Raw genomic sequence first — 55,125 nt, forward strand, 5'->3', positions numbered from 1 at the left:
GCGCGCGAATCCCGGGTGGTGGCCCATGGTGCTGGACGAACTCGGCCCCGGTCCCTCAGGTGATGGCAGAGGCGCCGTGGTCGACGGGCTCGACCAGTAGCGGTGGGGGTCGTGACGTTCGCCTCGGCGGTGACCTCGCCGGGCGCAGTGCCGTCCCGTTCCCACAGTGCCGCGGAGCAGACAGTACCTGGACGAGTTCGCCGGCGTACCGCACGACCCGCACCCGAGCTCGGACGTCCGCAACCTGTCGCAGCCGATGCCCGCGGCCGGGGGACGCGGTAACGACCCACCGGGCCACGACCGCGTCCGGCGGCCGGCGATGCGCCGCTTCGGCCCCGCGCACCCCGGGGCCGGCGAACAGCCCGCGTCCCGAAGTGACCGCCGTCGTCAGCGACTTGATCGGCCGTCCGCGGGTGCTGCGACGGCTGCGGGACGAACCGGCCCAGCCCGGTCCTGCGCGGTCCCATCCGTCTCGCCGTCGCGCGAGGGCGAGCTTGTCGCGCCCCCCGCTTCCGCTCCCCGGCCGGGCGTCGTCAGCGCGGCCGCCGTCACCGCGCCCGTCGTCACCGCGCCCGTCGTCACCGCGCCCGTCGTCAGCGCGGTCCGTCGTCGGCCGGCCGGACCGTGAAACCGACGACCGCGCCCCCGCCGGGACGGCCATGGGCGAAGGCGGTGCCGCCGTGGGCCGTGGCGACTTCGCGGACGATGGCCAGGCCGAGGCCGGAGCCGGGGAGGCTGCGGGCGTCCGCCGCCCGGTAGAAGCGGTCGAAGATCCGGGGCAGGTCGGCGTCGGGGATGCCGGGGCCCCGGTCGCGCACCTCCACCCGCGGACCGTCGGCCACGACCTCGATCCGCCCGCTGCCCTCGGGGTCGAATTTCGCGGCGTTCTCCAGGAGGTTGGACACCGCGCGTTGCAGGGCGGCGGGCCTGCCCCGGACAAGGGTGGTGTCGGACCGTACGACGATCTCCCGGCCGGTACGCCGGCCCGCGAGGGCCGCCGCCCTGGCCACCACCTCGCCGAGCACGAGGTCCACCGGCTCCTCGGTGTCGCGGTGTCCGGCCGCCAGCTCGACCAGTTCGTTGACCAGGTCGGTGAGTTCGCGGGTCTCGTCGGCCATGTCGTCGATCAGCTCGGCGCGGGCCCGGGGCGTGAGTTCGCCGAGGCGGCTCAGCAGCGAGACATTGGTACGCAACGAGGTGAGCGGCGTGCGCAGTTCGTGCCCGGCGTCCTGGACCAGGCGGCGCTGGTCCTCCTCGGAGCGGGCGAGCCGGCCGAGCATGTCGTCGAAGGCGCGGCCGAGGCGGCCGACCTCGTCGCGGCCGGCGACCGGTACGTCCGCCACCGGCCGGCCGGTCCTCGCCACGTCCTCCGCGACGGCGGTCAGCCGCACCAGCCGTCCGGTGATCCGGCGTGCCAGCCACCAGCCGGCCATCGCGGCGCCGAGCACGACGACGGCGGTGAGCGCGACCGTACGCTTCTGCAGGCTGCGCAGCAGGTCCTCGGTGTCGCTGAGCTGCTGCGCGACCTGGACGGCGCCGCGTCCGCCGCCCAGGGCCACGACCGCCACGCGGTACCGGTCGTCGCCGATGCCGGTCTCGTACTCGATGGTCCGGCCCGCCGCGCGGTGGCCGGCGATGCCCCGGTCGGCGGCGGCCACCGCGAGGGCCGGGTCGCCCGGGTCCACGACACGGCCGCCGGGGCCGAGGACCTGGATGTCGGCCCGGATCAGCTGCGTCAGCTCCTCGCGCGGCCCGTCGTGGTCGGAGTCGTGGACGTAGTCCTTCGCGGTGCGCGGCTCGTGCCTGACCTGGCGGCGCAGATCCTGCACCACGCCCGAGAAGACCCGCTGCTGGTCCACGCGGACCAGCCGGGCCGCCGCGGTGTAGCCGAGGAAGCCGACCAGCACGGTGACGGTGACCGCCAGGGCGGCGAAGGACACGGCGAACGCGGTGCGCAGACTGATGCGCGGGCCGGGCCGCGGGCCGGGCCGGAGGCCGGTACGCGAGCCGGTACGCGAGCCGGTACGCGGGCCGCCGCGGATCCGGGTTCGCCGGGGCGTGGTCACAGCTGTCATCTCTCCCTGAGGGTGTGGCCGGCCCCCGTACGGTGAGGTACGCCGAACCCGGTGCGGGCCGGGGCCGGCACGGTGTTCCCACGGTCCTCACCCGGCCAGTCTGCACGGGCGAGCGGCGCCGCCGGACCGTTCCGGGGCGGTGACCGGAGCCTCTTACCCTCCTCTCACCCTCGCCACGCAGTCGGCTTACCTCGCTCCTCCATGGTGGCGTCACGCCGGGGGCGACCGTGTTCCTCCGGGTCCCCGCCGTCCCGGAGAGATCACTTATGAAGATCACGTTCCTGCTGCACAACGCCTACGGCATCGGCGGGACGATACGCACCACGCTCAACCTCGCCGCCGCGCTCGCCGATGACCATGACATGGAGATCGTCTCGATGCTGCGGCACCGCGAGCGGCCACGGTTCGCGGTCGATCCGCGCGTGCGGCTGGTCCCGCTGGTCGACATCCGGCCGGACAGCCCCGACCTGCGGGACCCGCTGCACGCCCGCCCCGCGCGGTTCTTCCCGGCTGCCGAGAAGCGGTACCGCCAGTACAGCCGGCTGGTCGATGTCCGCGTGGAGGAGCATCTGCGGTACGGCGACGCCGACGTACTGATCGGCACCCGGCCCGGGGTGAACGTCTACCTCGCGCGCTTCGGCCCGCGCCGCGCCCTGCGGATCGCCCAGGAGCACCTCAGCCACGACGTCCACAGCGGGCGGCTGCGCGCCGAGCTGGCCCCGCACTACCGCCGCCTGGACGCGCTCGTCACCATGACCGAGGCGGACGCCGCCGTCTACCGCCGGCGGATGCCGCTGCCGGGGGTACCCGTGGTGGCCGTGCCCAACAGCGTCCCCGCCCCGCCGGGGCCGCCCTCCGACGGCACCGCGAAGATCGTCGCGGCGGCCGGCCGGCTGGCCAGGGGCAAGCGCTACGACCTGCTCGTCGAGGCGTACGCCACGGTGGCGGCCAAGTACCCGGACTGGCAGCTGCGGATCTACGGCCAGGGCCCCGAACGCGAACGTCTGGCGCGGCTGATCGACGGACTCGGGCTGCGGGACCACGTCCACCTGATGGGGGCCCGCTCACCGATCGAGCCGGAGTTCGCGAAGGCGTCCCTGGTCGCGGTCGCCTCGGACGCCGAGTCGTTCGGCATGACGATCGTGGAGGCCATGCGCTGCGGCGTCCCCGTCGTGAGCACCGACTGCCCGCTGGGCCCCGCCGAGATCATCCGTGACGGAGTCGACGGCCGGCTCGTGCCCGTCGGTGACCGGGCCGCGCTCGCCGAGGCACTGATCGACCTCATCGACGACGAGGACCGCCGGCGCCGGATGGCGGCGGCCGCCCTGGCCAATGCCGCCCGCTTCGACCCGGAACCCGTCACCCGCCGCTACGAGCGGCTCTTCGCCGAACTGGCCGGCACCCGGGGCGAACGCGCCCGGACCCGCCTGCGCGCCACCACCCGGACCCGGTTCCGTGACCTGCTGGACCGGACCCGGCTGCTGGGCACGGCGCGCCGGGTGGCGCACCGCATACGGGCGGTCGCAGCAGCGCACGGCACCCCGTGAATCCGGACAGCAGCGAGGGGACGACATGACCGCGACCACCACCGACACCACCACCGCCGGGCCCGCCGGCGTCACGGAGCACGGCCGAGACCCCAGGCCGGACATCCGGCTCGCGCTGGTCGCCGTCGGCTACGCGGTCCTGCAACTGGCCCTCGTCGTCCCGCACCTCGGCCTGGGCTGGGACGAGACCGTGTACGTCTCCCAGTTCGACCCGCGCCGTCCGGCCGCGTACTTCAGCGCCCCGCGCTCGCGCGGCATCGGCCTGCTCACCGCCCCCGTCCTCGCCGTGACCGGCTCCACCACCGCGCTCAGGACCGTGCTGGCGCTGCTGTCCGCCGGGGCGCTGTACGCGGCGTTCCGGGTGTGGCGGCCGCTGCTGGGGCCCGGCCGGGTGGCGCTGGCGGCCGCGTTGTTCGGCGGGCTGTGGGTCACCGTGCTGTACGGGCCGCAGGCGATGCCGAACCTGTGGGTGGCGCTGTCCGCCGTGGCCGCCGTCGGCTGGTTCCTGCGCGGGGCGGCTCCCGGGGCCCCGCGCCGGGCCTTCGCGGGCCTGGGCCTCGGGATCGCCTCCGCCACGGTGTTCCGTACGCCGGACGGGGTGTGGCTCGCCCTGCCGCTGCTGGCGGGCTGCGCCCTCGTACCCGCCTGGCGGCGTCGGCCGGCGCTGCCCCTGGCCGTCGTCGGCGGCCTCGCGGTGGGCGGCGCGCAGTGGGCCGCCGAGGCGTACCTGCGGTGGGGCGGCATCGGTGCCCGGCTCCGGGTCTCCAGCGCCACCGAGGGCGGCATGGGCCTGCGCTGGGCCGGCGGCCACGCCCTGCGCAGCCTCGACGGCCCCCTGCTGTGCCGCCCCTGCCAGGTCGCGCCGCCGCACGTCGCCCTCACGCTGTGGTGGCTCGCCCTGCCGCTGCTGGCCGCGGCGGCGTCGCTGGCCGCGGTACGCACCCGGCGCCCGGCACCGACGCTGCTGCCCGTCGTCTGCGCCGTCGCGCTCGCCGTCCCCTATCTGCTGCTCATCGACTACTCCGCCCCACGCTTCCTGATGCCCGTGTACGCCCTGCTCTCCCTTCCCGTCGCCGCCCTGGCCTCGGGCGCGACGGCCCGGGTCCGCCCCGGGCCGGCCCGCCCCGGCACGGCCGTGGCCCTGGTCGGTCTGCTCGCCCTGCACCTGTCCGGCCAGTACATGGTCCTGCGGCACGACGCCGACGCCGCCCGCGCCGTCGCCGGGTACTACCGTGCCGCCGCCGACGGCCTGCGTCACCTCGGCCTGCGCCCGCCGTGCCTGGTCGCCGGCAGCCACGCGCTGCCCGTCGGCTACTACGCGGGCTGCGCCTCGGCCGAGACCTCCGGCAACAACCGCTCGACGACCACCCCCGCCCTGCTGCGCCGGGCCGCCACCGAACCCACCGCCGTACTGACCGGCCGGTCCCGGAACCCACCGCGCTACGCCCGCGCCTGGCACCCCCACCGGCTCACGGGTACCGGCTGGACCGCGTATGTGCGGTGACCCTCCGGGTCGTGGCGGGTGCCCTCGCTCCCCCGGAGTCCGGCCGGATGGGCATCAGCCCGGTCGGCGCCGAGACAACGAGCCTTTCCCCGCCGCCTCGGGCGCAGTGATCCGTCCGGCCCAGCCGGGCAGGACCACCAGGGTGATGTCGCGCGCGGGCGCATGGCTCGCGTCCGGGGGCCGGGAACCGCTCGGGTATGAAAACGACCTTCCCCCGGGGCGGGGAACACCGAGCGCCGAGGCCCGGCGGCTGCTTCTGCACGATCGTTCCGCCCTTCGTCCTCGAAAGACTCGCCGAGTCGGACGATCCCAAGGTGCGCGAGGCCGCACGCAACACCCTCCGGGCCGACGCCGAGGCCGCGTTCCGCGCCTACCGGGTCAAATCACCCGGCCTGGCGGCGCCGGCCGCCCCGGGCCCCGAGGCCCGGCTCGAACGGACGATCTTCGACACCCACCACAGCCTCGACCTGCCCGGCGAGGTGGTCAGGCCCGACGGGGGCGACCCGGTCGCGGACGGCCCCGTCAACCGCGCCTACGACAGCCTGGGCCTCACGTACACCTTCTACAAGGAGGTGTACGGCCGGCACTCGATCGACGACGACAACATGCCGCTGGAAGGCACCGTCCACTACCGCCGCAGTTACAACAACGCGTTCTGGAACGGCGAACGCATGGTCTTCGGCGACGGCGACGGCCGTGTCTTCAACGACTTCACCATCTCGCACGACATCATCGCCCACGAACTCACCCACGGCGTCACCCAGTTCACCGCGGGGCTCGCCTATCAGGGTCAGTCGGGTGCCCTCAACGAGTCGGTCTCCGACGTCTTCGGCTCACTGGTCAAGCAGTTCGCCCGACGTCAGGCCGCGGAGGAGGCGGACTGGCTGATCGGCGCCGGCATCTTCACCCCCGCGGTGCGCGGGCAGGGCCTGCGCTCGATGAAGGCTCCCGGCACGGCCTTCGACGATCCCCGCCTGGGCGGCAGGGACCCGCAGCCGGACAACATGGCCGGCTTCGTCGAGACCGACCTCGACCACGGCGGAGTGCACACCAACTCGGGCATCCCCAACCACGCCTTCTACCTGGTGGCGACCGGTATCGGCGGCTTCGCCTGGGAGAAGGCGGGTCAGATCTGGTACGACGCGATCACCTCCGGCGAGCTGGACCAGGACGCCACCTTCAAGGACTTCGCCCGGACGACTCTCAGCGCCGCGGCGACGCGCTACGGCAAGGGACCGGAGTACGAGGTGGTCCTCAAGGCATGGTCCGAGGTGGGTGTGAACGGGAACGGCAATGGCTGAGCCGGTCGCGCCGCCGCCATGCACATCCGGGTGACCAGGAGCGGCGGCCTGGCCGGACTGACCCATCAGGCCGAACTGGACACCACCGGCCGGCCCGACGCGGCCGAACTGGAACGCCTCGCGACCTCCGTCGTCTCCGGGGCCGTCGCCGGCAGCCGGGCGGCGCCCGCCGCCGGTGTGCCGGACGGCTACCAGTACTCCGTGACGGTGGACGACCGCACCGTCGAGTTCGCCGACCCGGACATCGACGAGGCCCAGGACGAACTGGTCGACCGCGTACTCCGGGAAGGCCGAGGGACCATGCGGTAACGTCACCCGCCGCCGTGTCGCACCATCCGCTTCCGGGGCAGTACGAGGAAGGGCGGTGACGGCATCCCGCCGCCCTTCCTCGGCCTCCTTGGAGTACGCCGCCGGGACCGGCGGCCGTCCCTCAGGCCCGGCCGCATACGCCGACTGGCCGTCCTTCGGATGCCGCGCAGGCGCGTTCGCGGCACTGTTGTTCCGAGAGGAAGGCCCGCATTCCTCCAGCACAGACGAGGACACTTCCCATGCCCGACCGTCGCCTGGCCGGCATCCGCGCCGGAGCCGTGTTTCTGACGCTCGCCGTCGCGGGATGCGCCGGTTCCGCCCGTCCCATGGTGGGCACGCTGCTGTACACCACCCCGAGCGGCCGGGTGGTGAACCTGCAGAACCCCAGCGACCGGGGATGCCACACCCTGGTGCCCGAGGGCGCCAACGGCATGTCCAACAACACACTCGACGACATCGTGCTGTACGCGGGCACCAACTGCCGGCAGCCGGCGGGCACCCAGAGCGTGTACCTCGCGACGACGCTGTCGGACCGCATCGTGCCGGGCCACCCACCGTGGCGGAGCTTCTCCGTCGTCGGCGGCTGACCGCCCGGACAGCCCCCGGCCCGCTCAGCCGCGCACGCCCGTGAAGACCGTGGTCGCGGAGAGGAAGAAGGCGTCGGGCCGCCGCAGGATGCCCTGCGGGGATCCGGGGTCGAGCAGTACGTCGAGTGTCCCGCGGTCCTCCGCGTCCAGGGTGTCGTCCATCACCTCCCGGATCCGGGTCAGATGGCCGTGCAGGAAGGCGCGGGCCGTCCCGCCCAGAGGTGCCGGCAGGTCGACGAGGGAGGTGAAGCCGCCGACGCGGGTGAGTCCGGCGCGGCTGAGCATCGCGGGCCAGTCCTCGACCACGCTGGTGCTGCCGGGCAGCTCGGCCCGCATGGTCTCGAACCAGTGCTCCTGGATGACGTCGAGCCGGGCCTGGAGCCCCGGCCTGCCGATGCCGATGTCGCGCGGGAGAAAGCGCATCGGAAGGCCGCCCTCGCCCACGGCGAGCAGCCCGCCGGGGCTGAGCACACCGGCGAGCGCGTTCAGCACACCCTGCTGATCGCCGAGGTGGTGCACGGCCTTGCTGCTCCAGACCAGATCCGCCGTGCCGAGGCCGCCCTCCCCGTGCTCGCCGGCGCCGTCCAGGCCCTCGGGCAGTTCCGCGTGCCGGACGGCCACCCGGCCGCCGAGGCCGAGCCGCTCGGCGCGGGCCAGGGTGTGATCCAGCAGTTGGGGCGTGCCGTCCACGGCGACCGTCTCGGCGCCCGCGAAGGCCTCGGCGAGCACGCAGGTCATCACGCCCGGCCCGCTGCCGATGTCGAGGACGCGCCGGACCTCCTTCCGCGGGTCCAGCAGCTCCTTCAGCCGGGCCGCTGTTCCGCGCAGGGCCGGGAGTTGCAGTTCACCGCTGTTCTCCAACTGGGTGGCCATGACCCCCCAGTCGATGTCGGTGCCGTGGTGTCCGTGGCCGTGGCCGTGTCCGTGTCCGTCTTGGTGTCCGTCTTCGTGGCGGTCTTCGTGGCGGTCTTCGTGGCCGGGTGCGGAATCGCTGTGTGGGCTCATGCCCGGGAGCGTGCACCAGCCGTGTGCCGACGGCAACTCTTGTTGCTGTTTCCGGGACGGCGGGGTGGAATGCAGGCATGGACGCAACACCGCCCCTCCAAGCGGTCCTCGACGAGGTCGCCCCCCGGCTCAGACGGCTGCGCGCCGGGCGCGGTCTCACCCTGGCCGCGCTCTCCGAGGCGACCGGCATCTCCAAGAGCACCCTTTCCCGGCTGGAGTCCGGGCAGCGCCGCCCGAGCCTGGAGTTGCTGCTGCCGCTCGCCGGTGTGTACCACGTACCCCTGGACGACCTGGTCGGCGCCCCCGAGGTGGGGGATCCCCGGGTGCGGCTGACACCGCGCACCATGCCGGACGGGGGGACGTTCGTGCCCCTGACCCGGAGCCCGGGGCCCCTCCAGGCGTACAAGATGATCATCACCGACCGGGGTACCGAGCCGGATCTCCGCACCCACGAGGGCTACGAGTGGCTGTACGTGCTGGACGGCCGGCTGCGACTGGTCCTCGCCGAGCACGATCTGCTTCTCGGCCCCGGCGAGGCCGCCGAGTTCGACACCCGGCTGCCCCACTGGTTCAGCAGCGCGGACGGGCGGCCCGTCGAGATCCTCAGCCTCTTCGGGAGGCAGGGGGAACGCATTCACGTCCGCGCGAAGCCCCGTGCCTGACGGCATGGCACCCCGACGGATTCGGCCGCTGCGTCCTGACCACCGCCCGGGCGGTCTCCACGGCGCTCCGTGAGCCGTGACCCGATCCGGCGCACGACCCCGGACCGGAAGGGTCATATTCTGCTAAACGGGTATAAGCCGGGAGGGTATTCGAAACGGAACAGGAGCACCACCATGGCGAAGACACCCAAGAGGTCGCACCCCACCCACGGGGAGGGCCCCGGACGGCACGAAGGAACAGAACAGCACGGCTGGTCTCCCGACGTCGACGCCACCCGCCAGGAACCGAATCCCAGCGCGCAGCGGTCGTTCCGTCCCGATCCCGGCGCCCCGAAACGCGAAGCAGAGCGCCGGGGCGGCAAGGAGGCGCGGGACGCCTCGGTCAGGGGTGTGCCCGCCGCGACCGGCGACAGCGGCAACCGCAGCGGTGAGGACCTCGCGGCCGAGGGCGAGGAGGGCCGGCACGACCGGGGCCCGCGTGGCCGCTCCGGCCGCCCCAGCGGCAGCAAGGACGCTTCGTCCCAGACCGGCGTCGACCCTCAGGAACCGCGGTCCGACGACGTCTGAGGGCTCCGGCAGGGCGAGCCGCCGTGGCGGAGCGGATGCACAGTTGAAGTACGTCAAGCCACGAAGGGCGACACCATGATCATTCTGGGCGTCATCCTCTTGATCATCGGATTTCTCACGAGCATCTCGATCCTGTGGACCATCGGGATCGTTCTGCTCGTCATCGGCGCCGTGCTGTGGATCATGGGCATGGTGGGGCGGGAGGTCGGCGGACGACGCCACTACTGGTAGTCGCACAGCAGCAGCGGCGTCCGCGCGCAGCGGAGCCGGTCGACGGCGCCCACCGCACCCCACGGCCCCCCCAGGGGGGATCAGTGGTGCCCGTGGGCGCTGTCGGAGGCGCCGCCGAAGAGGCGGGCGACGGCACGGAAGGGCAGCGTGACGACGGTGGCGATGGCGCTGCCGATCTTGCCGAGAACATCTGCGATTGCCTTGAGCATGGTGAACCTTTCAAAGAATGAAGCGGGGTGGTCCCGTTCAGCGTGTCCGGCTGATCGTGTACCCCGATATCCGTCGCGTATGAGCCGCGGATCCTCGGACGAGAGGGCCGGTGGCCACGCCGTTCCGGGGTAGAAGGCGGGTCATGATCTCCTCACTTCCCCTGGCCGCGGGCGCGACGCGGCCCCTGCTGCTCATCGTCGTCGGCGTGGCTGTCGCCGCCCTGCTGATCGTCGCCTTCTGGTGGGGCAGCCACCGTATCGGCGCCCGTGGGCGGCTCTCCGCCGCCTCGCGGCAGGCCCGGAGCCCCCAGCCCCGCAGCACCTCATGGCAGACACCCGACGACGACCCCGACCAGGGCAACCCGCACCGCTGACCTGACGGACGGCCTCCCCCGGGGGCTATGCGCAGTCGCTCACGAGACGGCTCCCGATCCGCTCGCGGGCGGCGGAGACGGCTTCGTCGATGTCCCGCGTACCGGTGGAGACGCACAACGTGTACGCGGTGTCCTGCATCTGGCGGTGGATGTGCGGTCCGGCGGCCTCGGTCCCGGCCAGGGCTTCCAGCCCCTCGTACCGTTCCAGCAGATTCCGCAGCACTGCGGGGTGAGCCATCAGCATCGTCGGTCTTCCTTCCGCCACCCGGTCATGTCGGGTGCTCGTCTACCCGCGTCGCCGATCTTCATGTCCCCTGTTTCCAGGGTGAGTTGACCTTGCGGCGGGCCTGTTTACGAGCGTGTGTGCGATGCCATCGGCGGGGTAGCCGTCCGAACCAGGAAGGCGGGATGCGGGACCGCGCCGGCCTTCCCGAACGCCGTGACCGCTACGGAAGGACAGTTGTTCAATGAGTGACAGCATGTGGAGCTACGAGCCCGAGTCCGGCCACCTGGCGGGTACCGACCTGATCGGCTACAAGGTCGAGGCGACCGACGGCCACATCGGCAAGGTCGACAAGCACTCCGACGAGGTCGGCGCCGCCTACCTGGTCGTCGACACCGGTGTATGGATCTTCGGCAAGGAGGTCCTCCTCCCCGCCGGCACCATCACGCGTATCGACCACGACGACCGCAAGGTCTTCGTCGGCCGTACCAAGGAGCAGATCAAGGACTCTCCGGAGTTCGACCGGGACAAGCACCTCGGCGACACCGGATACCACGACCAGCTCGGCGGCTACTACGGCAATCCCGCCGTCTGACGCCGTACCGCCGGAGGCCGCCGCCCACCATGTGTGGGTGGCGGCCTCCGCCGTCCGTCAGCAGGGCCGGCCGGAGCGGTCAGCCGGCCGGATACTGCCGCAGGCGCCCGGCCTCCTTGGTGAGACGGGCCGGCGCGGGCCGGTCCACCAACGCGTCGAGGGCCGGCAGCCAACCCGCAGCAGCCCGAGAACGATTCGAAGCGCAGCCGGTCGCCGTTGCCGGTCACCACCGGATCGAGCAGCGCCGGACGGGGCCGGTGGTCGCCGGCCGCGGCGACGTCGGCGACGTCGAGCGGCCCCGCCGCCGCGGCCTGCGGACGCACGAGGAACCCGTCGAAGAACCTGGGGTGCGCGACGAGACCGGCCGGGGTCATCCCGCCGGAGGTCCGCGGTTCCAGGCCGGTCGACGGGGACAGACCTGACGGTCGGCCACAGGCGTATGTCCGGGTGGAGGTGGACACGGGCCAGAACGTATCCGGCTGCTCCGGCAACCGGGTTCCGGCCCGGACTCGCGGTGTGACGGGCCGTCGGAACGCCTCCCGGGTGCCGGGAACCATGATCGCCCGGGGGCGCGTCGGTAGGGGGTATGAGAAAGCGCGCGGAATCCACGAGTGCCGGCGGCTGCCTCGTGGCGGCGGTCGCCGCGGGTGTCGGGTTCGTGGTGTGGCTGCAGGGCGCACGTCCCGCCCTGAGGGGGAGCTTCGAGGGTGAGCGGGACTGGAGCCTGCTGTATGTGGAGCTGCCGCTCATGCTGCTCGGGGTGCCGGCGATGACGCTGGCGGCCTGGGCGCTCACCGGCCGCGTACTCGGCCGCCGGGCCGGCGGAGCCGCGCGGACTGCGGCGTCGGGCGGGGTGGCCGCGGTGGCGCTGGCCGCGCTGGCCTGGATATGTCTGGCCTGGCTGGACATCCGGGTGGATGCCTTCGTCCAGGGCGATATGTGATCGGGGGCGCCGGTCGGCAGCCGTACGGTGGCCGGTTCGTCCGCCGCCGGACCGCCGGGCACCCTCTGTCCGGCTTCGGGACGGCGGGTTACTGTTCCTGTCAGGTCATGTGACACTCCCGGGTGATCCCGGAGCCGGGCGGCCGGCGGGAACGGCAGGACGGCACGTGATGGTGAAGGAGATCGTTCCGCCGGCGGACGGACTGCCACAGGCGGTGTTCGATCCGGCGCGACTGGCGGCGGTGGCGGCCAGTGGGCTGCTGGACACCGGCCCGGAGACGATTTTCGACGACCTCGCGCGGTTGGCGCTGGCGATCACGGGTGCGCAGCAGGCGTTCTTCACGGTCGCCGACGGGCGGCGTTCGTTCTGGAAGAGCGCGGTAGGCGCGGTCCCGACGGCCGCGCGGGAGAACGACATCCGGGACAGCCCGTGTCATCTGCTGATCGGTACCGGTATGCCGCTGATCGCCGAGGACGCGGCCACCGACCCCCGGATCGGACACCTCGCCGTCATCGACGCCGTGGGCGTCGGGGCGTGGGCCGGCTACCCCGTGATGTCCCCGGACGGGCATGTGCTGGGCGGGTTCTGCGTCGTGGACAAGGCCGCCCGCCGGTTCACCCCCGAGCAGTCCCGGGCCCTGCAGATCCTGGCCCGCTCGGTGTCCTCCGAGATCGCCCTGCGGCAGGCCCTGCTGCGGGCCCGGGCCGCCGGCGACGCGTCGGCGGCGCTGGCCCGCACCCTGCAGGACAGCCTCCTGCCGCCCCGGCTTCCCGCCGCGCCGGGACTGGACGTCGCCGCCGTGCACCTGCCCGCCGACACGGCCGGGGTGGCGGCGACGGACGTCGTCGGCGACTTCTACGACCTGTTCCGCACCCGTGGCAAGACCTGGTGCGCGGTGATGGGTGATGTGTGCGGCAAGGGCGTCGACGCCGCCAAGGTCACGGCCCTGGCCCGTTACACGGTGCGCACCGAGGCCACCCAGCACAGCCGCCCCGGGGTCGTGCTGCACCGTCTGCACGAGGCGATGGTGGACCAGCAGGTCAGCGACCGGTTCCTGACCGTGGCGCTGGCCACGTTCCGCCCCGCCGGCACGGGTGTCAGCGGACGGTACGCCAGCGCCGGGCACCCCCCGGCGCTGATCCGCCGGGCGGACGGCACCGTCGAGGAGCTCGACGCGCCGGGGATGCTGCTGCACCCCCTGCTGCCCCCCGACCGGCGCAACCTGAAGGAGACCACCTTCCGGCTGCATCCGGGCGACGCGCTGCTGCTGTACACCGACGGCATCACCGAGGCCCGCGACCGGGACCACGGGCCGCTGTTCGGCGAGAGCCGTCTGGCCGGGGCCCTGGCCGCCACGCACGGGCAGAACGCCGCCGACACCCTGGCCCGGCTGTGGCAGGAGGCCGCCGGGCACGCCCGCGGCTACGCGATGGACGACACCGCCCTGATGCTGCTGCGCGTCCCCCCTGCCCTGAACCGGCCCTGAACCGGCCCTCAACCGGCGCCGGCTCAGTGACGGTCAGCGCCGGATCAGTGACGGCTCAGTGACGGCTCACTGCTGGTAGAAGGTCGCGTCGGCCTGCCCGAGGGTGGTGGTCACGGCCTGCACGTACAGCAGGTAGTTCGCGTGGCGCACATACGCGCCCGGCGTGCTGTACGACTCGTAGGAGACCCCGGCGGAGTCGGCGAGTCCGGCGCGCCGGTAGAAGCTCGCGCTGTCCTTGAAGGCCGTGGTGCCGTCGTCCTTCTCGACCCAGGCCTCGCCGCTCTTGCTGTGCAGGTAGTAGCCGGGGAAGTTGGTGGACTCCAGGGACACGGTGCCGGTGCCGGACAGGCCGCTGACGGCGCGGAACTGGGAGTCGGCGAGGTTGGTGACATTGGTCTGGAGCCTGGCGCGGTAGTCGTAGTGGCGGATGTAGTAGTCGGGGTAGTTGTAGGAGGACAGCCGGAAGGGCGAGGTGCCGTCGGGGACCGGGATGCCGAAGTCCGGGGTGCCGTCGGCGTTCCAGTAGAGCTTCTGGACCCGGGTGCGGCGGTTGGGGTCGTTGAGCGGGTCGCCGGTGATGTCCTTGTAGCTTCGGTCGTGGTAGACGAGGAGGTCGCTCTTGCCGTCCTCGGAGACGGTGAAGGAGTTGTGGCCGGGGCCGTACTGGCCGGTGGTGGCGTTGGTGGTGAACACCGGGGTCGCGTTCTTGGTCCAGGACGCCGGGTCCAGCAGGTCCGCGGAGGCGGACGCGGTGAGCATGCCGAGGCAGTAGTTGCTGTCGGTGGCGGAGGCCGAGTAGGTCAGGAACACCTTGCCGCCGTGCTCGATCTCGGCGGGCCCCTCGTTGACCTTGTAGCCGGCCGTCTCCCAGCTGTACGTGGGGACGCTGAGGCGGACCGGGGTGCCCGTGATGGTCCACGGGTCGCTCATCTTCGCGATGTAGAGGTTGGAGTTGGTCGCGATGGCCGGATCCGACTGGGCCCAGCTCAGATAGCGGGTGGAGCCGACGGTGAAGGTGGTGGCGTCCAGCGAGAAGCTGTCCGTGGGCGTGGCGATCCGGCCCTTCTCGGTCCAGGTGCCGGTGAGCGGATCGGCGTCGCCGCTCTGCAGGACGTACATCCGGATCCGCCACACGTCCTCGGCGTCACCGGCGGCGAAGTACACGTACCACTTGCCGTCGATGAAGTGGATCTCCGGTGCCCAGATGTGCGAACCCATCGCCCCGGTGGCGTGCTTGGTCCAGATGACCGTCTCGGCGGCGGTGGCCAGGCCCTGGATGGTGGTGGCGCGGCGCAGCACGATCCGGTCGTACTCGGGGACGGTGGCGGTGAAGTAGTAGTAGCCGTCGGTGTGTCTGTAGATCTGCGCGTCGGCCCGCTGCGGGATCAGGGAGTTGGTGTAGACGGCGGCGGGCGAGGCGGGGACGGCGGCCTGGGCCGGTGGGGCCGCGAGCAGCAGCGCCGCGACGAAGGCGACGACCGCCCAGAGGCGGTGGAAGGGATGGCGGAGGCTCACTGCGGTCTCCTCAGTTGGCGGTGATCTGCCACTGCTGGCAGGTGTTGTCGAGCCAGCTCCGCTGGCGCAGGTCGGCGCCCTCGGCGGTGGAGCAGTCGGCGACGTCCAGGACCTTGCCGCCGGCGACGTTGACCAGGCGGCTGGTGTCGTCGGCCTGGTCCTCGATCCGCCATTTCTGGGCGTCGTTGCCGTTGCAGGCCCACTGACGGACGTTGGCGCCGTCGGCGGTGGAGCCGTTCTCCAGGTCCAGGCACTTGCCGCTGTTGCGGTTGACCAGGGTGTACGAGGCCGGGGTGGCCGCGGTCTCCCCGGAGGGGCTGGTCAGGGAGATGCCGGTGCCCACCGGGGTGCCGAGGTTCGGGGTGCCGTCGGCGTTCCAGGTGAACTTCTGGGCGCGGGTGGTGCGTCCGTTGCCGCAGCCGCCGGTGCTGGAGCTGTTGGCGTGGTGGACGATCCAGTTCTCGGTGCCGTCCGGGGAGGTGAAGAAGCCGTTGTGGCCGGGGCCGTAGACGCCCGCGGTGTCGTCGCGCTGGAACCGGCCGAGTAGTAGAGGTACCACCTGCCGTTGAGGAAGTGGATCTCCGGCGCCCAGATGTTGGTGCCGCGTGAGGCGGTGGAGTCCTGCCGGACCTGCACGCTCGGGGCGGTGGCCAGACCGGCGAGCGTCGGCGACCTGCGCATGGTGAGGGTGTCGGTGAAGGAGGTGGTGATCAGGTAGTAGCTGCCGTTGTAGTACTCCAGCCAGGGGTCGGCGCCCTTCTGGGACTTGACGGGGTTGGTGCAGGTGTCGCCCGTCGCCGCGGTGGCGGCCGGCTGGCCGAGTACGGAGCAGAGCAGTGCGAGGAGCGTGATCGCCAGGACGGTCAGGGCATGCGGACGGGTGCGGATCACGTGCTGTCCCTTCTGACGGCGGTGCCGCGCAGGGAGGTGCCGGGGGTGCGGTCGGTACCCGGGGCGGTCGGTACCCGGGGGCGTACAGTCCCAGGGCGGGCGGGGGTACGGGGGCCTGTCCGCGGGTGCCGGTCCGGCCAGGTCATGGCTGGTGACCGTTCCGCCGCGCCGGGGCAGCGCGAAGCGTTCGCTGCGGCCGGGGGCTCGCGCGGAGGAACGGTGAGGCCCGGGAGGCAGTGGAAATCCCGGGTTGGCATGTGCATCAGCTGTGCGTTGCGCGATTGTTAACGCTCTCAACACAGGCAGTCAAGGGGTTGCGCGAGATCCGGCCACGCCGTGCGGCGCCGGGAGGCCGGTTCGCACCGGCGGCGGCCGGCCCGGGATCGCGTACAGAGCCGTTCGCCCGGAGAAAGTGCAGGTCAGCGGCGATGCACCGGCCAACCGGGAACTCCGGACCACCCCGCTCGGCCACCCCCGCCGCCCCTGTGTCCGGGTGGTCGAACGCGAGGGTTCTTCAGCTTTGATTGCGCCAACATCTTGCGGCCGTAAAGACGGCGCTCTACCGTTACGTCCGCGACACGCAAGGTTCGACGGAGCACCTGCGGCAGCTGCCGTACCTGTCCGGTCTTCCGTGCCGCGCACACTGTTGTAATGCCTGATGCTGCGTCATATTGGAGCCGCGCCAGGCGTCGTTCGCCCGACCAGGACCCGACGCCCCGTACCGACCTCTTTTTTTATTCGACATATCGAACATCGATCGAGATACCGAATACTATGGGGCGTCGAACCCGGTCGTAGAAAGGCAGCTGATCTTGAGTACCTCCAACAACCCACTCCCCGACGACGCCTGCGTCATCGGGGTGGACTTCGGCACCCTGTCCGGCCGTGCCGTCGTGGTGCGGGTGAGCGACGGGGCGGAGCTCGCGGTCGCCGAGTACGCGTACCCGCACGCCGTGCTGGACGAGGCGCTCCCCGATGGTTCCCCGCTGCCGCCCGACTGGGCGCTGCAGGTGCCCTCCGACTACGTCGCCGTGCTGCGCAACGCCGTCCCCAAGGCCCTGGCCGCGGGCGGTGTCCGGCCGTCCCAGGTGATCGGCATCGGCACGGACTTCACCGCCTGCACCGTCCTGCCGACCCTCTCCGACGGGACGCCGCTGTGCGAGCTGCCGGAGTACACCGGCCGTCCGCACGCCTACGTCAAGCTGTGGCGCCACCACGCCGCCCAGGCCCAGGCCGAGCGGATCACCCAGCTGGCCGCGGAGCGGGGCGAGCCGTGGCTGTCCCGCTACGGCGGCCGGATCTCCTCCGAGTGGGAGTACGCCAAGGCCCTCCAGCTGCTGGAGGAGGACCCCGAGGTGTACGCGCGCACCGAGCGCTGGGTCGAGGCGGCCGACTGGATCGTCTGGCAGCTCTGCGGCGTCTATCTGCGCAACGCCTGTACGGCCGGCTACAAGGGACAGTTCCAGGACGGCGCCTACCCCTCCCGGGAGTACCTGGCCGCGCTCAACGAGGGCTTCGCCGGCTTTGTCGAGGAGAAGCTGGACCAGCCGATCGGGCAGCTCGGCGCGATCGCCGGCACCCTGACCGCGGAGGCCGCCGCCTGGACCGGGCTGCCCGAGGGGATCGCGGTCTGCGTCGGCAACGTCGACGCCCATGTCACCGCGCCGGCGGCGGGAGCCGTGGAACCCGGGCAGATGGTCGCCATCATGGGCACCTCGACCTGCCATGTGATGAGTGCGGACCGCAACAGCCCGGTCCCCGGGATCTGCGGTGTCGTCGACGGCGGCATCCTGCCCGGCCTGTGGGGGTACGAGGCAGGTCAGAGCGGCGTCGGTGACATCTTCGCCTGGTACGTCAGGAACGGTCTGCCGGCCGAGTACACCGCGGAGGCCGACCGGCTGGGCCGCTCCGCGCACGAACATCTCAGCGCCCTGGCGGCGGAGCAGAAGGTCGGCGAGCACGGGCTGGTCGCCCTCGACTGGCAGAGCGGCAACCGCTCGATCCTCGTCGACCACGAGCTGAGCGGCGTCATCGTCGGGCTGACCCTGTCCAGCCGCCCCGAGGAGATCTACCGCGCGCTGCTGGAGGCCACCGCCTTCGGCACCCGGACGATCATCGAGGCGTTCGAGAACGCCGGCGTGCGGGTGCACGAACTCATCATCGCGGGCGGCCTGATCAGGAACCCGCTGCTGATGCAGATCTACGCGGACGTCACCCGCCGCCCGCTCAGCCTCATCGGCTCTGAGCAGGGCCCGGCCCTGGGTTCCGCGCTGCACGCGGCCGTCGCCGCCGGTGCGTACCCGGACATCCGGGCCGCGGCCCGGGCCATGGGGAAGGTGAGCGACACCGTCTACACCCCGGACCCCGCGCGGGCCGCCGCGTACGACCGGCTCTACGCCGAGTACCAGCTACTGCACGACTACTTCGGGCGCGGGGGCAACGAGGTCATGCACCGCCTGCGCCGGATCCGCGACGACGCGTCCGTCTGAACCGCCCGACCGGGCCGGGGTGTACGTCCCCGGGCCGCCCCCCGGTGTCGCCCGCACCGCCACTTCTCGAAGGAGCACACCCCATGGACGCGACGGTTTTCCAGGACAAGGAGATCTGGTTCCTCACCGGCAGCCAGGGTCTCTACGGAGAGGACACCCTGCGCCAGGTGGCCGACCAGTCGCAGCAGATCACCCAGATCCTCGGTTCCGGCCCCGACATCCCGGTCCCGCTGGTCTGGAAACCGGTCCTCACCGACGCCGAGTCGATACGGCGGCTGGCGCTTGAGGCCAACGCCTCCGACAACTGCGTCGGCGTGATCATCTGGATGCACACCTTCTCACCGGCCAAGATGTGGATCGCCGGTCTCAGTGTCCTGGACCTGCCCATCCTGCATCTGCACACCCAGTTCAACCTGTCGCTGCCCTGGTCGAGCATCGACATGGACTTCATGAACCTCAACCAGGCGGCCCACGGCGACCGCGAGTTCGGCCACATCGAGTCCCGGGTCGGGGTGAGCCGGAAGATCGTCGCCGGTCATGCCACCGACCCCCGGGTCACCCGGCGGGTGGCCGCCTGGACGCGCGCGGCGGCCGGCCGGCAGGCCTCCCGGACGCTGCGGCTGGCCCGGTTCGGCGACAACATGCGGGACGTGGCCGTCACCGAGGGCGACAAGGTCGAGGCCCAGATCCGATTCGGCTTCTCGGTCAACACCTACGGCGTCAACGACCTGGTGGAGGTCGTGGACGCCGTTCCCGACAAGGACGTGACCACCCTGGTCGCCACCTACGAGGACGAGTACCAGGTCGCGCGCCAGCTGAAGCGGGACGGCCTCCAGCACGCCTCCCTGCTCTACGCCGCCCGCGTCGAGCTGGGGCTGCGGACCTTCCTGGAGGACGGCGGGTTCACCGCGTTCACCACCAACTTCGAGGACCTGGGGGGCCTGCGGCAGCTGCCCGGCCTGGCCGTCCAGCGGCTGATGGCCGACGGGTACGGCTTCGGCGGCGAGGGCGACTGGAAGACCTCGGCGCTGCTGCGGACCATGAAGGTGATGGGCGCCGGTCTCCCCGGCGGCACCAGCTTCATGGAGGACTACACCTACCACCTGGGGCCGGGCACCCCCCGCATCCTCGGGGCCCACATGCTGGAGGTCTGCCCGTCCATCGCGGCCGGCACCCCGAGCTGCGAGATCCACCCGCTGTCCATCGGCGGCCGTGAGGACCCGGTCCGTCTGGTCTTCGACGCGGCCCCCGGTCCGGCGATCGTGGTGGGTCTGGCCGACCTGGGTGACCGCTTCCGGCTGACCGCCAACGAGATCGACGTCGTGACGCCCAACGAGCCCCTGCCCCGGCTTCCCGTGGCGCGGGCCGTGTGGGAACCGCAGCCCTCCCTCGCCGAGTCCGCCGAGGCCTGGCTGCTGGCCGGCGCCCCCCACCACACCGTACTCAGCTCGGCGGTCGGCACCGAGACGCTGACCGACTACGCGGACATGCTCGGCGTCGAGCTGCTCACCATCGGCGAGCACACCACGATCGAGCAGCTGACCAAGGAACTCCGCTGGAACCAGGCCTACCACCGGCTCGCCCAGGGGCTGTGACCCACCGCCGGCCGCATCCCACCACCCCCTGGCAAGGGTAAGGAGATTTTTATGACCACCACCGTGCCGGACGAACTCCGGCAGGAGGTGCTGAGCGCCAACCTGGCCATTCCGGTGGCCGGACTCGCCACCTTGACCTGGGGCAACGTCAGCGGTGTGGACCGCGACGCCGGTGTCTTCGTGATCAAACCCTCCGGCGTCCCCTACGACCGGCTGTCACTGGACGACCTGGTGACGGTCCGGCTGGAGGACGGCGCCGTGGTGGGCGGCCGGCTCAGACCCTCGACCGACACCGAGACCCACCGCAGCCTGTACCTGGCGTTCCCCTCCATCGGCGGCGTCACCCACACCCACTCCACGCATGCCGTCGCCTTCGCCCAGGCCCGCCGCGAGATACCGGTGTTCGGCACCACCCACGCCGACACCTTCAACGGCCCGGTGCCCTGCACTCCGGACCTCACAGCGGAGCAGTGCGCGAAGGACTACGAGTACAACACCGGCCAGATCATCGTGGACCTGCTGCGAGGTGACGACGACGCGGCCGCCCAGGTACCGGGCGCGCTCGTCGCCAGTCACGGGCCGTTCACCTGGGGCAGCAGCGCCACCAAGTCGCTGGAGCACGCGATCATCTGCGAAGCCGTCGCCGAGATCGCTCTCAAGACCCTCGCGCTCTCGCCGCCCGGTCCCCCGCCGCAGCACCTGCTCGACCGGCACTACACCCGTAAGCACGGACCCGGTGCGTACTACGGAAACCCTGGTGCGGCTGCGGCGCTGTCATCCAACCGTGACGAAGAGCCCGCGCAGACGTCTTGACGAAGGCGGATTGTGAGCGCCAACAATGTCCTTCACATCACGAGCTCGTTAACCTGAGTCCACTACCGCCCGCCGAGGAGGTGCGATCATGGCACAGCAGCCGCACAGGCCGCCGACAATGGCCGACGTCGCCCGGCTCGCGGGCGTCTCCCAGCAGACCGTCTCGCGGGTCCTGGCCGACCACCCCAACGTACGCAGCGAGACCCGCGAGGACGTCCAGAAGGCCATCGCGGAGCTGGGGTACCGCCGTAACTCCTCCGCGCGGGCCCTGGCCACCCGGCGCACCCGCACGGTGGGCGTGGTGGCGTACAACACCACGCTCTTCGGCCCGGCCAGCACGCTGGTCGCGCTGGAGGAGGCGGCCAGGGCCGACGGGTACATGGTCTCCACGGTGAGCCTGCGCTTCATGACCCGCGAGTCGCTGTCCGGGGCGCTGGAGCACCTCAGCTCCGGCGGCGTGGAGGGCGTGGTGGTGATCACCCCGGAACGCGGGATGGTCGCCGCCCTCGCCGAACTGCGCTACCCGTTCCCCGTGGTGACCGTGGAGGGCGGCCACGACCTGGACATCCCCTCCGTGAGTGTCGACCAGAACCTGGGCGGCCGGCTGGCCACGGGCCACCTGCTGGCCAACGGCCACCGTACGGTCTGGCACGTGGCCGGTCCGCAGGACTGGCTGGAGGCCGAGGCCCGTACGGCCGGCTGGCAGGCGAGCCTGGAGGCGGCGGACGCGGAGATCCCGCCGGTCGTCTACGGGGACTGGAGCCCCCTGTCGGGCTACCGGGCCGGGCAGGAACTGGCCGGCTGGGCGGAGCGCGGTCTGACCTCGGTCTTCGTGGCCAACGACCAGATGGCTCTGGGGGTGTTGCGGGCCTTCCGCGAGGCGGGTATCCGCACTCCGCAGGACGTGGCGGTGGTCGGCTTCGACGACATCCCGGAGGCGGAGTTCTTCTCCCCCTCACTGACCACCGTCCGCCAGGACTTCTCCGAGGTGGGCAGGCGGTGCATCGCCCTGCTGCTCGACCGCATCGAGGGCGACGAACCGGACCGCACACCGCAGGTTGTGATCAAGCCTCAGCTCATCGTCCGCGGCAGCACCTCGCGGCTGTCCGTACCGTAGTCCGCCGGGCCCCCAGGGGCACGGCGGACTCACCCCCCCATTGTGAGCGCCAACAACGGGATGAACCGGATGAATCACCCAACTCGGTAAAAGTAGTGCCCTGGTGTGTCATGCGCGTGCCATTACCGGCGGGCGCAGACCACCCGGAGGCCGGCGCCGGCGCGCACCCGGCGCGTGAACGGCCTCCACTCCCCGGTCCTTCCCCGGCGTCTCCCCGCACCGCCCCGCATCTCCCAGATTTCCCAGCGTTATCCCAGAAGGAGAAAGCACCATGCTCAACAGACGTTCCTTCCTCGCGGTGACCGCGGCCTCCGTGGCCGCCGGCGGCCTGTCGGCCTGCGCCAAGAAGTCCGACGACGCCGGCAGTTCCTCCACCGGGGGCAGCAAGAAGATCACCCTGGGCTTCTCCCAGGTCGGCTCGGAGAGCGGCTGGCGGGCGGCCAACACCCAGTCGGTGAAGGACGCCGCGAAGGCGGCGGGGATCACCCTGAAGTTCTCCGACGCCCAGCAGAAGCAGGAGAACCAGATATCGGCGATCCGCAACTACATCGCCCAGAAGGTGGATGTCATCGCCTTCTCGCCGGTGGTCGTCACCGGCTGGGACGCGGTGCTGAAGGAGGCCAAGGCCGCGAAGATCCCGGTCATCCTCACCGACCGCTCGGTGGAGACCTCCGACTCCTCGCTCTATGTGACGCTGGTGGGCTCGGACTTCGAGATCGAGGGCGAGCGCGCCGCGCACCTGCTGGAGGCGGTCCTCAAGGACCACAAGGGCGCGGTGAAGATCGCCCAGCTGGAGGGCACGACGGGTGCCGCCCCGGCCATCGAGCGGGCCAAGGGCTTCGCGAAGGTCATGAAGGCCGACGACCCCGACTGGAAGATCGTGGCCACCCAGACCGGTGACTTCACCCGCGCCGGCGGCAAGCAGGTGATGGCCGCCTTCCTGCAGGCGCACTCGGACATCAACGTGCTGTTCGCCCACAACGACGACATGGCCATCGGCGCCATCCAGTCGATCGAGGCGGCCGGCAAGAAGCCCGGCACGGACATCAAGATCGTGTCGATCGACGGTGTGCACGACGGCTTCGTAGCGATGTCCAAGGGCAAGATCAACGCCATCGCGGAGTGCAACCCGCTGCTCGGCCCGCAGCTGATGGACGTCGTCAAGACGGTCCACGCCGGCAAGGCGTCCACGCTGGCCCGGTGGATCAAGACCAAGGAATCCGACTACACGCAGGACCAGGCGGCGGCGGCGCTGCCCAAGCGCAAGTACTGACACCCGGGCACGGGAGCCCCGGCCCAGGGGCTCCCGTGCCGGTCATGACGATCCACGACGATCCATGACGAACGACAAAGGAGCGCTGCCATGGCAGAGCCGCAGCCCGTCCTGCAACTGACGGGCATCAGTAAGCAATTCCCCGGCGTACGGGCTCTGTCGGACGTCGACTTCCGGCTCTTCCCCGGGGAGGTCCACGCCCTCCTCGGAGAGAACGGCGCCGGGAAGTCCACGCTCATCAAGGTCCTGACGGGCGTTCACACCCTGGACGCCGGGACCGTCACCCTCGATGGCGGCGTGGTACGGATCTCCAGCCCGCTCCAGGCCCAGCAGGCCGGCATCAGCACCGTCTACCAGGAGGTCAACCTCTGCCAGAACCTCTCGGTGGCCGAGAACATCCTGATCGGCCGTGAGCCCCGGCGGGCCGGCCGGATCGCCTGGAAGGAACTGCGCCGCAGGGCCGCGCAGTTGGTCACCCGGCTCGGGCTCGACCTGGACGTCACCGCGCCGCTGGGCTCGTATCCGCTGGCCGTGCAGCAACTGGTCGCCATCGTACGGGCGATCAGCATCGGCGAGACCGGTGAGGACGGTGCCGGGACCGCCACCAAGGTGCTGATCCTGGACGAGCCGACCTCCAGCCTGGACCGCGACGAGGTCGCCGAGCTGTTCGCCCTGATGCGCCGGCTCAAGGCCGAGGGGGTGGCGATCCTGTTCGTGTCGCACTTCCTCGACCAGATCTACGACATCTGCGACCGGATCACGGTGCTGCGCAACGGCCGGCTGGTCGGTGAGCACCTGATCGGGGACCTGGACCAGGTGGGTCTGGTCAAGCTCATGATCGGCAAGGACCTGGACGAGCTGGAGGAGCTGACCGAACACCACGGGCGGCCCCCGGTCGGTGAACCGGTCCTGGCCGCACAGCAGTTGGGGCGGACCGGCGGCATCGCCCCGTTCGACCTGGAGATCCACTCCGGCGAGGTGGTGGGACTGGCCGGCCTGCTGGGCTCGGGGCGCACCGAGCTGGCGCGCCTGCTGTTCGGCGCGGACAGCTCCGACGGCGGCACCGTGACCCTGGGCGGCCGGACCACCTCGCTGCGCGCCCCCAACGACGCCATCGAGCACGGCGTCGCCTTCTGCTCGGAGAACCGCAAGACCGAGGGCCTGGTACCGGATCTGACGGTGCGGGAGAACATCATCCTGGCTCTCCAGGCCGCCCGGGGCTGGACCCGCCCCATACCGGCGGCGCAGCGCGACGAACTGGTGGCGAAGTACATCACCGCGCTGGACATCCGGCCGGCGCATCCCGAGGCCAAGGTCTCCACCCTCAGCGGCGGCAACCAGCAGAAGGTGCTGCTGGCCCGGTGGCTGATCACCCAGCCCAAACTGCTGATCCTGGACGAGCCGACCCGCGGCATCGACGTCGGGGCCAAGGCCGAGATCCAGAAGCTGGTGGTCTCGCTGTCGGAGGAGGGCATGGCCGTGGTGTACATCTCCGCCGAACTGGAGGAGGTGCTGCGGCTGAGCCACACCATCGGCGTGCTGCGCGACCGCCGGCTGGTCGCGCAGATCACCAACGGTCCCGACGTGGACGCCGGACGGATCATGCAGACCATCGCGAGCGGAGAACACCAGTGACCCCCCAGTCCGCGTGGCGTGCGGCCACCCAGCACCGGCTCTTCTGGTCCTCGGTGGTCCTGGTCGCGCTTCTGCTGATCAACGTCCCCTTCACCCCGGACTTCTTCTCGGTCCATCTCAAGGACGGGCACCTCTACGGCAGCCTGGTCTCCATCGTGCTGTTCGGCTCACCGCTGATCCTGGTGGCGCTCGGCATGACCCTGGTGATCGCCACCGGCGGCATCGACCTGTCGGTCGGAGCGGTGGTCGCCATCGCGGGCGCCCTGGCCTGTCTGTTCGTCAGCAAGCAGGCCGACCAGAACAGTGTGAGCGGCGTGCTGATCGCCTTCGCCGTGGCGCTGGGCGCCGCGCTGGTCTGCGGGGCGTGGAACGGCCTGCTGGTGGCCAGGCTGGGGATCCAGCCGATCATCGCCACCCTGATCCTGATGGTCGCGGGCCGCGGCATCGCCCAGCTGATCACCGACGGTCAGATCATCACCGTCAACAGCGACTCGTACTCCCTGATCGGCGGCGGCTACTGGCTCACACTGCCGTTCTCGATCTTCGTGGTGGCGCTGGTGGTGGCCGCGAGCATGGCGCTCACCCGCCGTACGGCCCTGGGCCTGCTGATCGAGGCGGTCGGCGGCAACGCCGAGGCCAGCCGCCTGGTGGGCATCCGCTCGCGTCGTATCAAGATCATGGCCTATACGTTCTGCGCGCTGTGCGCGGGCATCGCCGGTCTGATGATCAGCTCCAACGTCTCCGCGGCCGACGGCAACAACGCCGGCCTGTTCATCGAACTGGACGCGATCCTGGCGGTGGTGATCGGCGGCACCTCGCTGACCGGTGGCCGCTTCCACCTCGGCGGCACGATCATCGGGGCGCTGATCATCCAGACGCTGACCACCACCATCTACACCATCGGCGTACCCACCCAGACCAACCTGGTCTTCAAGGCCGTCGTCGTCATCATCGTCTGCCTGATGCAGTCCCCCGCCTTCCGGGCCAAGGTCCTGGGCTCCAGGGCCCGCGCACGCGGGCGCACACCCGCGGCCGACGGCCCGGTGGCCGACGCCGCGCCCCGTATGGAGGTGTCGAAGTGACCACCGTCGCCAACGCCCGGCCCGGCGCCCGGCTGTCCGCCCTGGCGCATGACCGAAGGCTGCCGGTCCTGGTGACCGCCGCCCTGTTCGTGGTGATGTTCGGCTTCGGCGTCTACCGCTACCAGAGCTACGGCTTCCTCGACGGCCAGGTCTTCATGAACCTGTTCATCGACAACGGCTATCTGCTGGTCGCCGCCGTGGGCGCCACCTTCGTCATCCTCACCGGCGGGATCGACCTGTCCGTCGGTTCGGTGATCGGCTTCACCACCATGCTCACGGCCTGGCTGGTGGAGAAGCAGCATGTCTCGGTGGTGATCGTGATCCCGGTGGCGCTGGCCGTCGGGGCGTTCGGCGGCTACCTGATGGGCTACGTCATCCATCACTTCGAGATCCAGCCCTTCATCGTGACGCTGGCCGGGCTGTTCCTCTTCCGGGGGCTGTGCCTGGTCATCAGCAAGGAGTCGATCTCCGTCACCGACCCGACGGTCGGCACGCTCGCCCAGACACATGTGCCGCTGCCCGGCGGATCGTTCCTGTCCATCGCCGCCGTGGTGTCGCTGGTGGTGCTGGCCGTCGCCTTCTACGTCCTGCACTACACCCGCTTCGGCCGCCGGGTGTACGCCCTCGGCGGCAACGAGCAGTCCGCCCTGCTGATGGGCCTTCCGGTCGCCGGTACGAAGATCGCCGTCTACACCGTCAGCGGCTTCTGCTCGGCCCTGGCCGGGCTGCTGTTCAGCCTCTACATCCAGTCCGGTGACCCGCTGCACGCGGTCGGTCTCGAACTGGACGCCATCGCCGCCGTGGTGATCGGCGGCACCCTGCTGACCGGTGGCTCGGGCTATGTGATCGGCACCCTCTTCGGGGTGCTCGTCCTGGGCCTGATCAAGACCATCATCCAGTTCGAAGGCACGCTCAGCTCCTGGTGGACGAAGATCGCCACGGGTGTCCTGCTCTTCGCCTTCATCATCATCCAGCGCAGCATGACCGCGCGCCGCCGGACCTGAGCCGGGTGCCGTGGGCGTGGGCCGCGAGGCCCGCGTCCACGGCACACCTCTGTCCGCGTCCGGTCACCGGCCGCTGCCCCCGGCTCCCCCGCCGCCGACCGGCCCCGGCCGCCTTCCTGGGCATCGCACCGGTCGCCGGCCTGATGGCCTCGGCCCCCGCGCACGCCTCGGGCGACGAGCCCGCCACCACCGACCACACCGTCGACGTCGGCTCCTCCCGGAGCGGCGCGAAGATCTCCGACTCGATGTACGGCGCGTTATTCGAGGACATCAAACGCTCCGCGGACGGCGGCCGCTACCCCGAACTGGTGCAGAACCGCTCCTTCGTTGTACTCCAGGCTCGACAACAGCGCCTGCACCCCGCTCACCTCGTGGGCCACGGTCTCCACCGGCGACGCCACCGGCACCACCGAGGTCGTGGACGACAGCGAGCGCCTGAACGCCGACAACCGCGGCTATGCGCGCCTGGAGGTCTCCGGCGGGTCCGGCGGCCGCGGCGTCGCCAACTCCCGCTTCAGCACCGGCATCGCGGTCGACAAGGGCAGGGGCTGTCCCGTAATCCCCGGCGGGCGCACGACGACTGGGGGCACTCCCCCAGCCAGCCGCCGGGCAGGGGGACTACGGCACCTCGCCGCGTTGCCGGATCACCCGAACACCCGGTATGAGGACGGCACCCCCAGCTACCGCCGGGGGTTCCCCCACCGCCTTGCGAAGCACCGCATCCGACGCCGCGCGCCGATCCACCGGGGATTACGGGACAGCCCTGAGCGGTACGACTTCTCGGTCCGGGCCCGCACCGACCGGGCGGCCGGCACCCGCCTGGCCGACGCCTCCGGTGGGACGGCCACGGCGGTCGCCACCGACCTGCGGATCGCCGTACGCGGTGACACCTGGACCAAGTACACCGGCCGGCGGCGGGCGACCGCCTCCAGCACCACCGGCCGTCTGGCCGTGACCGCGTCGGGAGCCGGCACGGTCCGGCTGGACGAGATCTCGCTCTTCCCGCACGACACCTGCAAGGCCGCCCACTCCGGGCGGCCGGGCCGGGCAACCGTGCGCGGCGCGGCCGTCGTCCTTCCCTGGCGGGCCCACGGAATTCCGGGCCGGACCGGGCCCGACCGATCCGGGCGAGGCTGCGACGGAGGGACCGCATGCTGCGTATCCACTTCACCCACGAGGACCTGCTGAACATCCGGATCGCCCCGCGGCCGGACCCGATGTGGGAACTCGTCTGCGGCGTCTGCCGCCTGCAGACCCGTCAGGGGCAGCTGCACTTCGGCCCCTGGCGCCGGGCCGCCCACGACCGGCTGCGCGGCGATCCCGCCATCCGCGGTGCGATCGGCCGGCTGCGGACGGTGATTCCCGACACCGGCTACATCCCCGACTTCCTGACCCCCGGGGTCACCGGAGGCGGCCTGGCCGACGGCATCGAGCAGGTGCTCCGCACTCCCCGCGCCCGGCCGGCCGGTGAGCTCGCCCGGCTGGCGCGCTCCCGCCCGGCGGCGGCGCGGACGGAGCCGCCGGCCCGGCCCGGCCCGGACGGCCTGCGCTCCCTGGCCGACGCGCTGCGTACGTACCACCAGGCGCCCGCACTGGAAGCACATCCGTACGCTGGTCGACGCCGATGTCGCCCTGCGCTCCCGCACCCTGCTGGCGGGCGGCACCCAGGCGCTCCTGGCCGGTCTGCGCCCGCTGGCCCAGTGGCGGTCCCCGGTCCTGGAGGTGGACTACCCCGTCGACCGGGACCTCCGGCTGTCCGGGCGCGGCCTGCTTCTGGTCCCGTCGTACTTCTGCTGGCGCCGGCCGACAGCGCTCGCGGACCCCTCCCTGACGCCGGTGCTGGTCTACCCGGTGGACCGGACACTGCACGAGGGCGCCGCCGGCGGCCCTCAGGACCTGGTGCGCCTGCTCGGCCGCACCCGGGCGGCGGTGCTGGCCGAGGTGGCGGCCCGGCCCTGCCGCACCACGTCGGAGGTCGCGGACGCCGTCGGGGTGTCGCTGCCCAGCGTCAGCCCCCAGCTCGGCATCCTTCGCGAAGCGGGTCTCGTGGTCAGCCGCCGGCAGGGCAAGCACCTGCTGCAATCCGTCACCCCCCTGGGACGGCACCTGCTCAGTACAGCGGGTTCGCTTCGGCTGGAGCCGAAGTGAGATGCGGGCGGGAGCGCCCCGGGGCCACAGTCGGAGGGCACACAGCGGAACCAACCGACAACCGGGGGCAACCATGAAGCATGCAGGCAGGACGGCGATGACGGGCGCGTTCGCGGCCGTGGGACTCGCGCTCGGCGCGCTGACGGCCGGAGCGGCGCCCGCCCAGGCCGCGCCGGCGTCCGCGCAGTACGACACCGCGTGCAACGTCACCTACTCCTAAATCGAGGCGGGCGCGCACCACGGCGCCGGCGAAGTCAACTACTGCCGGCTGTGGGGCGGCACCATCGGGGTGCGCTCGGCACCGGGTTCGAGCACCCTCGTGGGCACGGTCAACAGCGCGAACAGCAACTGGTTCCGGGGCGACACCCTGTCCTCGCAGTTCTGCTCCGGCGGCTACTGCAACGACGCCTGGGCCTACACCGAGGCGGACAACGGCAACTGGGGCTGGGTTCCGGAGGTCTTCTTCGTCAGCTCCAACACGTCCTGGGATCCCAATCTGAGGTCGTGTGCGGGATCCGGCCTCTGCCAGCCGTTCTGAGGGCCGCCCCGGCACCCGTCGCGGCACCCGTCGCGACGGGTGCCGGGGCGGAGGGCCGGGGTCACGGGGCACAATGCCAGGGTGACGGATTCCGGGGCTGCCTCGTCCTTGCCGGCAGGGACGTCGAACGGGCGTGAGGGTGGAACACCGCTGCGGGCGTTCCTGAGGACGGAGACCGGCAGCGCGGTGGTGCTGCTGGCCGCCACCCTCACGGCGCTGGCCTGGGCAAACCTCGGGCAGGACTCGTACCAGGAGTTCTGGCACATGCACCTGTCGGTGCGGGCCGGGGACCGCGGGGTGTCGCTGACACTGCGCGAATGGGTCAACAGCGGCCTGATGACGCTGTTCTTCTTCGTGGTGGGGCTTGAGGCACGCCGTGAGTTCGACATGGGCGAGCTGCGTGAGCGGCGGCGGCTGGCGCTGCCGGTGGTCGCGGGCCTGTGCGGCATGCTGGTGCCGATCGCCCTGTACCTCGCGGTGAACGCGGGCCGCTCCTCGGCGCACGGCTGGGGCGTCGCGATGTCGACGGACACCGCGTTCGCGCTGGGCATGCTGGCGCTGATCGGGTCGCGTTTCCCCGGTCGGCTGCGTACTTTCATCCTCACCGTGGCGGTCGTGGACGACTTCGTGGCGCTCGGGGTGATCGCGGTCGCCTACAGCGAGCAGGTCTCCATGCCCGCGCTGCTTGTGGCGCTGGGCATCTTCGGGGTGATCCTGCTGGTGCGCGCCGTCGGTCCGCGCGTCGGCGCGGTGTACGCGGTGCTGGCGACGGCGGCCTGGGTGGCGCTGCTGAAGTCCGGCGTCGACCCGGTCGTCATCGGCCTGGCGCTCGGGCTGCTGACGTACGCCTACCCGGCGGCCCGGGACGACCTGGAGCGTGCCAGCGGCCTGTTCCGGGCCTTCCGGGAGCAGCCGACCCCCGAACTGGAGCGCTCGGCCCGCCAGGGGCTGGCGGCGGCGGTGTCGCCCAACGAGCGGCTGCAGCAGCTGTTCCACCCCTGGACCAGCTATGCGATCGTGCCGCTGTTCGCGCTGGCGAACGCGGGGATCGCGATCAACGGTGGCCTGCTGGCCCGCGCCTTCACCTCGCCGGTGACGCTGGGCATCCTGGTCGCGTACGTGGTGGGCAAGCCGATCGGGATCCTCGGCTCCTCCTGGCTGACCAACCGCCTGAGCCGCGGCCGGATGATCCCGCAGGTCGGCTGGGGGGCGGTGACCGGCGGCGGCACGATCGCCGGTGTGGGCTTCACCGTGTCCCTGCTGATCGCCACGCTCGCCTTCCACGGCGCGCGGCTGGAGGAGGCGAAGATCGGCATCCTCAGCGCGGTGCTGTGCGCCTTCGCCGCCACCTGGGTGGTCGCGCTGCTCATCGGGCTGCTGCCGCCGCGCCACCGGGCCCGGGCCCTGCTCGGCACCGCCGAGAGCATCATCGACCTCGCCGTCCCGGTCGATCCGGACCGCGACCATCTGCGCGGGCCCAGGGAGGCGCTGGTGACGCTCGTGGAGTACGGCGACTTCGAGTGCCCGTACTGCGGGCAGGCCGAGCCCGTCGTCCGCGACCTGCTGGCCGGCCACGGGGACGTGCGCTACGTCTGGCGGCACCTGCCGCTGACCGACGTCCACCCACGCGCCCAGGTGGCCGCCGAGGCGGCCGAGGCGGCGGCCCTGCAGGGTGCCTTCTGGGAGATGCACGACCGGCTCCTCGACCACCAGGGCGATCTGGAGGTCCGTGACCTGCTGCGTCACGCCGAGCAGCTCGGCCTCGACATGGAGGAGTTCCGGCGGGCCCTGCGCCAGCGGGCGGCGGCCTCCCGGGTGGCGGAGGACGTCGAGTCGGCCGACCTGAGCGGGGTCTCGGGCACCCCCAGTTTCTTCGTCAACGGCCGCCGCCACATGGGCGCGTACGACATCGACGCGCTGTCCGCTGCCGTACGGGCGGCCAAGATGCGGGCGGTGCTCCAGCAGTGACCGGCGGCCGGTGGCGGCTTCTCAGGGTTCCGGGGGCCGTTCGGCCTCCGCCGATCCGGTGATCCGGAGTTTGCGCTGGGTCCGCTGGTAGAAGGTGGTCCGCCCCAGCCGCACCACCGTGGCGGCGTCGCGGACCATGGTGATGTCGATGACCTCGCCCGGTTGCGCCCGGCCCACCAGCCGGCCGTCGGCCTCGATGGCCAGTTCTCCGCTGCTGGGAAGCACTTCGAGGGCCAGTTTCTCGCCGCAGGACAGGAACAGGGACCGGTTGAACGACGAGTGCGGGGCGACCGGTGTGACCAGCAGGCCCTCGGCGTTCGGCGAGACGATCGGGCCGCCGGCGGAGAAGCTGTAGGCGGTGGATCCGGTGGGGGTGGCCACGACGACGGCGTCGGCGGCGTAGTTCACGAAGGGGTGCCCCTCGACCCGTAGCGCCACGGCGGCCGAGGAACGTCCGGGGCTGCGGACCAGGACGATGTCGTTGAGAGCCAGCTCCTCCCGGCCGCCGATCCGGGCCCGGACGGCGGACCGGGGTTCCAGGGTGAAGCGGTGCTCGTCGATGGCCGACAGGGCGTCGGGCACATCGGGGATGTCGACCTCGGCGAGAAAGCCGAGCCGGCCCACGTTGACCCCCAGTACGGGCGCGCGGCCGCCGGCGGCGAGCCGCATGGCCCGCAGCATGGTGCCGTCCCCACCCATGCTGAGGATCAGGTCGGCCTGCCGGGCCATCTCCTGCGGGGCGACGGCCACCGCCGCCGGGCCGATGCGGTTCACCTCGCCGCCCAGACCCAGCACGCGGGTGCCGCGCCCCCGGGTCCAGTCGGTGATCATCCGGATCGTGGACGTGCAGTCCCGGCGGGGGTGCAGCACCACACCGACGGCGCCGATCATTCCCATCCGCCCGCTCCTCGCCTCGGTGCCCGGCCCGACTCCAGTCAGGCACACGGCCGCCGTCCGGGCAACACCGGGCGGCACCGGGCGGCTCCGGGCGGCTCCGGGCGGTCCTATTTGCTGGTGAACGTGAATTCACCTAATGTGGCGAATTTACGTTCACCTATTGTGGCAATCTTCTGGAGCATGCCGATGTCCGGCCTCAGAGAGCGGCTCACCGTTCCCGTCCTCGCCTTCGGCGGGAGCCTCATGGCGGTCATGCAGACCGTGGTGGTACCGCTGCTCCCTGATCTGCCCAGGCTCACCGGCGCCTCGGCCGGAAGTGTGTCGTGGCTGGTCACCGCCACCCTGCTGGCCGGAGCCGTGCTCACCCCGGTGCTGGGCCGGGCCGGCGACATGTACGGCAAGCGGCGGGTGCTGCTGCTGGCGCTGGGACTGATGACGGCCGGTTCGCTCGTGTGCGCCGTGACCTCTGACATCCGGCTGCTGATCGCCGCCCGCGCGTTGCAGGGCGCGGCGGCCGCGGTCGTACCGCTGTCGATCAGCATTCTGCGGGACGAGCTGCCGCCGGCCAGGACCGGATCGGCGGTGGCCCTGATGAGCTCCACCGTCGGCATCGGGGCCGCGCTGGGCCTGCCGCTGGCCGCGCTGATCGTCGAGTACGCGGACTGGCACGCGATGTTCTGGGTGACCACCGGCCTGGGCGCGTTCGGGCTGGCGATGGCCTGGTGGACGGTGCGCGAGTCGCCGGTGCGCAGCCCCGGGCGGTTCGACTTCACCGGGGCGGCCGGACTCGCCACCGCGCTGATCTGCCTGCTGCTGGCGATATCCCAGGGCAGCCAATGGGGCTGGACCAGCCCGTCCGTACTGGCCCTGCTGGCCGGGTTCGCCGTCGTCCTGGCCGCCTGGTGCCGGCAGCAGGCGCGGGCCCGCAACCCGCTGGTGGACCTGCGGCTGGCCGCCCGCCCCCGGGTCGCGCTGCCGCACCTGGTGGCCCTCTTCGTCGGCTTCGCGTTCTACGCCAACTCCCTCGTCACCGCCCAACTGCTCCAGGCCCCCAGGGCAACGGGGTACGGGCTGGCCCTGTCGGTGTTCCAGACCGGTCTGTGCATGCTGCCGTCCGGCCTGATCATGCTGGCGTTCTCCCCCGTCTCGGCGCGGATCTCGGCCACCCGGGGCCCCCGGACCGCGCTCGCGGCGGGCGCCGCGGTGCTGGCCGCCGGATACGCGCTGCGCATCGCGGACAGCGAGGACCTGTGGATGATCGTGACCGGCGCCGCGGTGGTCTCGGTCGGCACCACGCTGGCGTACTCGGCCCTGCCCACCCTCATCCTGCAGGCCGTGCCGGCCGCCCAGACCGCCTCCGCCAACGGGGTCAACGTCCTGCTGCGCACCATCGGACAGGCCCTGTGCAGCGCCGCCGTCGCGGCCGTGCTCACCCACCACGTCGTCGCCCTCACCGGCGGCGGCACGGGCGCCGGACTGCCCGCCCTGCACGGCTACCTGGTGGCCTTCGGCATGGCTGGTACGGTCGCGCTGCTGGCCTGCGCGCTGGCGCTGACCATCCCCCGCCACACGGAGGCGGCCGGTCCGCCCCTGCACCGCAGCGAGCCGGCCGCCGACACCGCGCTGGAAGGGGCATGAGATGGCGGGCACCGCAGCGGCAGAACCGGGCACCCGGCGCCGGGACGCCGAGGCGTCCCGGGCCGCCATCCTGCGCGCCGCCCGGGTCCTGTTCGCGCGCCACGCCTACTCCGACATCACCCTCAAGGCGGTGGCCGAGCAGGCCGGGGTCAGCGCCCCGCTGATCGTGAAGTACTTCGGCAGCAAGGAGCGGCTGTTCTCCCGCGTCCTGTCCTTCGAGGACGACGCCGAGGCCCTGCTGGACGCCCCGCTGGAGGAACTGGGCCGGCACATGGTCACCCTGCTCCTCACCAGCCAGTTCCAGGGCCGCGGGGCGGTCGCCCTGCGCATCGTCTTCGCCCCGCTCCACAGCGGCCACGGCGACACCCTGCGCGCCAACTTCAAGAGCCAGGTCGTCACCCGCCTCACCGACCGCCTCACCGGCCCGGACGCCGCGCTGCGCGCCGAACTCGCCGTCGGCATGCTGCTGGGTATCGGCGTGATGTACGGCATAGCGCGCGGCGACGCCGTACGCACCACCGGCATCGACGAACTGGCCGACCGCTGCTCCCCCGCCCTCCAGGCCCTGCTGACGCCGGGCTGACAGACCGGCCCGTCCGGCGATCGAGAACCGGACACCCACCGAGCTACCCGGCCAAGTGCTCCAGCAGGCGGTCGAGGAAGACCCGCTGGCCCTTGACCAGCCGGGAGCGGGCCTGCTCGACGGAGAACCATTCGGCCCTGTCGATCTCGGGGAACTCCTGGATCCGCCCCGAGCCCCTGGGCCACTCCATCGCGAAGGTGCCGGGCACGACGAGCGCGGGGTCGAGGTCGCCGGCCAGCGCCCAGAGCGTGACGATCTTGCCGCCGGCCTGCCGCGCCTCGCCGAGCGGCACCGGCCGGCCGTCGGGGACCGGCAGGCCCAGCTCCTCCAGGAACTCCCGGCGGGCGGCGGCCAGCGGCTCCTCGTCCGCTTCGTACTCGCCCTTGGGCGCCGACCACGAGGCCTCGTCCCGGCCGTCCCAGAACGGCCCACCCATGTGGCCCAGGAGCACTTCGACCGCGCCTCCCGCCCCGTCCGGGGTGCGGTGGAGCAGGATTCCGGCACTGCGTTTGACGGCCACGCCCGCAATTCTGCCGCGCCACGCGCCGGGGCGCGCCCGATACTGACACCATGACGGCGCCCCACTATCAGCAGCTCACCACGCGCCGGCGCCGCAGACTGCTCGCGCGGTCGCTGCTGCGCTCCTCGCTGAGCGCGGCCCTGCTGGTGGCCGTCTACTTTGTGGCCCCGCTGGACCGCCCCGGCAGCCTGGGGGCGTTCCTGGCACTGACGCTGGGGCTGCTGCTCTTCGCCGGTCTGGTCACCCGGCAGGTGCGGGAGGTGCTGGCGGCCGACTACCCCATGCTGCGGGCGGTGGAGGGGCTGGGCATCGCGCTGCCGCTGCTGCTGGTGCTCTTCGCGGGGGCGTATCTGCTGATCGAGCAGGGCCGGCCGGGCTCCTTCTCCGAGCCGCTGAACCACACGGACGCGCTGTACTTCACCGTCACCGTGTTCGCGACCGTCGGGTTCGGCGACATCGTGCCGGTGACCGGGACCGCCCGGGTGGTCACCACCGCGCAGATGCTCTTCGACGTGCTGGCCGTCGGGGTGATCGCGAAGGTGCTGTTCGGTGCCGTCCAGGCCGGAATGCGGCGGGGCTCCGGCCGCCATGACTGACCGCCCGGACGGGTCGTCGCCGACCCCGTACGAGCTGCTGCGCGACCCCGGCTACCGGCGGCTGCTGCTGCTCGCCGCGCTGCTGGGGATTCCGGTGTCGCTGGTCGCGTTCGGCTTCGTGGCGCTGGAGCACTTCCTGCAGCACCGGATCTGGGCGGACCTGCCGCACGCCCTGGGGTACGCGGGGCCGCCCTGGTGGTGGCCGCTGCCCGCGCTGGGCCTGTGCGGGGTGCTGGTGGCCTGGGTGGTCACGCGTCTGCCGGGGCGGGGCGGCCACGTCGCGGCCGAGGGGCTGGCCACCACGCCGTCGGGGCCCGCGGAGGTGCCGGGGGTGATGCTGGCGGCGCTGGCCGGGCTGTCGCTGGGCGCGGTGCTGGGCCCCGAGGCGCCGCTGATGGCGATCGGCAGCGGTCTGGCGCTGCTGACCGTACGGACGGCCCGGCGGGCGGCGGCGCCGCGGCTCGCGGCGGTACTGGGGGCGGCCGGCTCGGCCGCGGCGATCTCGACGATCTTCGGGAGCCCGCTGGTGGCCGCCGTCCTGCTGCTCGAAGCCTCGGGACTGGCCGGGCCCCGGCTGTTCGCGATGATGCTGCCCTGTCTGCTGGCGAGCGGGGTCGGGGCGCTGGTCTTCCACGGCTTCGGCGCCTGGACCGGACTGGGCGTCGACGCCCTGACCCTGCCCACGGTGCCGCCCGACCGTACCGTGGACGCCGGTGACTTCCTGTGGGGCGTCCCGCTGGCGGCGCTGATCGCCCTACTGGTGTGGGCGGCGAGGACGATGGGCGGGCGGGTCGCGCTCCTCACGGCCCGCGCCGTCGTACCGCGCACCGTGCTCGCCGCCGTGCTGGTGGGCGTCTGCGGCAGCGCCTACGCCCTGGCCACGGACCGCTCACCGCAGGAGGCCATGCTGTCCGGGCAGGCCACCCTGGCCGCGCTCGCGGCGCGTCCGCACAGCTGGCCGGTGTCCGCGCTGGTGCTGCTGCTGGTGTTCAAGGGCCTGGCCTGGGGCCTGTCGCTGGGCGCGCTGCGCGGTGGGCCGGTCTTCCCCTCGATCTTCCTCGGCTCGGTGCTGACGATCGCCTGCTCGGGACTGCCCGGCTTCGGGGTGACTCCCGCCCTCGCGGTGGGCCTGGCGGCGGGCGCCGCCGCGGTGCTGCGGCTGCCGGTGTCGGCGGCGGTGCTGGCCACACTGCTGATCGGCGGGGACGCCGCCGATCAGCTGCCGTTGATCATCGTCGCCTCGGTGGTCGCCTGCGCGGCCGGCGAACTGCTGCGGGGCCGGCCGGCCCCGGTTCACGACGTGACGGCCACGGCCCGGCGTACGTAGTCGTCCGAGCCGAGCTGCTCCAGCATGAAGCCGGCCACATCGGCGTACGAGATCTTCGAGGTGAGGCCGAGCCGCAGATCGGTGCCCGCCCGGTGGCGTCCGGTGCGGCGGCCGCCACCGAGGACGGCGGGGCAGACGATGGTCCAGCGGTCGCCGCCGGCCCGGATCAGGGCGTCCTGACGGTTCTTGTCGAGCATGAGCTGCCGGATCGCCACGGACATCACGCGGTAGTACAGGTCCTTGCGGCGGCCCTCGCCGGTGCCGTAGCAGCCGACGGCGATCAGCCGGCTCACCCCGTGGCTCTTCATGGCGGGCAGGATCGCGCGCATACCGTCGGCGCAGACGGTGACGCCCCATGGTTTACGGGTGCCCAGTGCGCTGAGGACGGCGTCCGAACCGGCGATGACGCGGCTCACGGCATCGGTGTCCGTCACCGCGCCGGGCACCACGGACAGCCCTTCGCGGGGCGGCAGCCCCGCCGGGTCACGGACCAGCGCCGTGACCTGGTGACCGGCCGCCAGGGCCTGGTCCACGAGTTCACGGCCCACATGGCCGGTGGCTCCGAATACGGCCAAGCGCATGGTCATCGGCCCCCTTTCGGGAGCCACACTATCTACTCGCCGCTGTCCCGGGCACGGCGCTCCACGACCTTGCGCCGCCGGGCGAGAACGACGCTCGCCCCGGCCGCGGCGACCGTGAAGGCGGTGGCCACCACCCAGGGGCGGTCGAGGCAGCGCCCGGTGACGTGGTCCACCGAGTAGCGTCCGGCACCCGCGATCCCCACGCAGACCGCGGAGTAGCCGAGGAACGCCGGGTACTCGAAACCGCCGGACGCGGCGAAGAACCCGCCCGGGGCGTGCACGGCCACCGCTGCGGCCATGGCGCCCGCGGCGGCCGCCCCGGCGGCCGGGGTGGCCAGGCCCAGGACGAGCAGCGCGCCGCCGCCGGCCTCGCCGAGGCCGGCCGCCACGGCGCTCTGCCTGCCGGGTTCGAAGCCCATCTGCTCCATCCCGCCGGCCGTGGCGTCCAGCCCTTGGCCGCCGAACCAGCCGAACAGCTTCTGCGCGCCGTGGGCGAACAGCACTCCGCCCAGGCCGACGCGCATCGCGAGCAGTCCGATGTCCCTCCGGTGACGCTGAGCCATGACGGGTCCTCTCCTGGCGGGGGTACCTGTCCAGTGTCCGCCGGGGGCGGCCAGTCCGCCGCTCGGGCTGGGCCGATCGGGCTGGGCCGATCGAGGATCCGGAGGTGATCTCCCCGGGAATCGCGGGTACAGCCGGAAATAACGACGTGCGGTCCGTGGTTCGTGCGCACAGAGCGATGTGGAAGGAGCCCTGATCAGGGTGAGTACTCCAACGGCCGGGGCGGGGGCGGCGGTCCGCGCGGCGGACTGGCGCAACCCGCTGCGCGACCCCGGCGACCGCCGTCTGCCCCGAATCGCCGGCCCGTCCGGCCTGGTGATCTTCGGGGTCACCGGTGACCTGTCCCGTAAGAAACTGATGCCCGCCATCTACGACCTGGCCAACCGCGGTCTGCTGCCGCCCGGCTTCTCGCTGCTGGGCTTCGCCCGGCGGGACTGGGCGGACGAGGACTTCGCGCAGATCGTCCACGACTCCGTGAAGGAGCACTCGCGGACGGAGTTCCGGGAGGAGGTCTGGCAGCAGCTCGCCGAGGGAATGCGTTTCGTACCGGGCGAGTTCGACGACGACGATGCCTTCGAGCGGCTGCGCGTGGCGGTCGGCGAGCTGGACAAGGAGCGGGGGACGAGCGGCAACTTCGCGTTCTATCTCTCCGTGCCGCCGAAGTTCTTCCCCCAGGTGGTGCGGCAGCTCAAGAAACACGGGCTCGCCGACGCGCCTGGGGGGTCCTGGCGGCGGGCGGTCATCGAGAAGCCCTTCGGGCACGACCTGAAGAGCGCCGAGGAGCTGAACCAGGTCGTCCATGAGGTCTTCCCGCCCCAGGACGTGTTCCGGATCGACCACTACCTGGGCAAGGAGACGGTCCAGAACATCCTGGCGCTGCGGTTCGCCAACACGATGTTCGAGCCGCTGTGGAACCGCTCGTACGTGGACCACATCCAGATCACCATGGCCGAGGACATCGGTATCGGCGGCCGGGCCGGCTACTACGACGGCATCGGCGCCGCCCGTGACGTCATCCAGAACCACCTGCTCCAACTCCTCGCCCTCACCGCGATGGAGGAGCCGTCGGGCTTCGACGCCGATGCCCTGGTCACGGAGAAGCTCAAGGTGCTGCGGGCGGTCAAGCTCCCGGACGACCTGGGCCTGCACACGGTGCGGGGCCAGTACGCGGCCGGCTGGCAGGGCGGCGAGGAGGTGGTCGGTTACCTGCAGGAGGAGGGCATCGACCCCCGGTCCAGGACCGACACCTACGCCGCCGTCAAGCTGGAGATCGACAACCGCCGCTGGGCCGGGGTGCCGTTCTACCTGCGGACCGGCAAGCGGCTCGGGCGGCGCGTCACCGAGATCGCGGTGGTCTTCCAGCGCGCCCCGCACTCCCCCTTCGACACCACCGACACCCAGGAGCTGGGGCAGAACGCCCTGGTCATCCGGGTCCAGCCGGACGAGGGCATCACGGTGCGCTTCGGCTCCAAGGTGCCGGGCACCTCGATGGAGATCCGGGATGTCACCATGGACTTCGCGTACGGCGAGTCCTTCACCGAGGCCAGCCCGGAGGCCTACGAGCGGCTGATCCTGGACGTGCTGCTCGGTGACACCAACCTGTTCCCCCGCCTCCAGGAGGTGGAGGAGTCCTGGAAGATCCTCGACCCGATCGAGGCGCACTGGGACACGCACGGCAAGCCCGAGCAGTACATCTCCGGGACCTGGGGCCCGAGAGCCGCGGACGAGATGCTCGCACGAGACGGCAGGAGCTGGCGCCGGCCATGAACATCGACCTGACCCACACCACATCGAGCAAGATCAACTCAGCGTTGGTCAAGGCCCGCCGTGCCACCGGCAGTCCGGCGGTCGGCATGGTGCTGACCCTGGTCATCGTCACCGACGAGGGCAACCACTACGACGCCCTCAAGGCGGCCACCGACGCTTCCAAGGAACACCCCTCGCGGATCCTGGTCGTCATCAAGCGCCCCGGCCGGTCCTCGCGCGACCGCCGCACGGCCCGCCTGGACGCCGAGGTACGGGTGGGCGGCGAGACCGGCACCGGCGAGACCGTCCTGCTGCGCATGCACGGCGAACTCGCCGACCACGCGCACAGCGTGGTGCTGCCGCTGCTGCTGCCGGACGCGCCCGTCGTGGTGTGGTGGCCGGTGGACGCCCCGGAGAACCCGGCCAAGGACCTCCTCGGCGCCCTGGCCCAGCGGCGGATCACCGACGCCTACGCGGTCGAGGGCGCACCGCGGCAACTGGACCTGCGCGCCGCCTCGTACACCCCCGGCGACACGGATCTGGCGTGGACCCGGCTCACCCCCTGGCGCAGCATGCTGGCCGCCGCCCTCGACCAGGCCCGCGCCGACGTCACCTCGGCGGCGGTGGAGAGCGAGGCGGACAACCCGAGCGCCGAGCTGCTGGCCCGCTGGCTGGGCGCGCGGCTGCGGGTGCCGGTGGAGCGGGTGATCACCGACGGCCCGGTCGTGACGGCCGTACGGCTGCGCACGGCGGACGGCGAGGTGTACATCGACCGGCCCGAGGGGCCGCTGGCCACGCTGTCCATTCCCGGCCAGCCGAGCCGGCACCTGGCGCTCAAGGTACGCACGACCGCCGAGCTGATCGCCGAGGAACTGCGCCGCCTGGACCCGGACGAGGCGTACGCGGAGGCGCTGCGGTACACCGGGCACCAGCCGGACAAGGAGCCCGCCCCGGCCTGACGGGCGGCCCGGCCCCTACTTCAGGAGCCTGGACAGGCGGCGGTCCGCGAGGGGCTTGCCGCCTGTCTGGCAGGTCGGGCAGTACTGGAGCGAGGAGTCGCTGAAGGAGACCTCGCGCACCGTGTCCCCGCAGACCGGGCAGGGCTCGCCGGTGCGGCCGTGCACCCGAAGGCCGCCCTTCTTCTCCGCCTTGAGTCTGCTCACGTCCTGGCCGCGCGAGCGCTCGACGGCCGCCCGCAGGGTGTCCGCGACGGCCTCGTACAGCCGGGCGGTGTCCTGTTCGGTCAGGGTCGCGGCGAGTTTGAACGGTGACATGCGGGCCGCGTGCAGCACCTCGTCGGAGTAGGCGTTGCCGATGCCCGCGACGACGCTCTGATCGCGCAGGACGCCCTTGATCTGGCGGCGTTCACCGGCGAGCAGCGCGGTGAAGACCTGGAGGGTGAAGTCCGGGGCGAGCGGGTCGGGGCCGAGCCGGGCGATGCCGGGCACGTCCCGGGGGTCGGCGACGCAGTACACGGCGAGGCTCTTGCGGGTGCCCGCCTCGGTGAGGTCGAAGCCGGCGCCCTCCTCGGTTCCGGCGAGGACCAGCCGCAGTGCCAGCGGCCCCCTGCCGGGGCGGGGCGGGGCCGCGGGGAACGTCTCCTTCCACTGCAACCAGCCGGCGCGGGCGAGGTGGAGGACCAGGTGGGGGCCGTCCTCGGTGGCGATGTCCAGGAACTTGCCGTACCGCCGGACGCCGGTGACCGTGCGGCCCTCCAGGGCGCTCAGCGGCGGGTCGTACGTCTTCAGCACGCTCACCGCGACGGGCAGCACCCGGGCGACGGCACGGCCGGTGAGCCGCTCGGCGAGGAATCCGGCGAGGGCCTCGACCTCCGGGAGTTCCGGCATACGAACAGTGTGCCGCAGGGGGATCCGGGGCGCAGCGCGACGGTGTCGGGGTGCCGCGCGACGCGGTCCGGGGCGCCGCCGCGACCCGGGGCCCGGCGCCGCCGCGACCCGGGTTCCGTCCTGCACGGTTCGTCCACAGGCGGAACTGGACATCGGACAGACGGACATGAATGATCAGGGACCATGGCTGAACCTCTCCCGATGCCCGCCGTCCCCGACGGTCCGGCTGGGCGTGCGCTGGATCCGACCGAGGTCATTCCGCGCCCCCGGCCGCCGCAGCGGAGCGCGGCCGGCGCCGCCAGGGTGATCAGCGGCGAGGTGGTCGGCCCCCGTCACCGCGCCCGGCGGGCCCACCGCCCCGGCCCGGGCTCGGCGGTCACCGTGGTGCTGTCGGCGACCGGCGCGGTCGCCGGGCTGTCGCTGCTGATGCCGCACGGCGGCGGATCGGCGGACGCGGCCGGGGGCCACACGCACCGGCCCGGGAAGTCGGCGCCCGACGGCGGCGTGGCGGAGGCCGTCACCGGCGCGGCGGCGGTCGCCGGGGCCGGCGAGGCGGAGACGGTGTCCGCCACGGACCGTACCGCGACGGCCACGACGACGATCACCTCCACCGTCACCGACACCTCGGCCACCACCGGCACGTCGACGACGACCACCAGCGGCCGGCACGCCAGGAGCAGCGGCAGCTGGGACACCGAGGACTGGCAGGAGGCCGTGGCCACCGCCGCCGCGGCCCAGCGCTCCACCCAGCAGGGGCAGAACGGCCGCCACCGCGCCGACCGCCCTCAGGGCGGCCAGGGCGGCCGGCAGCGCTGATCCGGCGTTACGGCAGGTTCTGCTCGGCCCAGATGGTCTTCCCGGCCGCGGTCTGCCGGGTCCCCCAGCGCTGGGTGAGCGCCGCGACCAGCAGCAGCCCGCGGCCCCCCTCGTCGAAGTACCGCGCCCGGCGCAGATGGGGGGCGGTACTGCTGCTGTCGGAGACCTCGCAGATCAAGGTGGCGTCGCGGATCAGCCGCAGCTGGATGGGGCCCTCGCCGGCGTAGCGGATGGCGTTGGTGACCAGCTCGCTGACCACCAGTTCGGTGGTGAAGACCAGCTCCCCGAGGCTCCATTCCTCCAGCTGCTTGGCGACCTTCTTGCGCGTCCCGGCGACCACCGCCGGGTCGCAGGACAGCACCCAGGTCGCGACATGGCCGGCGTCCAGCGTCCGGGTGCGGGCGACGAGCAGGGCGATGTCGTCGGCGGGCCGCTCCGGCAGCAGCGCGTACAGCACGTTGTCGCAGGTCTCGTCCAGCGAGTGGGACGGGCGGGTCAACGCGCGGCCGAGCAGGGTCAGTCCGGTGTCCACGTCATGGCCCGCCGACTCGATGAGGCCGTCGGTGTACAGGGCCAGCAGGCTGCCCTCGGGCAGTTCGAACTCGACTGCCTCGAAGGGCAGGCCGCCCAGGCCGAGCGGCGGCCCGGCCGGCAGCTCCGGGAACTCCACGCGGCCGCCGGGATAGACCACGACGGGCAGCGGATGGCCAGCCCGGGCCACGGTGCAGCGCCGTGTCACCGGGTCGTAGACGGCGTACAGGCAGGTGGCGCCGATCTCGCCGGCGGGCCGGCCGAACCCCTCCGCCGTCCCGGGGCCCTCTTCGAGATCGAGGCGGATGACCAGGTCGTCGAGGTGGGTGAGGAGTTCGTCGGGCGGCAGCTCCACGTCGGCGAGTGTGCGCACCGCCGTACGCAGCCGTCCCATGGTGGCCGACGCGTGGACGCCATGGCCGACGACGTCGCCGACCACCAGCGCCACCCGCGCGCCGGACAGCGGCAGGACGTCGAACCAGTCGCCGCCGACACCCGCCTGGGAGCCGGCCGGCAGATAGCGGGAGGCGACCTCGACGGCGGCCTGCGCGGGCATCCGCTGCGGCAGCATGCTGCGCTGGAGGGTGAGGGCGGTGGCGCGCTCCCGGGAGTACCGGCGGGCGTTGTCCACGCAGACGGCGGCGCGGGCCGCGATCTCCTCGGCGAGCAGCAGATCGTCGTCGTCGAACGGGTCCATGGTGCGGTGGCGCAGGAAGAGCGCGAGGCCGAGGGTGGTGCCCCGGGCCCGCAGCGGCACCATCATCACGCTGTGGACCCCGTGGGTACCGATGCTCCGGGAGCGTGCGGCGTCCCCCGCCACCCAGTGGCCGATCTCGGGGTCGCCGACGCTGTGCCGGGAGGCCTTGCCGGTGGCCAGGGCCCTGGCGGGCGGGGAGTTTTCGGGGTAGACGTCGGCATCGCCGACTCCGACCGCCGACTCGGGGCAGCCGGGCAGCACGGACTGCTGGGCGGCGCGGCGGAAGACCACCGGTCCGGCGACGGAGCCCTCGGCGGGCTCCTCACCGCGCACGATGGAGTCGAGCAGGTCGACGCTGACGAAGTCGGCGAAGCGCCCGGCCGCCACATCGGCGAGTTCCTGCGCGGTGCGGCTGACGTCGAGGGTGCTGCCGATGGCGGTGCTCGCCTCGTTGACGACGGCGAGGCGACGGCGCGCCCAGTACTGGTCGGTGGTGTCGAACACGGCGGCGGACACGCCCCGGATCCGTCCGTCCTCGTCCCTGAGCGGGAAGAAGAACATCGACCAGGCGTGCTCACGGGAGTCGCCGGGGGCGCGGGCGTAGTCCTCCAGATGGACCATCTCGCCGGTGCGCACCACCTGCTCCTGGAGCCTGTCGTAGCGGTCGAAGCGCTGACTGCCCGGCAGCTCCGACAGGCGCCGGCCGACCTTGTCGTCCAGCGGCATGCCGAGTTGCCTCTCCATGGCGGCGTTGGCGTCCACCAGCCGTACGTCCTGGTCGTAGACGGCCACCGGGATCGGCATCTGGGACAGCGTCCACCGGCCGAGCTCACCGGGGACGGACCCGTCGGCGACGACGAACCACTGGGTGCCGCCCCGGCCGTCCAGCAGCGGGACCACGCTGACCCGGACCTCCCGGGCGGAGCCGTCGTCACGGCGAGCCGTGACCGGGCCCGTCCACGGCTCGCGGGCGGCGAGGCCGCGCAGCGCCGCCACCGGCAGCGGTGCGGCGAGCAGATCACGGACCGCGCGGCCGACGACATCGGCCGGCCGCGCGCCCAGCAGGCTCGCGGCGGCCTGATCACAAGCGGTGACCTTCCCCCGGGCATCGGCCGCGACGGCGGGGACCGCGGGCGCCGTGCGCCCGCGGCTCTTCCCCTCGCCACCTCGGTCGGTGTCTGTCCCCATCGGCAGGTCTCTCGTCCTTAACCCGGCTTACCCTCAAGGATGATCCCTTCTCCCTCCAGTCTCAACCGGCGCGTCGCGCCCTGTGCACAGCGCCGCACAGCGTTGACACTGGGCCAGGGTGATCGTGAGGAGCGCACGTGACGATGACGATCGGCAGCGACCCGGTGACGCGCGGCGCCCCGGGGCGGCCGGTTCCGCCCTGGGCCCGGGGGGTGGCCGCCGTCGCGGCCGGGGCACTGCCGGCCCTGGCCTTCCCCGCGCCGTCGCTGTGGTGGCTGGCCTACGGGGCGCTGGTGCCGTGGCTGCTGCTGGTCCGGTCGGCACCGACGGGGCGGCGGGCCGCACTGGACGGATGGCTGGGCGGCACCGGCTTCATGATCGCGGTGCATCACTGGCTCTGGCCCGACCTGCATGTCTTCATCGTGGTGCTGGCGCTGCTGCTGGGGGCGCTGTGGGCCCCCTGGGGTTGGCTGGTGCGGCGGCTGCTGTCCGGCGGCGGCGGACCGGGGGGCCGGTGGTCCGTCGCGGCCGGGCTGGTGCTGGTTCCGTGCGGCTGGCTGATGGTGGAGCTGGCCCGGTCCTGGGAGTACCTGGGCGGCCCCTGGGGGCTCCTCGGGGCGAGCCAGTGGCAGGTGGCGCCCGCGCTGCGGCTGGCCTCGGTGGGCGGCGTCTGGCTGGTGAGCTGGGTCGTGGTCGCGGTGAACACGGCGCTGGCGGTGCTGATCGCGGTGCCCCGGCGCCGGGGGGCCGCGGGGGCCGCGCTGGTGCTGGTGGCCGTGGTGGCGGGCGCGGTGTGGCGGTGGGCGCCGCTGCCGGGGGCCGTCGGCGGCGGGGCCGGCGTGGTGCGCGTGGCGGTGGTGCAGCCGGGCGTGGTCACCGGTACGCAGGCGCGCTTCGACCGCGCCGAACGGCTCACCAGGACGCTGGCCGGCAGCGGGGCCGGCCTGGTGGTGTGGGGGGAGAGCAGCGTCGGCTTCGACCTGACCTCACGGCCGGACATCGCGCGCCGGCTGGCCGCGCTGTCGCGGGACGTCGGCGCCGATGTGCTGGTCAATGTCGACGCCCGGCGGGCCGACGGCAAGGGCATCTCCAAGACGTCGGTACTGATCGGCCCGGACGGCCCGGTGGGCGAGAGCTACGACAAGATGCGCCTGGTGCCCTTCGGCGAGTACATCCCGGCCCGTTCGCTGCTGGGCTGGGCCACCTCGGTCGGCAAGGCGGCCGGCGAGGACCGGCGGCGCGGCGACCACCAGGTGGTGATGGAGGCCGGTGACCTGCGCATCGGCCCCCTGGTCTGCTTCGAGTCGGCGTTCCCCGACATGAGCCGCGCGCTGGCCGGCAAGGGCGCGCGGCTGCTGGTGGCCCAGTCCTCGACCTCGTCCTTCCAGCACAGTTGGGCGCCCGCGCAGCACGCCTCGCTCGCCGCGCTGCGCGCCGCCGAGTCCTGGCGCCCGGTGGTGCACGCCACGCTCACCGGCATCAGCGCGGTCTACGACGCCCGCGGCCGGCAGGTGGGCCGCCGGCTCGGTACGTCGAGCAGCACCACGGCCGTCTACGACGTACCGCTGGCCGACGGGCGCAGCCCGTACGACCGGTACGGGGACTGGGTGGTGAAGCTGGCGGCGGCCCTGCTGGCGGTGGCGGGCGGGTACGAGGCGGCGCTCAGGAGCCGGTCCGGCCGTCGATCGCGGTGACGATCCGTTCGCACAGCTCGTGGGTGCGCAGCGCGTCCTGTGCGTCCAGCCGGGTCCCGCCGCGCACGGCGTCCAGGAAGGCGCCGACCATCTGCTCGAAGCCGCGCTGGCGCGCCACGGGCACCCAGTCGCCGCGCCTGCGGACGGTGGGCTGGCCCTTGTGGTCGATGACGTCGGCGATGTTGACCACCTCGCGCTTGGTGTCGTCGCCTGAGACTTCGAGGCGTTCTTCGGTGGAGCCGCTCATCCGGTTCATGGCGCCGATGGCGGTGAACCCGTCGTCGCCGGACAGCTGGAGCACGATGTGGTGGACCAGTCCGTCCCGCACCTTGGCCCGTACGTCGATGTGGGCGATGCCGGCGGGCGCGAGGAAGCGCAGGGTGTCGGCGACATGGATGAAGTCGTCGTAGACGAAGGCGCGCGGCTTCTGCGGCAGGCCAACCCGGTGCTTCTGCAGCAGGATCAGATCCCGGGGGTGCTCCAGGCACTGCGCGTAGGCGGGCGCGTAACGGCGGTTGAAGCCCACCATGAGGCTGACGCCGCGCTGCTCGGCCAGGGCCACGAGGTGTCCGGCGGCCGTCAGGTCGTCGGCGAGCGGCTTGTCCACGAAGACCGGGACACCGGCCTCGATCAGGCGCTCGGTGATCGCGACGTGCCGCGCGGTCGGGGCGTGCACGAACGCCGCGTCCAGGCCCGCGTCCAGCACTGAGTCCAGGGTGGGGTGGCGGTGCCCGAGCCGATGGCTGTCGCCGACCCGGTCCAGGGTGGCGCGGGTGCGGGTGTGCAGATGCAGTTCCACGCCCGGCAGGGCGGTGAGTACGGGCAGATAGGCCTTCTGCGCGATGTCGCCGAGCCCGATCATCCCGATCCTCATGACGTTCAGCATATTGCGTCGCGCCCGCCGTGCCCCGGCGGCCATGATGGCCGCCATGACCACGAAGCGCACCGATCCGCCCAACGTCGCCGGAGAACGCACCCTGCTGGAGGGTTTCCTCGACTACCACCGCGACACCCTCGCCCTGAAGTGCGAGGGCCTCACCGACGCCCAGCTGCGCGAGGCGTCGGTGTCCCCGTCGGAGCTGACGCTGCTGGGGCTGGTCCGGCACATGGCCGAGGTGGAACGGGGCTGGTTCCGCCATGTCCTCGCCGGCGAGCAGGCCAAGCCGATCTACTACAGCGAGGAGGACCCGGACGGCGAGTTCCACGGGCTCGACGAGGCGGGGACTGCGGAGGCGTTCGACACCTGGCGGGCGGAGGTCGAACACGCCAGGGCACTGGCCGCGGAGCACGGGCTCGACGACCTGGGCAGCCGGGTGCGCCGCAGCGGCGAGCGGGAGGAGTTCTCGCTGCGCTGGATCTACATCCACATGATCGAGGAGTACGCCCGGCACAACGGCCACGCCGATCTGATCCGTGAGCGCCTCGACGGCGCCACCGGCGAGTAGGCCCGGGCACTGCCCGCCCCGAAGATCACCCTTGCGGGGAATACCCATGATCCACCCGGCAGACGAGAATTGTCCGGGTGCGTCGACTGACAGTGGTGGTGATCCTGGCTGCGGCTTCGGCCGTCTCCGGGTGTGTGACGGTGTCCCAGCGGCCCCCGGCCCCGGACCGGGCCGCGGCCCCCGGGCCGGCGGCGGCTTCGTCCGCGACGGCCCGTCCGGTGCCGATCGTGCAGGGCCCGGCCCATGAGGTGCTCGCCAGCGTACGGCCGGAGGAGCCCGGGGAAGCGGCCGGGGGGCCCGCGGACCACCGGCCGGGGGCCGGGCCCCGGCAGCGCGTCGCGCACCCGCGCCGGCCGGTGCCCCGTCCTGCCCCGGCACCCGCCCCGGCCGCACCCCGGCCGCGCGGGGCCGCGCCCGCGGCCGGCGGCGGCGCCGTCTGCGACATGGGCGAGAAGTACGGCGGGTGGGCGGGCCAGAGCGACGCCTCCCGGATCTGCCGTCAGGCCTACGGCAACTGATCGGAGCCGGTCAGCCGCAGCTCCATGCGCCCGATCGCGGCCCGCACCCCGTCCCCGTACGCGTCCTCGCTGAGGGCCGTGCAGGCCTCCCGGGCCCGGCCGAGGTGGCTGCGCGCCATCCGCTCCTCGCCCACCCGCCAGTAGGAGGCGGCGAGATTGAGGTGCAGCGACGCGTAGAAGCCGCGCGCCGACTCCCCCGTCATCCCCGAGGCGGCGCGCAGCGCCCGTACGTCCCAGGTCAGTTCGTCCTCCGGGTCGTCCTGGGTGTCGGCCATGTAGTGCGCGAGCGTGCAGCGGTGGAGCGGGTCGCCCTCCTCGCCGATCTGCTGCCACAGGGCCGCGAAGCGGTTGCGCGCCTCTTCGCGGTCCCCGCCGTGCAACAGCATCGCCACCTGGCCGATCCGGGTCATGACCTCGTCTTCTGCCACGAAACCCACGCTATACGGCGGCCCGGGCAATCCGCGTCAGGCGCGTGCCGTGGAGCGGCCGCGCGATGACCCCTGTGCACCGCGCGGCCCGTCGTGTCACGCCGTGCCGAGGTCGGGGATCCGCCAGTCGACCGGGTCGTGGCCCTGCGCCTTGACCGCCTCGTCGATCTGGGTGAAGGGCCGGCTGCCGAGGAAGAGCTTGGCCGACAGCGGCGACGGATGGGCACCCTGCACGACGGCGTGCCGCGTGGTGTCGATGAGCGGGAGCTTCTTCTTGGCGTAGTTGCCCCACAGCACGAAGACGGCCGGGTCGGGGCGGCCCGCGACGGCCCTGATGACGGCGTCGGTGAACTTCTCCCAGCCCTTGCCCTTGTGCGAGTTGGCCTCGCCCTCGCGGACGGTCAGCACCGCGTTGAGCAGCAGCACACCCTGGTGCGCCCAGGGCATGAGGTAGCCGTTGTCCGGGACCGGGTAGCCGAACTCCTCCTTCATCTCCTTGTAGATGTTGCGCAGCGAGGGCGGTGTCCTGACGCCGGGCCGTACCGAGAAGCACAGCCCGTGCCCCTGGCCCTCGCCGTGGTAGGGGTCCTGGCCCAGAATCAGCACCTTGACCTGGTCGTAGGGGGTCGCCTCCAGCGCGGCGAAGACCTCGTCCCGGGGCGGGAAGATCCTGCGCTCGGCGCGCTCGGCCTCGACGAACTCGGTGAGCTCCTTGAAGTAGGGCTTGTCCAACTCCTCACCGAGGACGGCCTGCCAGGACTCGGGCAGCATGCTGGGCACGTCAGGAACCTCCGGTACGCGATCCGTTACTGCGAAAGAACGTACCGGGAGCCACTGACAATCGCTCACGCCATGTCGAGCCGGGCCCTCAGCTCGGGGTCGAGGTCCAGGTCGGCGGCCGGCAGCAGTTCGTCGAGCTGGGCCACGCTGCTCACGCCCAGGATGGGTGTCACGGGCACCGCGCCGCCCAGCAGCCAGGCCAGCACGACCTGGTTGGGGGTCGCGCCGATTTCCCCGGACACCTCGCGCAGCACGCGCAGGCGCGCGGTCGAGCCTTCGTGCGCGTACTGCGCGAGGAGGGGTTTGTCGTCGCGGGTGTACGCGCCCGCGATGAGCGTGGAGTACCCGAGGACCGACAGGTCGGGCTGGGCGCCCGCGTAGTCCAGCAGCTGGTCGTCCACCGCCCGCTGGCAGCCGAAGTGGGCCTGCGGGCGCGGCTTGAGGTAGGTGTGGCGCTGCTGGACGACCTGGTAACCGGGCAGGCCGCGCTCGCCGGCGATGCGGCGGGCCTCGGCGATGCGCCAGGCGGGGTGGTTGCTGACGCCGAGGGTGGTGACGGTGCCGTCGGCGACCAGGCCGGCGAAGGCGCCGACGGTCTCCTCCAGGGGGACACTCCGGTCGTCGATGTGGGCGTAGTACAGGTCGACGTGGTCGGTGCCGAGCCGCCGGAGGCTGCCCTGGACGCCTTCGCGGACGGCCGTGGCGGCCAGGCCCTCGGAGTTCCCGAGGTCGCCGTCCTCGTCGATCCAGCGCGTGCCGCGCGAGAGGTCCGGCCGGGCGCCGACCTTGGTCGCGACCACCGTCCGGTCGCGGGCGCGCCGGTCGGCGAGCCAGCGGCTGAGGACGAGTTCGCTCTCGTCGCCGGTGGCGCCGTCCACCCAGCAGGCGTAGTTGTTGGAGGTGTCGACGAAGGTGCCGCCCGCCTCCGTGAAGCGGTCGAGGATCGCGAAGCCGGTCTTCTCGTCGACCGTCGTACCGAAGGGCAGCACTCCCAGGCAGACCGTGCTGACCTGGGGTCCGGTCCCGCCGGCGAGGGTGCGATAGCGCAACGTAGGTACTCCTTGCGTGAAAAGAGGTGCACAGTCCCTGTTGATGTCAGGGACTGTGCACCTTGGAGTACGGACGAGGGCAAGCCCCCGCGAACGGCCTCAGCCCACGAAGGCGTTGAGCTGGATGCCGCCGTCGATGACGAGGGTCTGGCCGGTGATCCAGCCGGCCGCGTCCGAGAGCAGGAAGGCGGCCGCTCCGCCGATGTCCTCGGGCACGCCGAGCCGCTTGAGGGGGTAGGCGGCGGCCGCCTCCTCCTCGCGGCCCTCGTACAGCGCGGCGGCGAACCTGGTCTTGACCACGGCCGGGGCGATGGTGTTGGCGCGGACGCCCGGGGCCATCTCGGCGGCCAGCTGGGTGGTGAGGTTGATCATCGCGGCCTTGCTCATGCCGTAGGCGCCGATGAAGGGGGAGGCGCTGAGACCGGAGACGGAGGCGATGTTGACGATGGCGCCGCCGTTCTCCTTCTGCCACGCCCGGTAGGTCTGCTGGGCGAAGCCGAGGGCGGAGATCACGTTCGTCTCGTAGACCTTGCGGGCCACGCCGAGGTCGAGTTCGGCGATGGGGCCGAAGACCGGGTTGGTGCCGGCGTTGTTGGCGAGGTAGTCGACGCGGCCGAACGCCTCCATGGTGCGGGCGACCACCTCGGCCTGGTGGGCCTCGTCGTGGGCCTTGCCGGCGACGCCGATGACGCGGTCGGAGCCGAGGCGTTCGACGGCCTCCTTGAGGGCGTCCTCGTTGCGGCCGGTGATGGTGACGCGGTCGCCACGCGCGACGAGGGCCTCGGCGATGCCGTAGCCGATGCCGCGGCTCGCGCCGGTGACGACGGCGACACGGCCGGAGTCGGGCCGGTCGCTGCTGTTGCTGCTGCTGGTGCTCGTGGTGCTGCTCATGATGCTGGGGGCTCCTTGTCCGCGCGTCAGTTGAGCGGGCCGCCGGCCACGTACAGGACCTGGCCGGACACGAAGCCGGCCGCGTCGCCGGTGAAGAAGGCGATGGCGTTGGCGATGTCGTCGGGGTTGCCGACCCGCTGGACCGGGATCTGGGTGGCCGCGGCGGCCTGGAACTCCTCGAAGCCCATGCCGACACGGGCGGCGGTGGCGGCGGTCATGTCGGTGACGATGAAGCCGGGGGCGACGGCGTTGGCGGTGACGCCGAACTTGCCGAGCTCGAAGGCGAGGGTCTTGGTGAAGCCCTGGAGGCCGGCCTTGGCGGCGGAGTAGTTGACCTGGCCGCGGTTGCCGAGCGCCGAGGACGACGACAGGTTGACCACGCGGCCGAACTTGGCGTCCACCATGTGCTTCTGAACGGCGCGGGTCATCAGGAAGGCGCCGCGCAGGTGCACGTTCATGACCGTGTCCCAGTCGGACGCGCTCATCTTGAAGAGCAGGTTGTCGCGGAGCACGCCCGCGTTGTTGACCAGGATCGTCGGCGCGCCCAGTTCCGCCGCGACCCGGGCCACGGCGGCCTCGACCTGGGCCTCGTCCGACACGTCGGCGCCGACGGCCAGGGCCTTGCCGCCCGCCGCCCGGATCTGCTCGACGGTGTCCTTGCAGGCACCCTCGTCGAGGTCGAGTACGGCGACGGCGCGGCCCTCCGCGGCCAGGCGGACGGCCGTGGCGGCGCCGATACCGCGCGCGGCCCCGGTCACGATCGCTACGCGCTGCTCGGTGGTCGACATCTGTTCTCCTCAGCCCGGTGTGTGTTCCGGCCGCACCGACATGAGCGACCGCTTAGTACGTCCCGTAGCCGAAACCGTAGGAGGGCCGTGACCCTGTGTCAACGCCAGCGCGGCCGATGTGGCTCACCGCACCAGCAGATCCAGCAGCCGGTCCACCTCGGCCCGCGGGTCCCGGGTCAGCCCGGTGTGGATCGGCCCCGGCTGGACGATGGTGCTGCGCGGCGCCGTCAGCCACCGGAAACGGCGTCCCGGGTCGTCCTGCGCGGCCTGTCCGGCCAGCTCGCCGCCCGCGCAGATGCCCTCGTACCCGCGCAGCGCGGCCCGTACGCCGTCCACGTCCACCTCCGCGTCCAGGCACCGCAGCCGGGCCTCGTCCAGATGGACCCGGGCCCCGACGAAGGACCTGGCCCGGCAGTACACCAGCACTCCGGCGTTGATCTGCTCGCCCCGCGCGATGCTGGGGATCACCCGGACCAGCGCGTACTCGAAGACGTCACGGTCGCTCACTGCGCGGCCTTTCCCTCGACCCAGGTGCGCAGCCACTCCGGCGGCGCCTGCTTCTCCTTCTGCGGGGCCGCCAGCTTGATCCGCTCGTGCACGGATCCGGCACGGGCGGCCAGCACCTTCTCGTACGCCTTCCGGACCTCGGCGGGCCCGGCGAAGCCCGGCTCGTCCGCCAGCCACTCGTCGGGGATCAGGGCGGTCACCTCGCGCAGCAGATCGGCGGTGACCCGGGGCGCCAGCCCGGCGGCCGCGGCCGCGACGTCCGGGGAGAAGCGGGACAAGGCGTGGTCGGAGGCGTCGTAGGGCTTGGCCGCCGCCTGGTCGGCGCCGCGCCAGCTGTGGTGGAAGATCAGCGAGGCACCGTGGTCGATCAGCCACAGGTCCTTGTGCCACACCAGCATGTTGGGGTTGCGCCAGGAGCGGTCCACATTGCCGATGAGGGCGTCGAACCAGACGACGCGCCCGGCCTCGGCGGGGCCGACGTCGAAGACCAGCGGGTCGAAGCCGAGCGATCCCGGCAGGAAGTCCATGCCCAGGTTGAGGCCGCCGCTGGCCTTGAGGAGGTCCTGGACCTCCTGGTCGGGCTCGCCCAGGGCGATCACCGGATCGAAGTGGAACCGCACCAGCTCCGGCACCCGCAGGCCCAGCCGCCGGCCCAGCTCCCCCGCGATCACCTCGGCGATCAGCGCCTTGCGGCCCTGCGCGGCGCCGTGGAACTTGACGACATAGGTCCCGAGATCGTCCGCCTCGACGAGTCCCGGCACCGATCCGCCCTCCCGCAAGGGGGTCACATAGCGGATCCCTGTTACCTCAGTGAGCATCGCACCAGGTTACGGGCCCGAGATCGGCCGCGAGCCACCCGGTGTGTCGCCGGGCGTACCGGGAAATCACCGGGAGTCTTGAACCCGTCGGCGGGGAGATCCGTATGACACAACGAGGGTGATCACTCGCCCCACCGGGCGGACACTCCTCCGCCGCCCGGTCCGATCAAGGCAACAGGAAGTGACCCATGGCCGAGACGTCCCCCCTCACAGGTACGCCGACCCGCCGCACCGTCGTCGCCGGCGTGGGCGCGGCCGGCCTCGCCGCGGCACTCGTGGCCTGCGGCGATTCCAGCGACCCCGGCTCGGCCGTCGTGGCGCCCTCGACGTCGGCCGGGTCGCCGTCCGCCGGATCGTCCTCGTCGTCGGCCGCCTCCGGGAACGGCGCGGAGGCACTCGCCAAGACCACGGACATCCCGGAGGGCGGCGGCAAGGTCTTCGCCGACCAGAAGGTGGTGGTGACCCAGCCCGCGGCCGGTGAGTTCAAGGCCTTCACCGCGGTCTGTCCGCACCAGGGCTGCCTGGTCAACGCGGTGGCCGACGGCACCATCAACTGCCCGTGCCACGGCAGCAAGTTCAAGATCGCCGACGGCAGCGTGGTCACCGGCCCGGCGACCCAGCCGCTGGCCCCGGCCACCATCAAGGTCAGTGGTGACTCGGTGACGCTCGCCTGAGCGACGCGATCACCTCCGAGGCCCTGGTGACGGTCGCGACCAGCGCCAGGGTGTGCCGCAGGACGGCGTCGGTGTACTCCTGCGGTACCCCGGCGACGGCGTCGGCCGGGACCACGGCCTCGTAGCCGAGGTTGACCGCGTCGAAGACGGTGTTGGGCACCGCCACATTGGCCGAGACGCCGGTGACGACGAGCGTGCGGATGCCCAGGTTGCGCAGCAGCGCGTCCGCGCCGGTGCCGGCCAGTGGCGACAGGCCGTGCAGCCGCCGCAGCACGAGATCGCTGTCGGCGACCGGGATCTCCTCGGCCAGTTCGGTGGC

General features: G+C 72.3%; 57 protein-coding genes and 2 pseudogenes (2 of these 59 running past the window's edge). 37 read left to right on the plus strand and 22 right to left on the minus strand.

Annotated features, from left to right (window positions below):
* Window positions 1-100 carry the end of a nucleotidyl transferase AbiEii/AbiGii toxin family protein gene (locus RWE79_RS05750; RefSeq protein ID WP_475938920.1) on the plus strand. Its footprint begins 1,241 nt before the window's first position, so only the last 100 of its 1,341 coding nucleotides appear in the window; its start codon lies off the left edge, out of view; it ends in the stop codon at window positions 98-100.
* Between the two features lie 493 nt (window positions 101-593).
* Here the strand turns inward: RWE79_RS05750 and RWE79_RS05755 are convergent, their stop codons facing one another.
* Entirely contained in the window at window positions 594-2,075 is a 1,482-nt protein-coding gene (locus tag RWE79_RS05755) for a sensor histidine kinase (RefSeq protein WP_475938921.1), read from the minus strand.
* 266 nt (window positions 2,076-2,341) lie between these two features.
* Between RWE79_RS05755 and RWE79_RS05760 the strand changes: the two genes are divergently transcribed.
* From RWE79_RS05760 to RWE79_RS05780, 5 genes are all read left to right on the plus strand, one after another.
* On the plus strand, window positions 2,342-3,622 hold the full coding sequence (locus RWE79_RS05760) for a glycosyltransferase family 4 protein (RefSeq protein ID WP_475938922.1): 1,281 nt from the start codon (window positions 2,342-2,344) through the stop codon (window positions 3,620-3,622).
* Between the two features lie 25 nt (window positions 3,623-3,647).
* Window positions 3,648-5,126: a hypothetical protein gene (locus RWE79_RS05765; protein WP_475938923.1), complete on the plus strand. Its 1,479-nt coding sequence runs from the start codon at window positions 3,648-3,650 to the stop codon at window positions 5,124-5,126.
* A gap of 197 nt (window positions 5,127-5,323) precedes the next feature.
* On the plus strand, window positions 5,324-6,427 hold the full coding sequence (locus tag RWE79_RS05770; RefSeq protein ID WP_475938924.1) for a M4 family metallopeptidase: 1,104 nt from the start codon (window positions 5,324-5,326) through the stop codon (window positions 6,425-6,427).
* 18 nt (window positions 6,428-6,445) lie between these two features.
* Entirely contained in the window at window positions 6,446-6,736 is a 291-nt protein-coding gene (locus RWE79_RS05775) for a protealysin inhibitor emfourin (protein ID WP_475938925.1), read from the plus strand.
* 239 nt (window positions 6,737-6,975) lie between these two features.
* A complete protein-coding gene (locus RWE79_RS05780; RefSeq protein ID WP_475938926.1) occupies window positions 6,976-7,323 on the plus strand; it encodes a hypothetical protein in 348 nt (115 codons plus the stop codon).
* A 24-nt stretch (window positions 7,324-7,347) separates the two neighbouring features.
* On the opposite strand, the gene RWE79_RS05785 is transcribed toward RWE79_RS05780, so the two are convergent.
* Window positions 7,348-8,328: a class I SAM-dependent methyltransferase gene (locus RWE79_RS05785; RefSeq protein WP_475938927.1), complete on the minus strand. Its 981-nt coding sequence runs from the start codon at window positions 8,326-8,328 to the stop codon at window positions 7,348-7,350.
* Window positions 8,329-8,405: 77 nt separating this feature from the next.
* Between RWE79_RS05785 and RWE79_RS05790 the strand changes: the two genes are divergently transcribed.
* The 3 genes from RWE79_RS05790 to RWE79_RS05800 all read left to right on the plus strand — a co-directional run bounded on the left by RWE79_RS05790 (window position 8,406) and on the right by RWE79_RS05800 (window position 9,788).
* Window positions 8,406-8,990 (plus strand): helix-turn-helix domain-containing protein, encoded by a 585-nt coding sequence (locus RWE79_RS05790; protein ID WP_475938928.1) that lies wholly within the window; start codon window positions 8,406-8,408, stop codon window positions 8,988-8,990.
* Window positions 8,991-9,164: 174 nt separating this feature from the next.
* Complete coding sequence (locus RWE79_RS05795) at window positions 9,165-9,557, plus strand: hypothetical protein (RefSeq protein WP_475938929.1); 393 nt, start codon at window positions 9,165-9,167, stop codon at window positions 9,555-9,557.
* Between the two features lie 75 nt (window positions 9,558-9,632).
* Entirely contained in the window at window positions 9,633-9,788 is a 156-nt protein-coding gene (locus tag RWE79_RS05800; RefSeq protein ID WP_475938930.1) for a DUF6131 family protein, read from the plus strand.
* A gap of 80 nt (window positions 9,789-9,868) precedes the next feature.
* Here RWE79_RS05800 and RWE79_RS05805 read toward each other — a convergent pair whose 3' ends face one another.
* The gene (locus RWE79_RS05805) at window positions 9,869-9,997 is read right to left on the minus strand and encodes an LPFR motif small protein (protein WP_265737128.1); all 129 of its coding nucleotides are present in this window, start codon (window positions 9,995-9,997) and stop codon (window positions 9,869-9,871) included.
* Window positions 9,998-10,140: 143 nt separating this feature from the next.
* On the opposite strand from RWE79_RS05805, the gene RWE79_RS05810 reads away from it, so the two are divergent.
* A complete protein-coding gene (locus tag RWE79_RS05810; protein WP_475938931.1) occupies window positions 10,141-10,371 on the plus strand; it encodes a DUF6479 family protein in 231 nt (76 codons plus the stop codon).
* Between the two features lie 25 nt (window positions 10,372-10,396).
* On the opposite strand, the gene RWE79_RS05815 is transcribed toward RWE79_RS05810, so the two are convergent.
* A complete protein-coding gene (locus RWE79_RS05815; RefSeq protein WP_475938932.1) occupies window positions 10,397-10,615 on the minus strand; it encodes a DUF5133 domain-containing protein in 219 nt (72 codons plus the stop codon).
* Between the two features lie 223 nt (window positions 10,616-10,838).
* Here RWE79_RS05815 and RWE79_RS05820 point away from each other — a divergent pair, with 223 nt between their 5' ends.
* Complete coding sequence (locus tag RWE79_RS05820; protein WP_475938933.1) at window positions 10,839-11,189, plus strand: PRC-barrel domain containing protein; 351 nt, start codon at window positions 10,839-10,841, stop codon at window positions 11,187-11,189.
* Window positions 11,190-11,353: 164 nt separating this feature from the next.
* On the opposite strand, the pseudogene RWE79_RS05825 reads toward RWE79_RS05820, so the two are convergent.
* Window positions 11,354-11,650, minus strand: a pseudogene (locus tag RWE79_RS05825) (SWIM zinc finger family protein); the annotation flags it as partial.
* A 125-nt stretch (window positions 11,651-11,775) separates the two neighbouring features.
* Here RWE79_RS05825 and RWE79_RS05830 point away from each other — a divergent pair.
* Both RWE79_RS05830 and RWE79_RS05835 read left to right on the plus strand, forming a co-directional pair.
* Window positions 11,776-12,132 (plus strand): hypothetical protein, encoded by a 357-nt coding sequence (locus RWE79_RS05830; protein WP_475938934.1) that lies wholly within the window; start codon window positions 11,776-11,778, stop codon window positions 12,130-12,132.
* A gap of 169 nt (window positions 12,133-12,301) precedes the next feature.
* Window positions 12,302-13,618 carry a PP2C family protein-serine/threonine phosphatase gene (locus tag RWE79_RS05835; RefSeq protein WP_475938935.1) on the plus strand — a complete coding sequence of 439 codons (1,317 nt, stop codon included), beginning with the start codon at window positions 12,302-12,304 and terminating at the stop codon, window positions 13,616-13,618.
* A gap of 66 nt (window positions 13,619-13,684) precedes the next feature.
* Here the strand turns inward: RWE79_RS05835 and RWE79_RS05840 are convergent, their stop codons facing one another.
* Together RWE79_RS05840 and RWE79_RS05845 are read right to left on the minus strand one after the other, a co-directional pair.
* Complete coding sequence (locus RWE79_RS05840; RefSeq protein WP_475938936.1) at window positions 13,685-15,133, minus strand: family 43 glycosylhydrolase; 1,449 nt, start codon at window positions 15,131-15,133, stop codon at window positions 13,685-13,687.
* 22 nt (window positions 15,134-15,155) lie between these two features.
* Window positions 15,156-16,024 (minus strand): annotated as a pseudogene (locus RWE79_RS05845) (family 43 glycosylhydrolase); the annotation flags it as partial.
* Window positions 16,025-16,833: 809 nt separating this feature from the next.
* On the opposite strand from RWE79_RS05845, the gene araB reads away from it, so the two are divergent.
* The 13 genes from araB to nhaA all read left to right on the plus strand — a co-directional run bounded on the left by araB (window position 16,834) and on the right by nhaA (window position 31,686).
* On the plus strand, window positions 16,834-18,513 hold the full coding sequence (gene araB, locus RWE79_RS05850) for a ribulokinase (RefSeq protein ID WP_475945618.1): 1,680 nt from the start codon (window positions 16,834-16,836) through the stop codon (window positions 18,511-18,513).
* 83 nt (window positions 18,514-18,596) lie between these two features.
* On the plus strand, window positions 18,597-20,108 hold the full coding sequence (gene araA, locus RWE79_RS05855; RefSeq protein WP_475938937.1) for an L-arabinose isomerase: 1,512 nt from the start codon (window positions 18,597-18,599) through the stop codon (window positions 20,106-20,108).
* Window positions 20,109-20,159: 51 nt separating this feature from the next.
* Entirely contained in the window at window positions 20,160-20,921 is a 762-nt protein-coding gene (gene araD / locus RWE79_RS05860; protein ID WP_475938938.1) for an L-ribulose-5-phosphate 4-epimerase AraD, read from the plus strand.
* Window positions 20,922-21,009: 88 nt separating this feature from the next.
* A complete protein-coding gene (locus RWE79_RS05865) occupies window positions 21,010-22,038 on the plus strand; it encodes a LacI family DNA-binding transcriptional regulator (RefSeq protein ID WP_475938939.1) in 1,029 nt (342 codons plus the stop codon).
* Window positions 22,039-22,309: 271 nt separating this feature from the next.
* On the plus strand, window positions 22,310-23,311 hold the full coding sequence (locus tag RWE79_RS05870; protein ID WP_475938940.1) for an ABC transporter substrate-binding protein: 1,002 nt from the start codon (window positions 22,310-22,312) through the stop codon (window positions 23,309-23,311).
* 90 nt (window positions 23,312-23,401) lie between these two features.
* A complete protein-coding gene (locus tag RWE79_RS05875) occupies window positions 23,402-24,946 on the plus strand; it encodes a sugar ABC transporter ATP-binding protein (RefSeq protein WP_475938941.1) in 1,545 nt (514 codons plus the stop codon).
* Window positions 24,943-26,028 (plus strand): ABC transporter permease, encoded by a 1,086-nt coding sequence (locus tag RWE79_RS05880; RefSeq protein WP_475938942.1) that lies wholly within the window; start codon window positions 24,943-24,945, stop codon window positions 26,026-26,028. Before RWE79_RS05875 ends, RWE79_RS05880 begins: the two co-directional genes overlap by 4 nt.
* A complete protein-coding gene (gene yjfF / locus RWE79_RS05885; protein ID WP_475938943.1) occupies window positions 26,025-27,032 on the plus strand; it encodes a galactofuranose ABC transporter, permease protein YjfF in 1,008 nt (335 codons plus the stop codon). Before RWE79_RS05880 ends, yjfF begins: the two co-directional genes overlap by 4 nt.
* 327 nt (window positions 27,033-27,359) lie before the next feature.
* On the plus strand, window positions 27,360-28,220 hold the full coding sequence (locus RWE79_RS05890; protein ID WP_475938944.1) for a hypothetical protein: 861 nt from the start codon (window positions 27,360-27,362) through the stop codon (window positions 28,218-28,220).
* Window positions 28,221-28,499: 279 nt separating this feature from the next.
* Window positions 28,500-29,180 (plus strand): ArsR/SmtB family transcription factor, encoded by a 681-nt coding sequence (locus RWE79_RS05895; protein ID WP_475938945.1) that lies wholly within the window; start codon window positions 28,500-28,502, stop codon window positions 29,178-29,180.
* A 73-nt stretch (window positions 29,181-29,253) separates the two neighbouring features.
* Entirely contained in the window at window positions 29,254-29,400 is a 147-nt protein-coding gene (locus RWE79_RS05900) for a hypothetical protein (RefSeq protein ID WP_475938946.1), read from the plus strand.
* Window positions 29,401-29,469: 69 nt separating this feature from the next.
* On the plus strand, window positions 29,470-29,718 hold the full coding sequence (locus tag RWE79_RS05905; protein ID WP_475938947.1) for a hypothetical protein: 249 nt from the start codon (window positions 29,470-29,472) through the stop codon (window positions 29,716-29,718).
* A gap of 108 nt (window positions 29,719-29,826) precedes the next feature.
* Window positions 29,827-31,686: a Na+/H+ antiporter NhaA gene (gene nhaA, locus RWE79_RS05910; RefSeq protein WP_475945620.1), complete on the plus strand. Its 1,860-nt coding sequence runs from the start codon at window positions 29,827-29,829 to the stop codon at window positions 31,684-31,686.
* 21 nt (window positions 31,687-31,707) lie between these two features.
* On the opposite strand, the gene RWE79_RS05915 is transcribed toward nhaA, so the two are convergent.
* Entirely contained in the window at window positions 31,708-32,583 is an 876-nt protein-coding gene (locus RWE79_RS05915) for an NAD(+)/NADH kinase (protein WP_475938948.1), read from the minus strand.
* Window positions 32,584-32,763: 180 nt separating this feature from the next.
* On the opposite strand from RWE79_RS05915, the gene RWE79_RS05920 reads away from it, so the two are divergent.
* Window positions 32,764-34,221, plus strand: a complete 1,458-nt coding sequence (locus RWE79_RS05920; RefSeq protein WP_475938949.1) for an MFS transporter — start codon at window positions 32,764-32,766, stop codon at window positions 34,219-34,221.
* A 1-nt stretch (window position 34,222) separates the two neighbouring features.
* A complete protein-coding gene (locus RWE79_RS05925; protein ID WP_475938950.1) occupies window positions 34,223-34,804 on the plus strand; it encodes a TetR/AcrR family transcriptional regulator in 582 nt (193 codons plus the stop codon).
* A gap of 43 nt (window positions 34,805-34,847) precedes the next feature.
* Here the strand turns inward: RWE79_RS05925 and RWE79_RS05930 are convergent, their stop codons facing one another.
* A complete protein-coding gene (locus RWE79_RS05930) occupies window positions 34,848-35,324 on the minus strand; it encodes an NUDIX hydrolase (RefSeq protein WP_475938951.1) in 477 nt (158 codons plus the stop codon).
* Window positions 35,325-35,374: 50 nt separating this feature from the next.
* Here RWE79_RS05930 and RWE79_RS05935 point away from each other — a divergent pair, with 50 nt between their 5' ends.
* Window positions 35,375-35,920: a potassium channel family protein gene (locus RWE79_RS05935; protein WP_475938952.1), complete on the plus strand. Its 546-nt coding sequence runs from the start codon at window positions 35,375-35,377 to the stop codon at window positions 35,918-35,920.
* Window positions 35,913-37,247 carry a chloride channel protein gene (locus RWE79_RS05940; protein ID WP_475938953.1) on the plus strand — a complete coding sequence of 445 codons (1,335 nt, stop codon included), beginning with the start codon at window positions 35,913-35,915 and terminating at the stop codon, window positions 37,245-37,247. Before RWE79_RS05935 ends, RWE79_RS05940 begins: the two co-directional genes overlap by 8 nt.
* Here the strand turns inward: RWE79_RS05940 and RWE79_RS05945 are convergent.
* Together RWE79_RS05945 and RWE79_RS05950 are read right to left on the minus strand one after the other, a co-directional pair.
* Complete coding sequence (locus tag RWE79_RS05945) at window positions 37,214-37,828, minus strand: NAD(P)-dependent oxidoreductase (RefSeq protein ID WP_475938954.1); 615 nt, start codon at window positions 37,826-37,828, stop codon at window positions 37,214-37,216. The two genes, RWE79_RS05940 and RWE79_RS05945, sit on opposite strands and share 34 nt — an antisense overlap.
* A 32-nt stretch (window positions 37,829-37,860) precedes the next feature.
* Window positions 37,861-38,391, minus strand: a complete 531-nt coding sequence (locus tag RWE79_RS05950; RefSeq protein WP_475938955.1) for a DoxX family membrane protein — start codon at window positions 38,389-38,391, stop codon at window positions 37,861-37,863.
* A 199-nt stretch (window positions 38,392-38,590) separates the two neighbouring features.
* Here RWE79_RS05950 and zwf point away from each other — a divergent pair, with 199 nt between their 5' ends.
* Both zwf and opcA read left to right on the plus strand, forming a co-directional pair.
* On the plus strand, window positions 38,591-40,156 hold the full coding sequence (zwf, locus tag RWE79_RS05955; protein ID WP_475938956.1) for a glucose-6-phosphate dehydrogenase: 1,566 nt from the start codon (window positions 38,591-38,593) through the stop codon (window positions 40,154-40,156).
* Window positions 40,153-41,094 carry a glucose-6-phosphate dehydrogenase assembly protein OpcA gene (gene opcA, locus RWE79_RS05960; RefSeq protein ID WP_475938957.1) on the plus strand — a complete coding sequence of 314 codons (942 nt, stop codon included), beginning with the start codon at window positions 40,153-40,155 and terminating at the stop codon, window positions 41,092-41,094. Before zwf ends, opcA begins: the two co-directional genes overlap by 4 nt.
* 15 nt (window positions 41,095-41,109) lie before the next feature.
* Here opcA and RWE79_RS05965 read toward each other — a convergent pair whose 3' ends face one another.
* Window positions 41,110-41,982, minus strand: a complete 873-nt coding sequence (locus tag RWE79_RS05965) for an Fpg/Nei family DNA glycosylase (protein WP_475938958.1) — start codon at window positions 41,980-41,982, stop codon at window positions 41,110-41,112.
* A 183-nt stretch (window positions 41,983-42,165) separates the two neighbouring features.
* Between RWE79_RS05965 and RWE79_RS05970 the strand changes: the two genes are divergently transcribed.
* On the plus strand, window positions 42,166-42,798 hold the full coding sequence (locus RWE79_RS05970) for a hypothetical protein (RefSeq protein WP_475938959.1): 633 nt from the start codon (window positions 42,166-42,168) through the stop codon (window positions 42,796-42,798).
* 7 nt (window positions 42,799-42,805) lie between these two features.
* Here RWE79_RS05970 and RWE79_RS05975 read toward each other — a convergent pair whose 3' ends face one another.
* A complete protein-coding gene (locus tag RWE79_RS05975; RefSeq protein ID WP_475938960.1) occupies window positions 42,806-45,214 on the minus strand; it encodes a SpoIIE family protein phosphatase in 2,409 nt (802 codons plus the stop codon).
* Window positions 45,215-45,357: 143 nt separating this feature from the next.
* Between RWE79_RS05975 and lnt the strand changes: the two genes are divergently transcribed.
* A complete protein-coding gene (gene lnt, locus RWE79_RS05980; RefSeq protein ID WP_475945622.1) occupies window positions 45,358-46,908 on the plus strand; it encodes an apolipoprotein N-acyltransferase in 1,551 nt (516 codons plus the stop codon).
* On the opposite strand, the gene RWE79_RS05985 is transcribed toward lnt, so the two are convergent.
* On the minus strand, window positions 46,877-47,782 hold the full coding sequence (locus tag RWE79_RS05985) for a Gfo/Idh/MocA family protein (protein ID WP_475938961.1): 906 nt from the start codon (window positions 47,780-47,782) through the stop codon (window positions 46,877-46,879). The genes lnt and RWE79_RS05985 overlap by 32 nt on opposite strands.
* Window positions 47,783-47,837: 55 nt before the next feature.
* Between RWE79_RS05985 and RWE79_RS05990 the strand changes: the two genes are divergently transcribed.
* On the plus strand, window positions 47,838-48,353 hold the full coding sequence (locus RWE79_RS05990) for a DinB family protein (RefSeq protein ID WP_475938962.1): 516 nt from the start codon (window positions 47,838-47,840) through the stop codon (window positions 48,351-48,353).
* A 77-nt stretch (window positions 48,354-48,430) separates the two neighbouring features.
* Complete coding sequence (locus RWE79_RS05995) at window positions 48,431-48,871, plus strand: hypothetical protein (protein ID WP_475938963.1); 441 nt, start codon at window positions 48,431-48,433, stop codon at window positions 48,869-48,871.
* Here RWE79_RS05995 and RWE79_RS06000 read toward each other — a convergent pair.
* The 7 genes from RWE79_RS06000 to RWE79_RS06030 form a co-directional block, all read right to left on the minus strand.
* Window positions 48,859-49,281: a hypothetical protein gene (locus tag RWE79_RS06000; RefSeq protein ID WP_475945624.1), complete on the minus strand. Its 423-nt coding sequence runs from the start codon at window positions 49,279-49,281 to the stop codon at window positions 48,859-48,861. The genes RWE79_RS05995 and RWE79_RS06000 overlap by 13 nt on opposite strands.
* Window positions 49,282-49,395: 114 nt before the next feature.
* A complete protein-coding gene (ung, locus tag RWE79_RS06005) occupies window positions 49,396-50,070 on the minus strand; it encodes a uracil-DNA glycosylase (protein WP_475945626.1) in 675 nt (224 codons plus the stop codon).
* A 74-nt stretch (window positions 50,071-50,144) separates the two neighbouring features.
* Window positions 50,145-51,128: an aldo/keto reductase gene (locus RWE79_RS06010; protein WP_475938964.1), complete on the minus strand. Its 984-nt coding sequence runs from the start codon at window positions 51,126-51,128 to the stop codon at window positions 50,145-50,147.
* 99 nt (window positions 51,129-51,227) lie between these two features.
* Window positions 51,228-52,019 (minus strand): SDR family oxidoreductase, encoded by a 792-nt coding sequence (locus RWE79_RS06015; RefSeq protein WP_475938965.1) that lies wholly within the window; start codon window positions 52,017-52,019, stop codon window positions 51,228-51,230.
* A gap of 26 nt (window positions 52,020-52,045) precedes the next feature.
* A complete protein-coding gene (gene fabG / locus RWE79_RS06020) occupies window positions 52,046-52,807 on the minus strand; it encodes a 3-oxoacyl-ACP reductase FabG (protein WP_475938966.1) in 762 nt (253 codons plus the stop codon).
* Between the two features lie 123 nt (window positions 52,808-52,930).
* Window positions 52,931-53,314 carry a DUF3037 domain-containing protein gene (locus tag RWE79_RS06025; protein ID WP_475938967.1) on the minus strand — a complete coding sequence of 128 codons (384 nt, stop codon included), beginning with the start codon at window positions 53,312-53,314 and terminating at the stop codon, window positions 52,931-52,933.
* Complete coding sequence (locus RWE79_RS06030; RefSeq protein WP_475938968.1) at window positions 53,311-54,132, minus strand: HipA family kinase; 822 nt, start codon at window positions 54,130-54,132, stop codon at window positions 53,311-53,313. Before RWE79_RS06030 ends, RWE79_RS06025 begins: the two co-directional genes overlap by 4 nt.
* A gap of 188 nt (window positions 54,133-54,320) precedes the next feature.
* On the opposite strand from RWE79_RS06030, the gene RWE79_RS06035 reads away from it, so the two are divergent.
* On the plus strand, window positions 54,321-54,806 hold the full coding sequence (locus RWE79_RS06035; protein WP_475938969.1) for a Rieske (2Fe-2S) protein: 486 nt from the start codon (window positions 54,321-54,323) through the stop codon (window positions 54,804-54,806).
* Here RWE79_RS06035 and RWE79_RS06040 read toward each other — a convergent pair.
* On the minus strand, window positions 54,778-55,125 hold the 3' portion of the coding sequence (locus tag RWE79_RS06040) for a cysteine hydrolase family protein (protein WP_475938970.1). It continues 303 nt past the right edge of the window; only the last 348 of its 651 coding nucleotides appear in the window; its start codon lies beyond the right edge, outside the window — the gene reads right to left on this strand; its stop codon occupies window positions 54,778-54,780. The genes RWE79_RS06035 and RWE79_RS06040 overlap by 29 nt on opposite strands.

Source organism: Streptomyces sp. RLA131 (assembly GCF_056270125.1).

Coding starts and splice junctions, on each gene's coding strand:
- RWE79_RS05755 (WP_475938921.1), bottom strand. CDS start 2,075: ATGACAGCTGTGACCACGCCCCGGCGAACCCGGATCCGCGGCGGCCCG.
- RWE79_RS05760 (WP_475938922.1), top strand. CDS start 2,342: ATGAAGATCACGTTCCTGCTGCACAACGCCTACGGCATCGGCGGGACG.
- RWE79_RS05765 (WP_475938923.1), top strand. CDS start 3,648: ATGACCGCGACCACCACCGACACCACCACCGCCGGGCCCGCCGGCGTC.
- RWE79_RS05770 (WP_475938924.1), top strand. CDS start 5,324: ATGAAAACGACCTTCCCCCGGGGCGGGGAACACCGAGCGCCGAGGCCC.
- RWE79_RS05775 (WP_475938925.1), top strand. CDS start 6,446: ATGCACATCCGGGTGACCAGGAGCGGCGGCCTGGCCGGACTGACCCAT.
- RWE79_RS05780 (WP_475938926.1), top strand. CDS start 6,976: ATGCCCGACCGTCGCCTGGCCGGCATCCGCGCCGGAGCCGTGTTTCTG.
- RWE79_RS05785 (WP_475938927.1), bottom strand. CDS start 8,328: ATGAGCCCACACAGCGATTCCGCACCCGGCCACGAAGACCGCCACGAA.
- RWE79_RS05790 (WP_475938928.1), top strand. CDS start 8,406: ATGGACGCAACACCGCCCCTCCAAGCGGTCCTCGACGAGGTCGCCCCC.
- RWE79_RS05795 (WP_475938929.1), top strand. CDS start 9,165: ATGGCGAAGACACCCAAGAGGTCGCACCCCACCCACGGGGAGGGCCCC.
- RWE79_RS05800 (WP_475938930.1), top strand. CDS start 9,633: ATGATCATTCTGGGCGTCATCCTCTTGATCATCGGATTTCTCACGAGC.
- RWE79_RS05805 (WP_265737128.1), bottom strand. CDS start 9,997: ATGCTCAAGGCAATCGCAGATGTTCTCGGCAAGATCGGCAGCGCCATC.
- RWE79_RS05810 (WP_475938931.1), top strand. CDS start 10,141: ATGATCTCCTCACTTCCCCTGGCCGCGGGCGCGACGCGGCCCCTGCTG.
- RWE79_RS05815 (WP_475938932.1), bottom strand. CDS start 10,615: ATGCTGATGGCTCACCCCGCAGTGCTGCGGAATCTGCTGGAACGGTAC.
- RWE79_RS05820 (WP_475938933.1), top strand. CDS start 10,839: ATGAGTGACAGCATGTGGAGCTACGAGCCCGAGTCCGGCCACCTGGCG.
- RWE79_RS05830 (WP_475938934.1), top strand. CDS start 11,776: ATGAGAAAGCGCGCGGAATCCACGAGTGCCGGCGGCTGCCTCGTGGCG.
- RWE79_RS05835 (WP_475938935.1), top strand. CDS start 12,302: ATGGTGAAGGAGATCGTTCCGCCGGCGGACGGACTGCCACAGGCGGTG.
- araA (WP_475938937.1), top strand. CDS start 18,597: ATGGACGCGACGGTTTTCCAGGACAAGGAGATCTGGTTCCTCACCGGC.
- araD (WP_475938938.1), top strand. CDS start 20,160: ATGACCACCACCGTGCCGGACGAACTCCGGCAGGAGGTGCTGAGCGCC.
- RWE79_RS05865 (WP_475938939.1), top strand. CDS start 21,010: ATGGCACAGCAGCCGCACAGGCCGCCGACAATGGCCGACGTCGCCCGG.
- RWE79_RS05870 (WP_475938940.1), top strand. CDS start 22,310: ATGCTCAACAGACGTTCCTTCCTCGCGGTGACCGCGGCCTCCGTGGCC.
- RWE79_RS05875 (WP_475938941.1), top strand. CDS start 23,402: ATGGCAGAGCCGCAGCCCGTCCTGCAACTGACGGGCATCAGTAAGCAA.
- RWE79_RS05900 (WP_475938946.1), top strand. CDS start 29,254: ATGAAGCATGCAGGCAGGACGGCGATGACGGGCGCGTTCGCGGCCGTG.
- RWE79_RS05915 (WP_475938948.1), bottom strand. CDS start 32,583: ATGGGAATGATCGGCGCCGTCGGTGTGGTGCTGCACCCCCGCCGGGAC.
- RWE79_RS05920 (WP_475938949.1), top strand. CDS start 32,764: ATGCCGATGTCCGGCCTCAGAGAGCGGCTCACCGTTCCCGTCCTCGCC.
- RWE79_RS05925 (WP_475938950.1), top strand. CDS start 34,223: ATGGCGGGCACCGCAGCGGCAGAACCGGGCACCCGGCGCCGGGACGCC.
- RWE79_RS05935 (WP_475938952.1), top strand. CDS start 35,375: ATGACGGCGCCCCACTATCAGCAGCTCACCACGCGCCGGCGCCGCAGA.
- RWE79_RS05940 (WP_475938953.1), top strand. CDS start 35,913: ATGACTGACCGCCCGGACGGGTCGTCGCCGACCCCGTACGAGCTGCTG.
- RWE79_RS05945 (WP_475938954.1), bottom strand. CDS start 37,828: ATGCGCTTGGCCGTATTCGGAGCCACCGGCCATGTGGGCCGTGAACTC.
- RWE79_RS05950 (WP_475938955.1), bottom strand. CDS start 38,391: ATGGCTCAGCGTCACCGGAGGGACATCGGACTGCTCGCGATGCGCGTC.
- opcA (WP_475938957.1), top strand. CDS start 40,153: ATGAACATCGACCTGACCCACACCACATCGAGCAAGATCAACTCAGCG.
- RWE79_RS05965 (WP_475938958.1), bottom strand. CDS start 41,982: ATGCCGGAACTCCCGGAGGTCGAGGCCCTCGCCGGATTCCTCGCCGAG.
- RWE79_RS05970 (WP_475938959.1), top strand. CDS start 42,166: ATGGCTGAACCTCTCCCGATGCCCGCCGTCCCCGACGGTCCGGCTGGG.
- RWE79_RS05975 (WP_475938960.1), bottom strand. CDS start 45,214: ATGGGGACAGACACCGACCGAGGTGGCGAGGGGAAGAGCCGCGGGCGC.
- lnt (WP_475945622.1), top strand. CDS start 45,358: ATGACGATCGGCAGCGACCCGGTGACGCGCGGCGCCCCGGGGCGGCCG.
- RWE79_RS05985 (WP_475938961.1), bottom strand. CDS start 47,782: ATGAGGATCGGGATGATCGGGCTCGGCGACATCGCGCAGAAGGCCTAT.
- RWE79_RS05990 (WP_475938962.1), top strand. CDS start 47,838: ATGACCACGAAGCGCACCGATCCGCCCAACGTCGCCGGAGAACGCACC.
- RWE79_RS06000 (WP_475945624.1), bottom strand. CDS start 49,281: ATGACCCGGATCGGCCAGGTGGCGATGCTGTTGCACGGCGGGGACCGC.
- ung (WP_475945626.1), bottom strand. CDS start 50,070: ATGCTGCCCGAGTCCTGGCAGGCCGTCCTCGGTGAGGAGTTGGACAAG.
- RWE79_RS06015 (WP_475938965.1), bottom strand. CDS start 52,019: ATGAGCAGCACCACGAGCACCAGCAGCAGCAACAGCAGCGACCGGCCC.
- fabG (WP_475938966.1), bottom strand. CDS start 52,807: ATGTCGACCACCGAGCAGCGCGTAGCGATCGTGACCGGGGCCGCGCGC.
- RWE79_RS06030 (WP_475938968.1), bottom strand. CDS start 54,132: ATGCTCACTGAGGTAACAGGGATCCGCTATGTGACCCCCTTGCGGGAG.
- RWE79_RS06035 (WP_475938969.1), top strand. CDS start 54,321: ATGGCCGAGACGTCCCCCCTCACAGGTACGCCGACCCGCCGCACCGTC.